This is a genomic window from Aquiflexum sp., from assembly GCF_041749095.1.
Lineage (GTDB): Bacteria > Bacteroidota > Bacteroidia > Cytophagales > Cyclobacteriaceae > Aquiflexum.
Window position 1 is genome coordinate 1 of the sequence record NZ_JBGTCA010000219.1, and the last position, 46,360, is coordinate 46,360.

At 38.7% G+C, this 46,360-nt stretch carries 36 protein-coding genes and 1 pseudogene; 14 read left to right on the forward strand and 23 right to left on the reverse strand.

Annotation, left to right across the window (positions count from 1 at the left end):
- The 3 genes from ACEW8O_RS10670 to ACEW8O_RS10680 form a co-directional block, all read right to left on the reverse strand.
- On the reverse strand, positions 1 to 2,511 hold a 2,511-nt coding region (locus ACEW8O_RS10670; protein WP_373494618.1), incomplete at its 3' end, for a PKD domain-containing protein.
- Positions 2,512 to 3,185: 674 nt separating this feature from the next.
- A complete protein-coding gene (locus ACEW8O_RS10675; RefSeq protein ID WP_373494619.1) occupies positions 3,186 to 4,169 on the reverse strand; it encodes a type IX secretion system membrane protein PorP/SprF in 984 nt (327 codons plus the stop codon).
- A gap of 727 nt (positions 4,170 to 4,896) precedes the next feature.
- The gene (locus ACEW8O_RS10680; protein WP_373494620.1) at positions 4,897 to 6,384 is read right to left on the reverse strand and encodes a M20/M25/M40 family metallo-hydrolase; all 1,488 of its coding nucleotides are present in this window, start codon (positions 6,382 to 6,384) and stop codon (positions 4,897 to 4,899) included.
- A gap of 128 nt (positions 6,385 to 6,512) precedes the next feature.
- Between ACEW8O_RS10680 and ACEW8O_RS10685 the strand changes: the two genes are divergently transcribed.
- A complete protein-coding gene (locus ACEW8O_RS10685) occupies positions 6,513 to 7,232 on the forward strand; it encodes a hypothetical protein (protein WP_373494621.1) in 720 nt (239 codons plus the stop codon).
- A 24-nt stretch (positions 7,233 to 7,256) separates the two neighbouring features.
- Here the strand turns inward: ACEW8O_RS10685 and ACEW8O_RS10690 are convergent, their stop codons facing one another.
- The 6 genes from ACEW8O_RS10690 to ACEW8O_RS10715 form a co-directional block, all read right to left on the reverse strand.
- On the reverse strand, positions 7,257 to 7,568 hold the full coding sequence (locus tag ACEW8O_RS10690; RefSeq protein WP_373494622.1) for a rhodanese-like domain-containing protein: 312 nt from the start codon (positions 7,566 to 7,568) through the stop codon (positions 7,257 to 7,259).
- A 6-nt stretch (positions 7,569 to 7,574) separates the two neighbouring features.
- Positions 7,575 to 9,410, reverse strand: a complete 1,836-nt coding sequence (locus ACEW8O_RS10695; RefSeq protein ID WP_373494623.1) for a T9SS type A sorting domain-containing protein — start codon at positions 9,408 to 9,410, stop codon at positions 7,575 to 7,577.
- Entirely contained in the window at positions 9,410 to 10,186 is a 777-nt protein-coding gene (locus ACEW8O_RS10700; protein ID WP_373494624.1) for a PASTA domain-containing protein, read from the reverse strand. The genes ACEW8O_RS10695 and ACEW8O_RS10700 overlap by 1 nt, the downstream gene beginning before the upstream one ends.
- A gap of 218 nt (positions 10,187 to 10,404) precedes the next feature.
- On the reverse strand, positions 10,405 to 13,452 hold the full coding sequence (locus ACEW8O_RS10705; protein WP_373494625.1) for a M43 family zinc metalloprotease: 3,048 nt from the start codon (positions 13,450 to 13,452) through the stop codon (positions 10,405 to 10,407).
- A 21-nt stretch (positions 13,453 to 13,473) separates the two neighbouring features.
- Positions 13,474 to 13,722 carry a NifU family protein gene (locus ACEW8O_RS10710; RefSeq protein ID WP_373494626.1) on the reverse strand — a complete coding sequence of 83 codons (249 nt, stop codon included), beginning with the start codon at positions 13,720 to 13,722 and terminating at the stop codon, positions 13,474 to 13,476.
- Between the two features lie 4 nt (positions 13,723 to 13,726).
- The gene (locus ACEW8O_RS10715) at positions 13,727 to 14,818 is read right to left on the reverse strand and encodes an Mrp/NBP35 family ATP-binding protein (RefSeq protein WP_373494627.1); all 1,092 of its coding nucleotides are present in this window, start codon (positions 14,816 to 14,818) and stop codon (positions 13,727 to 13,729) included.
- 183 nt (positions 14,819 to 15,001) lie between these two features.
- Between ACEW8O_RS10715 and dnaG the strand changes: the two genes are divergently transcribed.
- The 4 genes from dnaG to surE all read left to right on the forward strand — a co-directional run bounded on the left by dnaG (position 15,002) and on the right by surE (position 19,780).
- A complete protein-coding gene (gene dnaG, locus ACEW8O_RS10720) occupies positions 15,002 to 16,939 on the forward strand; it encodes a DNA primase (protein ID WP_373494628.1) in 1,938 nt (645 codons plus the stop codon).
- An 85-nt stretch (positions 16,940 to 17,024) separates the two neighbouring features.
- Positions 17,025 to 18,248, forward strand: a complete 1,224-nt coding sequence (locus ACEW8O_RS10725) for a bifunctional 3,4-dihydroxy-2-butanone-4-phosphate synthase/GTP cyclohydrolase II (protein WP_373494629.1) — start codon at positions 17,025 to 17,027, stop codon at positions 18,246 to 18,248.
- 108 nt (positions 18,249 to 18,356) lie between these two features.
- Positions 18,357 to 18,992: a hypothetical protein gene (locus tag ACEW8O_RS10730; protein ID WP_373494630.1), complete on the forward strand. Its 636-nt coding sequence runs from the start codon at positions 18,357 to 18,359 to the stop codon at positions 18,990 to 18,992.
- A gap of 5 nt (positions 18,993 to 18,997) precedes the next feature.
- Positions 18,998 to 19,780, forward strand: coding sequence for a 5'/3'-nucleotidase SurE (surE, locus tag ACEW8O_RS10735; protein ID WP_373494631.1), 783 nt, complete (start codon positions 18,998 to 19,000; stop codon positions 19,778 to 19,780).
- Positions 19,781 to 19,929: 149 nt separating this feature from the next.
- Here surE and ACEW8O_RS10740 read toward each other — a convergent pair whose 3' ends face one another.
- Positions 19,930 to 20,763 carry an SDR family NAD(P)-dependent oxidoreductase gene (locus ACEW8O_RS10740; protein ID WP_373494632.1) on the reverse strand — a complete coding sequence of 278 codons (834 nt, stop codon included), beginning with the start codon at positions 20,761 to 20,763 and terminating at the stop codon, positions 19,930 to 19,932.
- A 246-nt stretch (positions 20,764 to 21,009) separates the two neighbouring features.
- Between ACEW8O_RS10740 and ACEW8O_RS10745 the strand changes: the two genes are divergently transcribed.
- Genes ACEW8O_RS10745 through ACEW8O_RS10755 form a run of 3 tightly spaced genes read left to right on the forward strand, consistent with a single transcriptional unit; the run spans position 21,010 to position 23,153 of the window.
- Positions 21,010 to 21,825: a 1-acyl-sn-glycerol-3-phosphate acyltransferase gene (locus ACEW8O_RS10745; RefSeq protein WP_373494633.1), complete on the forward strand. Its 816-nt coding sequence runs from the start codon at positions 21,010 to 21,012 to the stop codon at positions 21,823 to 21,825.
- A gap of 12 nt (positions 21,826 to 21,837) precedes the next feature.
- Positions 21,838 to 22,791, forward strand: coding sequence for a GNAT family N-acetyltransferase (locus tag ACEW8O_RS10750; protein WP_373494634.1), 954 nt, complete (start codon positions 21,838 to 21,840; stop codon positions 22,789 to 22,791).
- Entirely contained in the window at positions 22,788 to 23,153 is a 366-nt protein-coding gene (locus ACEW8O_RS10755; protein WP_373494635.1) for a CoA-binding protein, read from the forward strand. The genes ACEW8O_RS10750 and ACEW8O_RS10755 overlap by 4 nt, the downstream gene beginning before the upstream one ends.
- Here ACEW8O_RS10755 and ACEW8O_RS10760 read toward each other — a convergent pair.
- The 3 genes from ACEW8O_RS10760 to ACEW8O_RS10770 all read right to left on the reverse strand — a co-directional run bounded on the left by ACEW8O_RS10760 (position 23,150) and on the right by ACEW8O_RS10770 (position 25,977).
- Complete coding sequence (locus ACEW8O_RS10760; protein ID WP_373494636.1) at positions 23,150 to 24,022, reverse strand: Brp/Blh family beta-carotene 15,15'-dioxygenase; 873 nt, start codon at positions 24,020 to 24,022, stop codon at positions 23,150 to 23,152. The two genes, ACEW8O_RS10755 and ACEW8O_RS10760, sit on opposite strands and share 4 nt — an antisense overlap.
- Complete coding sequence (locus ACEW8O_RS10765; RefSeq protein WP_373494637.1) at positions 24,009 to 25,160, reverse strand: lycopene cyclase family protein; 1,152 nt, start codon at positions 25,158 to 25,160, stop codon at positions 24,009 to 24,011. Before ACEW8O_RS10765 ends, ACEW8O_RS10760 begins: the two co-directional genes overlap by 14 nt.
- Positions 25,161 to 25,224: 64 nt before the next feature.
- The gene (locus tag ACEW8O_RS10770; protein WP_373494638.1) at positions 25,225 to 25,977 is read right to left on the reverse strand and encodes a bacteriorhodopsin-like; all 753 of its coding nucleotides are present in this window, start codon (positions 25,975 to 25,977) and stop codon (positions 25,225 to 25,227) included.
- A gap of 375 nt (positions 25,978 to 26,352) precedes the next feature.
- Between ACEW8O_RS10770 and gyrB the strand changes: the two genes are divergently transcribed.
- Both gyrB and ppk1 read left to right on the forward strand, forming a co-directional pair.
- Positions 26,353 to 28,311 (forward strand): DNA topoisomerase (ATP-hydrolyzing) subunit B, encoded by a 1,959-nt coding sequence (gene gyrB, locus ACEW8O_RS10775; protein WP_373494639.1) that lies wholly within the window; start codon positions 26,353 to 26,355, stop codon positions 28,309 to 28,311.
- Positions 28,312 to 28,431: 120 nt separating this feature from the next.
- A complete protein-coding gene (gene ppk1, locus ACEW8O_RS10780) occupies positions 28,432 to 30,558 on the forward strand; it encodes a polyphosphate kinase 1 (protein WP_373494640.1) in 2,127 nt (708 codons plus the stop codon).
- A 62-nt stretch (positions 30,559 to 30,620) separates the two neighbouring features.
- On the opposite strand, the gene ACEW8O_RS10785 is transcribed toward ppk1, so the two are convergent.
- Positions 30,621 to 31,604 carry a TerC family protein gene (locus ACEW8O_RS10785; RefSeq protein WP_373494641.1) on the reverse strand — a complete coding sequence of 328 codons (984 nt, stop codon included), beginning with the start codon at positions 31,602 to 31,604 and terminating at the stop codon, positions 30,621 to 30,623.
- 74 nt (positions 31,605 to 31,678) lie between these two features.
- Positions 31,679 to 31,960, reverse strand: coding sequence for a DUF202 domain-containing protein (locus ACEW8O_RS10790; protein WP_373494642.1), 282 nt, complete (start codon positions 31,958 to 31,960; stop codon positions 31,679 to 31,681).
- A 173-nt stretch (positions 31,961 to 32,133) separates the two neighbouring features.
- Between ACEW8O_RS10790 and ACEW8O_RS10795 the strand changes: the two genes are divergently transcribed.
- Positions 32,134 to 32,619, forward strand: coding sequence for a cytidine/deoxycytidylate deaminase family protein (locus ACEW8O_RS10795; RefSeq protein WP_373494643.1), 486 nt, complete (start codon positions 32,134 to 32,136; stop codon positions 32,617 to 32,619).
- On the opposite strand, the gene murB is transcribed toward ACEW8O_RS10795, so the two are convergent.
- On the reverse strand, positions 32,616 to 33,629 hold the full coding sequence (gene murB, locus ACEW8O_RS10800) for a UDP-N-acetylmuramate dehydrogenase (protein ID WP_373494644.1): 1,014 nt from the start codon (positions 33,627 to 33,629) through the stop codon (positions 32,616 to 32,618). The genes ACEW8O_RS10795 and murB overlap by 4 nt on opposite strands.
- A gap of 88 nt (positions 33,630 to 33,717) precedes the next feature.
- Here murB and ACEW8O_RS10805 point away from each other — a divergent pair, with 88 nt between their 5' ends.
- Positions 33,718 to 34,656, forward strand: a complete 939-nt coding sequence (locus tag ACEW8O_RS10805; RefSeq protein ID WP_373494645.1) for a succinylglutamate desuccinylase/aspartoacylase family protein — start codon at positions 33,718 to 33,720, stop codon at positions 34,654 to 34,656.
- 44 nt (positions 34,657 to 34,700) lie between these two features.
- Here the strand turns inward: ACEW8O_RS10805 and ACEW8O_RS10810 are convergent, their stop codons facing one another.
- The 5 genes from ACEW8O_RS10810 to ACEW8O_RS10830 form a co-directional block, all read right to left on the reverse strand.
- On the reverse strand, positions 34,701 to 35,270 hold the full coding sequence (locus ACEW8O_RS10810) for a hypothetical protein (protein WP_373494646.1): 570 nt from the start codon (positions 35,268 to 35,270) through the stop codon (positions 34,701 to 34,703).
- Between the two features lie 157 nt (positions 35,271 to 35,427).
- A complete protein-coding gene (locus ACEW8O_RS10815) occupies positions 35,428 to 37,161 on the reverse strand; it encodes a phospho-sugar mutase (RefSeq protein ID WP_373494647.1) in 1,734 nt (577 codons plus the stop codon).
- Positions 37,162 to 37,235: 74 nt separating this feature from the next.
- Complete coding sequence (hppD, locus tag ACEW8O_RS10820) at positions 37,236 to 38,330, reverse strand: 4-hydroxyphenylpyruvate dioxygenase (RefSeq protein WP_373494648.1); 1,095 nt, start codon at positions 38,328 to 38,330, stop codon at positions 37,236 to 37,238.
- 145 nt (positions 38,331 to 38,475) lie between these two features.
- A complete protein-coding gene (locus tag ACEW8O_RS10825; protein WP_373494649.1) occupies positions 38,476 to 39,483 on the reverse strand; it encodes a lysophospholipid acyltransferase family protein in 1,008 nt (335 codons plus the stop codon).
- A 7-nt stretch (positions 39,484 to 39,490) separates the two neighbouring features.
- Positions 39,491 to 40,417 carry a bile acid:sodium symporter family protein gene (locus ACEW8O_RS10830; protein ID WP_373494650.1) on the reverse strand — a complete coding sequence of 309 codons (927 nt, stop codon included), beginning with the start codon at positions 40,415 to 40,417 and terminating at the stop codon, positions 39,491 to 39,493.
- 394 nt (positions 40,418 to 40,811) lie between these two features.
- Between ACEW8O_RS10830 and ACEW8O_RS10835 the strand changes: the two genes are divergently transcribed.
- Both ACEW8O_RS10835 and ACEW8O_RS10840 read left to right on the forward strand, forming a co-directional pair.
- Positions 40,812 to 42,539, forward strand: coding sequence for a DUF1800 family protein (locus tag ACEW8O_RS10835; protein WP_373494651.1), 1,728 nt, complete (start codon positions 40,812 to 40,814; stop codon positions 42,537 to 42,539).
- Between the two features lie 4 nt (positions 42,540 to 42,543).
- Entirely contained in the window at positions 42,544 to 44,094 is a 1,551-nt protein-coding gene (locus ACEW8O_RS10840; protein WP_373494652.1) for a DUF1501 domain-containing protein, read from the forward strand.
- A gap of 112 nt (positions 44,095 to 44,206) precedes the next feature.
- Here ACEW8O_RS10840 and ACEW8O_RS10845 read toward each other — a convergent pair whose 3' ends face one another.
- Both ACEW8O_RS10845 and ACEW8O_RS10850 read right to left on the reverse strand, forming a co-directional pair.
- A complete protein-coding gene (locus ACEW8O_RS10845; protein ID WP_373494653.1) occupies positions 44,207 to 44,785 on the reverse strand; it encodes a hypothetical protein in 579 nt (192 codons plus the stop codon).
- 93 nt (positions 44,786 to 44,878) lie between these two features.
- Positions 44,879 to 46,360, reverse strand: a pseudogene (locus ACEW8O_RS10850) (chromosome segregation protein SMC); the annotation flags it as partial.

The following is a 46,360-nucleotide window of genomic DNA, read 5'->3' on the forward strand; positions in this document are numbered from 1 at the left end:
CTGAGAGGCACCCGGAGCAAGAACAGTGATTGTAGTGTTCAGTCCCGTTAAAGGATCGACCACTGAAATGTTCTCAAGCGTCGTGTTTCCAGTATTTGTTACTGTTATGGTATAATTCAGTTCATCACCCGGAGCGGCAAATGTTGTTTCAGTCACTGCCTTTGAAATGGCAAAGGCAGGGGACTGGGTAGCTGTTACGGTCACATCATCGCTGACGGAGATGTCAGCTACTGAAGCGGTAGCTGTATTGGACACTGAACCCGCATCTATATCATCCTGATCGACTGAGTATGTGGTATTGATGTCTTGAGATGCACCTGGGGCAAGAGTTGCAATATTGGTATTTAGGCCAGTCAAAGGATCGTCAACAGAGATGTTCTCCAAAGTCACATTACCGGTATTGGTCACTGTAATGGTATAGGTCAGTTCATCACCTGGAGCGGCAAAGGTTGTTTCAGTTACTGCCTTGCTGATAGCACGCGCAGGGGACTGTGTTGCTGTAACGGTCACATCATCACTTACTGATATGTCATTGACAGATGCCGTGGCCGTATTGGATACAGAACCTGCATCTATATCATCCTGATCGACTGAGTATGTGGTATTGATGTCCTGAGATGCACCCGGAGCAAGAGTTGCAAAGTTGGTATTTAGGCCAGTCAAAGGATCGACAACAGAGATGTTCTCCAAAGTTGTATTACCGGTATTTGATACCGTGATGTTATAATTCAGTTCATCGCCCGGAGCGGCAAAGGTTGTCTCAGTCACTGCCTTGCTGATGTCAAGTGCAGGAGAAAGTACCGTAGGGGTTGCAGCGGAGGCTACAGTAGGGCCAGGGACTTGTGTTGAACTTACATTGACAACATTGACCAAATTATCCCCTGTATCAAAAACAATTTGTTCAACTGTATAAACAATGGAATAAATCCAAGTTTCTCCAACATCCAAAACGCCCGGATTCTGTTCATCCCCACTAACTGTGCTTAACACTGTTCCTGTAGTACTTCCTGGTAAAAAGTCAGTAGCTACAACGTTGGAATTATTGATATTCCCAGTATTTTCTACTGTAATTTCATAAGTCAATTGCTGACCTGCGGCTGTTACAGGATTTGGACCATCGATTTGATTCTTTTCAACTTTTAGACTAGGCAGTTGAGTAAAGTTTTCAGTATGACTATCGATTGCTTGAACCTGAATGCTCCCCGCATCCGCAGTTACAGTTGCAGTATTTGTAAAAAATCCATTCTCAATATCTTGTTGTGTCAGCGTGTAGGTACCGGAAAAAGCATTGTTATTTGATTCTCCTTCAGGAAGGGAAAAAGAGGAGCCTGTTAAATTGATCAAAGGGTCAATGACCGTTACATTACTCAATGGATAATTTCCTGTATTCGTCACCAAAAATGTATAATTTATTCTGTCTCCCGCACTTTGCATACCATCACCATTAGTATTCTCATAAACCCCCGATTTAATGATACTTATATTTGGTTCAGGGCTTGTCAGAACGATGGTAATTGATTTTTGACAATTGAATTCATCAGTTACTGTAGCAACGTATGTCCCTGCCGCCAAACCGGTTCTTTCTAATACTGTGCTGCCGTCATTCCAAGAAACCGTAACATTCCCGGTTCCACCTGTAGTGCTTAATAGGATAGATCCATCATTATTCCCTGGGGTGGGTTGTGAGGTGGTTGATGTGACTAATAATTCATTTGGAATTGTAACTGTGTTTGTAAACGTATTTGAAACACCTTTTGAGTCTGTAACAGTTAAAGTGGCTGAGCCGGCCGAAGAGTATGTAACCGTTGGATTTGGTAAATTGGAGGTGGTAGGATTGGCGTTGTTGCCAAAATTCCAACTGTATTGGTAAGGTTGGCTACCTCCGTTGGTAGTGGAGATAAAATTAACAGTGTTGGTACCATCAACTGTACATGCTGTAAAATCAAATTGAACAGCCAAGGGTGCGTTTACTACTATATCAGCACCAAACTGACATTGGGCAGTTGGATAGCTATTACACTCATAACTGGAAGATAAATCAGCTGATCCGGAGGTGGTCCAGGCTAAAGTAGGTGAATCCAGAGTTATTTCGGCCCCACAGGTCCAAGTAAAGGAATGATTGAGGGTGACAACCCTGTCCGCATTCTTGGCAGCGGGAAGCGTTCCAATCCAGATATTGATATATTCTGAGGAACCACCAATTGAAAGATCTGCAAAAAGCCTTGTATTATTTGTCGAGGATGCGGAATTTGAACGGTAAACAAACGAGATAAATGATGTTTGCTGAACCCCTGGGGTACAGGTTGCAAAAGAGCTTGATAAAGGTACTCCATTGGCATCACTTAGATACACTTCCTTAATCGTGAAGTTGTTGGAGGAACAGGAGTTTCCACAAGTCCTTAAATCCAGTAAATGTGGCTGATTTTGCGCGTAAACCTCATTTGGTACTGCCAAAAAATTCCATACCAAAAGTAAAGCCAGGTTGGCGAAGAAGGTAATTGTTTTTTTCATTGCCTTTTTATTAATAATTGAAGAGTATGTTGGTTACAGGCTAAGTATTGATTTTCAAAAATTCAGATTCCTAACTCGGGAATAAAGAAAAGCTCCAAAACATTACAGTTCCGTCTTATTTCAAGATGAACATGAAAATATTTTACAAACATTTATTCAACAAAATCCATTTATTTGGGTGATCAGGAATTTGAGAAAATCAATAGATAGAAAATAACCTACCTAAATTGGGTGATTAACACTTACTAGGGTTTTTCAAAATTTTTATTTTTATTCCGATTAAAAAAACTTTTGCTGTACAAAGCAGAAATCTGATAATTAGTTGCTTTTTTTTATCGATTTTGTAAATACTAAACATGTAGGTTTACGGTAAGGTTTGACAGTCAATCGGTTTTATTCCAATTTAATGTGGTTATTGTTTATTCTTTTTTCAGGAAGTAAAAATTTCTGTTTTTCGAATAAACATAAAAAAAGCTGCCTTGTAAGGTGAATCACCCCAGGCAGCCTTTTGAATTTATAGACTCTAAACTTAAAAAGTATCTTTTATGAAATTCGCTTGATTCTGCGTTTCTCATGTGGCCCGGGATTTCCCGAACTTTGATAGGGGATTGGATATTATATTAAGATCCAATCAGTAATTGAAGAGTTGTATCTTTATCTCGTTTTTATATCTATTAGAAATGCCTTGGATTTTTCATATTTATTTTCCTTGCAGAAAGGTAGTATCCAATGGATATTTCGTGTGAATTTGTTCTCATATCCTGGAGAACATTAAGGTTTTGGTCATAAGCGTATCCAATCCTAAGATTTGGAGTTGCAAAGAATTCAGTGATGAATGCAACAGCATTTCTATTGCTTAAAGTAGGGCTGGATGCTTCCAGGTTATCATTCCAGATTTTGACATTTGATCTGTAAGAAGCACCTAACCAAATTCTGTCCATGAAAAGCACCATGCCATTCAAATCGTAGGTTGTAGGAGCTCCCTTAACTTCTTTCACTAAAAATGATGGTTTGAACTGAATATTATCAGTAACAGGAATCATCACTCCAGCAGTCAGATAAAAATGAACATCGTGGTAAGCAAGGGCAACATCTTCTCTTTCCAAAGCGCCTTTCCCGATTAAGTTATATGCACTTAAACCTGCATAGAATGTATTGTTATGAAAGAAAAGCCCTAGGTTCATGTTTGGCGTCATCATATTTTGTACACCTGCGGGAAGGTTAGGGTCATTCTGGTGCAAAGGATTCAATAGGTCACCATCTATCATATATTGTGAAACCCCTGCACTTGCTCCCATTGAAAAGAATGATTCTCTACCCGTTTGGATTCTATATGCATATGTAAGTAAACCGGTGGTCGTGCTGGTAGGACCAATTTTATCTGACATGACAGAGGCACCAAATCCCATTAAACCTTCATTTGCACTAAGATCAGCAGTTACGGTGAATGTTGTAGGGGCGCCGTCAAATCCAACCCATTGACTCCTATAAGTACTTTGTACATATCCTTCATTTTTATATCCTGCATACGCTGGATTGATATGTAGGCCATTGAAAATGTACTGGCTGAATTGTGGCAACTGTTGGCCAAAAGTAATTGATGCTGTAATTAAGGATAATACAATTGTAAGTCCGAAAATCTTTAAAGTCGTTTTCATAACATTATTTTTTTAGGGTGATGAATCTGGTTTGCAGATCCGATATTGTTTAGAGTTTTTAAAAATGCATTGCTGTTATGAGGAGACAAATACATTATTATGCTGTAAATATAAAATAAAATGCATTTCATATCCAAATAAAAATTAAAAATAATTTTTTGAAATGCGTTTTATTTTATTCAAAAAGTGTTTTAGTGTTTATAATTGTGTTATGTGTTTCTTATTTATTTTTAAAATTAAAATATAAAAATAGCCTTTTTAGCTCAAATTGAGTGTTTTTGGAAGAATGATCAAAAAAATAAGTGCTGAATTAAAAATTTTAGAACTCAGAAAAAATTTTTGAAAATATTTTTATTTGTTGAAAGAGATTACATCAATCCAGAAAGAGATGGAGGATAAGAGACTGATCCTGATGTTACAAATTGAATTATTCTCTATGGGAGCAGCCGTCATGCTGATCCTCCCTATAGCGATCGGGATCAGGGTCTCATGAGGATCAGGAAATGGTTAAAATAAACATAAATAGGATCTCTGGAGATCCTTCGTACTACCATTGACAGATTTAAAATTGATGGTATAGAACTACAAATAGCATTCGAATCTATAACAGGACTTTGCCTTGTCACCTCGACGTCGGGAGAGGTCTGCAGCCCGTCTTGATGTCAATACCTATTTTGAACATTTCCAAAATGTTAAATACTCAGGATGACGGCTGCCTAGCGGACAACTATTTGATTTCATAAAGTTCTTTTCCAACGGATTCATATTTATCACCTTTTATCCAAAAAGGTCTTTCATTCCAGTTGGCTATGTTTTCAGCAGCAAGTATGTAGGATTTCCAATAAAGCAATGCGTAATCCAGATCAAAATTATCCACTTGGTCAGATGGTTGGTGATAATGCTTGGTGGTCTCATCATCAAACGCTGTAAAACCCATACCATAAGTAGGAGCAGGAATACCTTTTTTAGCAAAGCTAACATTATCAGACCTGTCAAATAGATTTTGTTCGGGGGCAGGGTCTGGAATTGCTTTCAGTCCGAATTCTGCCGCGGCTTTTTCCAAAAGAGGATCAGCAGTGGTCCTTCCCAATCCAATAATGGTAACCTTTGAGGTATCATTATATCCGCCATTATCTATATTGAGGTTATAAATTATTTGTTTAAGTGGTATCAAAGGATTTTCTGCAAAATAGGCTGAACCCAACAAACCTTTTTCCTCTGCAGTCCAGGCACAGAGTAGGATGGATCGCTTAGGCGGGTTTTTGGCAAAATGTCTTGCTGCATTGATCACTGCTACAGTTCCTACCGCATTATCCCTGGCCCCGTTGTAGATTGAGTCTCCTTCGGCATTAGTCGTTCCAACGCCTACATGGTCATAATGGGCAGATAGCATCACATATTCATTTTTCAGCTTTGGGTCTGTTCCTTCTATAAAGGCCACTACATTTTTCCCTGTGATGCTTCGGTTTAATTTTCCCTCAACAAGTATTTTGGCATTTTTTATTTCACCATTCCCAATGGCATTTATATGTTCATTATTAAGATCCCTCAACCATAGGTAAGGAAGACTTTCCATGTCTTTGGTATTGTCCACTGTCAGTTGTGTCCTGTTTAGAAAATTGGCGACAAGATTCCAAGGAACGGTAGGTACATTATACATTTCAATCAAGGCGATAGCCCCTTTTGATAGGGCCAATTTTATTTTTTCTCTTCCTGAACTGAAAAGGTCTGCGGGGCTCAACCTATTTGGTGCCCCTACATTGGTGACGACTACTTTTCCTTTGACGTCCTTACCTGAATAATCATCTTCCAGTCCATATCCAACCACGATCAATTCAAAATCACCTTCAAAAGAAGGTCCATCCAATACCAGAAGGGTTTCACCCTGATTAAAGGAATTTTTGCCCAATGAAACTTTACCCAAAGTTGGCGGTCCGGAGATTCTAAATGGAATAGCCTGATAATAACCGTTTGAACCAGGAATTTCTTTTGCACCGTATTTCCAAAACTGTTCTGCAATATATCTCGAAGCTAATTCTATTTCGGGACGGATAGGATCTCTCCCCATCATTTCATCCGATGCCAAATACCTGAAATGGGAAATGGATTCTCTGTCATTGAAATTTGATTCTATTGTTATTTTTCCGTTTTGAGCGTAAACTGATAGCGTAAGAATTGTTGCCAATAGGCAAAGAAAGGTTTTTTTATTCTTCATAGTTTTGGTAGTATTATCATATCAATAATAGAACAATTAATTTCTCATTCAAAAAAAACAGCAATCTTTAAGGATGAGGTTGGTTCAAGACTAAAAAACGGAAAGAAAACAAGAAGGATTTACCGATCATGCTCAAAGTTTCATTTTCTCCTATCATTTTGATTTTTGTTATTATATCCGGATGCAGTTCTTTTAAGAATACTGTTCAATATGAAATTGCTGATGGGGTTTATAAATCCAGAATATTTTCGGATGAGATTGAAAAAGTGTATATAGATAATGAAAAAGAGTTTTTATATGTTTTTCTTTTGTCAGAAGGTGACCTACCATACGGTTTGGACACGGTTAATAGGGATGCAATTGTATTTCCCCAAAGGAGAACAGAAACAAAAATTGATAAAGCAAATTTTTATACTTCTGAGTTTGATATTGATTTAGTTACTATACCATTCAAATACCGTTTCCCAACAGATGGATTTCCCCAACAATTGAATACTAATCTAAATGCATCGGTATTTTTGGGCTATCGTACTGATTTTTATACATTGAAATATAAGGAAAATGAAATTGGACTGATTGAGCGCATGACCAACCATTATGGAATGACCTTTGGCTTTTTTTCGGGATTTGGATCTACGGCTGTAAATCCTTTTGTCACCAATGATCAGATAAATATTGAATACGATGGTATAGTTTGGTCAAATGGCTTGTCCGTAAGCTTTGCCGTAGATTATTTTAATTTGGGATTGGCGTTGGGTTGGGACAATCTCTTGGACAACAATTCAAGTTATTGGATTTACCAAAAGAGACCTTGGATTGGATTGGTCTTGGGGATTAATTTAAATTGAAAATGCGTTGCCCCCATTTTCAACTCAATCTTCCTCTTCTTCCATTGCCCTGTAGGCTATGATTCCTCCAAGAAGATTCCTTACTTTGTTGAAGCCTTGGGTTTCCATAAATTTCTTTGCATTCCCACTTCGTGCTCCTGATCGGCATTGGACTACAATTTCCTTATTTTTATGCTGCATGATATCTTTGATTTGATGGGGCAATTGACCCAGAGGAATATTAAGTGCACCGAGGTTATCCTCTTCATATTCCCATTCCTCCCGGACATCTATAAATACAAAATCTTCATTGTTTTCCAGTTTTTCCCTGAGTTCTGATACTGTGATGTCTTCCATATTACATTATTTGACTAAGATCCTAATTGATTTTTGTTCCTTTTGATCGCTCAATGTCTTCAAAAGGTATATGCCTTTTTGTTGTCCGGCAAAATTAATGATTTTTCCCTTTTCATAATCCTCAATGGGCAGGCTTAAATTTCTGCCCATTGGGTCAAATATTTCAAAGCTTTCAAAATCACCCTCAACATAAAGTCTTTCAGAAACGGGATTTGGGTAGACTTTAAAAGGAATAGAACCTTCTGAATCAGTTTCTGCCGGAGCTGTCAGGGTAAAGTGTGGGCGCATCATCAATGAACCCTCTACAGTTTCATTTTGGACCCAAGCACCCACTACGTTAAAAAATATCTCCTGTCCATTGTCATAGGTCTTGTCCAGTCCAACATAAACAAAATCATTTGTAAACTGGGAAAAACCTATATAGAATGTGCCATCAAGTGATATGTTTTTATCAATTTCAAAATAAGCAAATTCGTTCAGTTCATTTTTCGCAGGTATAAATACTTCTTTCACATAAACAGGATCTTCTCCAAGATCTGTCCATACCGTCAAGTCGATTACACGTCCTATTTGTGAGAAATTTGTAAAATTGATGCTGATACCTTTAAGAAAAAACGGGCCGTCCACTTCATATCTGGTTGCAAGCATTCCGGATCTTTGATTGATTCCGGCTGAATAATCCACACTTCCGTCATCATAAGCCAAATAATCTCTGATTGGAATAGTTGTCCTCACTGTATCATTGATCCGAAAATCAATATCAGGATAGCTTACACTTTGTCCATTTTCCTGGACAGTGAGTACATCGTCACCTGTGATCAAATAGGTGATCAGCTCATAATCAGTTTCCACTTCAGGAATAGGTATATCTGAAATGGGATTACCGGTAAATGATCGTCTCTCCTGAGCGGTTGGAACTGGATTGAAAGGGGTATTGCTGTTGATGGATTTTATCAGGCTTCGATCAGCCCCTCTGATTTCAATACTATATTCCATTGCCCTAAATGTATTGCTCAGGTTTTTGAATTCATTTCCGGTGTTTTTCCAAAATCCCTCGGGATTTTTCTGCAAAACTATTAACGGAATGGCAGTGTATTTGTCAAAAGGCCTTGCATTCAATTCAGTCAGGGACCGGTCCTGGAAATTTATATCAGAAGGCGTTCGGTTTTTGTTCAAATAAACATAATCCAACAACCAACTGTCAAAAGGACCCGAACTTCTTCCTCTGATCTGAAAACGGAACTGAAAGGCTTCATGATGAAAGGCAGGATGAACTTGTATGATTTCCTGTGTGAAAAAGAACTGCTCTGCGATCAATCCTCCTGACTTTTCCCAAACAGGTAGCCAAAAACCATCAGAATCAATAAATTGAAGACTGATTTCATCATTGGGGTCGGGCAATTCTCCTTTTCCGCCTGCCTGCCAAAAAAAACTCAAATAAACAGTATTTGATTCTTCGGAGGGTATAGCAGAAAGATCTATGGGCAAGGAGGTGATTCGATCGGTAAATCCCTGTTCGAACTGAACATTGGAATAAGGCCTGCCACTTTGATCAACTCCATCCAAAAGTGCTACTCCTAAAGTAGGGGCCGAATTTCCTACCGTAAATGATTGGGTGGCACCTTCACTGATCCACTTCGTAGTGTCAATTCCTGCACGCGAAAAATCATCCCATAAAGGGAGACTCAGTGGTCCTTCCATGATTCTGTTTGAAGTTTCGCTACTAATTTTGGTGTTTTCCCAAACAGGTGTAGGTAATTGTTGAAATTGCCCATAGGCCAACATTGGCGCCATTGATAGCACTAAAAATGATTTTTTCAATATGGATTTGAACCTATTCATTAAAAATCATTCCTACGGTTATCGGATTCAGAAATCCATAGGTCTATGGGTTCACCAGTTTTCACGGATGCACCTGGAGGGGGGATTTGTCTGATTATAATCCCTGAGGGCACTGTATCTGTTTGGGTGTAATTGATTCTTCCCATTCTAAGCCCGGAACCGATTATCAGAAATTCCGCATCAATATCATCCATGCCAATGAGGTTGGGTGCATCCAGTGTCTGATTACCAAATCCATCACCCACAACAAGGTCTATCTGAGAACCTTTTGGGATTTCGAATCCTTCAGGAATGTTTCTTCCTCTGTATTTCTGCTCCAAAACCACATTGGTCCCAATATCAGGAACGTAGATGATTTCACCCCGTATCAATCCAATATTCCCAAGGATCTCTTGCGCATTTTTCAGAGGACTGTTCACCAAATTGGGCATTTTGAGCAGCGGTGCATTTTTGGAATTGAGGGTCACATATATTTTTCTTCCGCTTTTTACCTTACTTGCCGGCTTTGGGTTTTGGTTTAGGACACTCAGTGGTTTTAGTTCTGCATTGAACCCACTGTCCAAGGTTACCTCGAATGAAAGATTCCGTGCTTTTAAGTATGATTGAAGTTCCTGATATTCAAAACCTTCCAGATTAGGAACGGTGACTGTTTGACCATAATTGGTGTAGTAAGGAAGATAAACTTTTAGAAATAGAACTATAATCAATAAAAAAATACCAAGCACCAATGCGAGGTGGACAGTGATTTGTTTCAATGATTCCTTAAAATTCCCCATGAAATAATTGTCTTATTTGAACTAACGTGTAAAGGTAAATTTATATTTGTTTTTTGAACAACAAATATCTGTAATAGGAATCTATCCGGCTCCAAATACATTGATAAAGGTTGTTTTTTTAATCATACAAATCACTTGCCATAAGAAATCGGCTTTCTGAATGTTTTTGATAAATCATTCAAAAAGCCGACTGATATTTTATCAAATTTGGATTAACACTATCTTATAAACAGTTTTCTTGTCTCAGTAATACTCCTGCTTGTTATTTTTATGATAAACAAACCTTTTGAAAACTGTCTGGAGGTAAAGGTATAAGTCTGGTTCAAGGTATTGGGGTAATCCACATCTTGTACCAAAGCTCCTGTCGGAGAGAATATTTGGATATTGACAGTTTCAAATTCCTGGAAATTGAAAACTAAGTTGAAAAGGTCATCAGTGGGATTAGGATATATAATAGTGTTTCCCAAGCCTGGATCAACAGGCTGTTCATTTGCTGAAAGGAAAAGTTCCAAGTTATCAATGAAAACGGGGCCATTGCTCAATTCGCCATATTCAACAACAAATGCCAAACGGATCTGTCGTTTGTCCGGACCTGCATATTCGGATAGGTTGATATAATCCCTTACAAATTCAGATCTGTTATTAGGATTAGCAACAGGGCCTTCAATAGTTGATATTTCCGGACCCGTTTTCCTGTAAACTTCCTGGTAGGTAGCTCCGCCATCACTGCTGGCCATTACTTTAAATACGGTACTATGATTCATAGTTCCTGCAGCCCTGTCAAAGAAAATACTTGCCTGACTACTACCTGTCAAGTCAAAAATAGGCGAACCTAGCCAAAAACTGTTGTTGATGGCAGTGGTTTCGAGTTTAGCTACGTTGGATCCTGTTTCACCTGTTTGGGTAGAAGTGAGCATCCACGATGGAAGGTTATTTTCCGGATTCAATGAAATCCAGGGACTTAAAGAAGTTTTGTTATTGAAGTTTTGCCTCCAAGGTGCATTAATAATCTCGGAATCAATCATAACAAATCTTCTCAGACTGATCGCACCTCTTTCATTTTGGTCAAAACTTGGAAACAAAAGATTATATTCAAGTCTGTTTAAACCTGATCTGGTAGATTTTGGTAAGGTGATATTTGTAGTCTCGCCAGGTTGAAGCGCTGTGCCCCTTGCCAGAAAGTTCTGTAACACTCCATTACTGACCCTGTTGAAGACAAAACCTGTAATCGGTAAATTACCGATATTTGTCAATGAAATAATTTCATTTTCATGGCTATTGTTTCCGATTGGTGCCGGGGTGATAAGTTCAGTCATCACTGCATCATATCTGTATTCTTCCTGTGTCAGTATTTCAATATCCTTGAGGTAGATATTATTGCCATAGCCATTGACGGCAATAAATGCGATCCTCACATTTGATAGCCCTGAATATTTGCTCAAATTGACCACTTCCCTTCTGAATTGGTTTGAAGCGGTGGGGATAAATTCATCCAAAGTACGATCTGTTGTTTGGAGAAAATCCACATCCTTGTCATAAGGAGCTCCTGATATGTCGAAGGTGTTACCACAATCGGTTGAAACTGCAACCATCATAATATCTCCGAATCCCTGGGCATCGTAAGGACCATGAGCCATATTAAAAGTAAGCTGTGCATTGCTGACCTGACTCAGGTCAAATTGGGGAGATATGAAGAAATCCTGTTCACCTAGTGCCTCATATTCATAATTTCGGATGAATATGGCTTTCTCGGTAGTTCCATCAATTATTACCTCGGATTCCTCCCAAGTCAAACTATTGTCCGGATTAATTACTTCCCAAGTCTCTATGTTTGAGTCGATATCCAACATGTATGGCAAATTTATGGAAGGTTGAATTACAGGAGTCGAAGTAAAAGTATTGTTACTTGGGTTTGGATCAGTGGTACCATTTACCAGTATTATATTAGCTTCAAAATTATTGCCACCCGGATTCAGAGTGATCGGATCAAAGGATACAACAGTGGTCTCTCCAGGACTAAGATCTAAATTAAAAGTTCTGTTTTGTATAACAGACCCATTATTTTTAATTTCTATTGATGCTGAAGCAATCAGATTGGTTCCTGCATTGAGCAATTCAAACTGTGGAGAAAAGGTAAGACTACAGATAAAATTCTGTGGTTCGATAGTCCTTTCAAAAGCAAGATCATTTGGTTCGAGGATAGGAGCTATGGTAGCCCTATTATTGACCAAAGATGCCCTCCGAGGACTTTCTCCCAAAACCACATCCATCCTAACCACCTGGCCCTCAGTAAAAATGTTCATACATGCATCAGCAGTGTAATCCATATAATTTTCGTTCATATCCCTGGATTCGCATGTAAACCTTGGGTTATTTATTCTACAGGCACTGTTTGAACCGCTTTGGAGTGGTGTATCAGCCACAAAATCGTCCACATCACAGCCTCCATCTCCCCAAATATGCCTTAGACCAAAAAAATGCCCGATTTCATGGGTAGCCGTTCTTCCGCGAGAACCTGAAACTGCACTGCCTCCCTCGCCAAAATACCTGTAATCAACCCAGATCCCATCAATCTCCCGCGGCCATGGATTCCCTCCCCAACCGGGAAGGCTTGTACTAGGAGGAGAGGCTATTCCAATAATAGGTGATGTAAATGGCAAAACCCAAATATTCAAATACTCCTCAGGTGGCCAAAGTGCTATCTGTCCAATGGATAAAAGGTCTCCTGACCCATAAGTGGTTTTTGGGCCTAAAACCCTGTTGATACCATCTGTTGGAAAACCTCTAACATCTTGCTTGGCCAAAACAAATTCAATTTTTGTATCAGCCGCAACAGGTAAAAATTCTTCAGGTGTTTGAATTGCATCTGGATTCTGACGCCTGAAATCTTCATTTAAAATTCTTATTTGTGCTTCTATCTGGGATAATGGGATATTTGCACCCTGTCCTATATTGGTTCCATTATGGATCACGTGAACTACGACCGGAATAACCCTGACTTCATTTTGTTGCCGTTGAAAAATTTGAGGCCTGTTTTTTCTTTCCTCAATACCCGCTTTCATCCAGGATTCAAAATACTCTTTGGAGCCATGGATCCCCAATTTCTCTTCCATCATCTCTTCCATAAAAACTGCACCACATTTTTCATCATGTTGATGCTGAAATGGTTTACCAAAAAAATTCTGGGAAAAAGTAATCGTACTTTTTAAAATAAAAAACAGGAACAGTGCTGACCTGATTCCTGTACCAAATGCTTTAACCTTCATCCAATTTTTATTAAGCAATTTTTAAGCGACAACTACATTAACAGCCTCGACTTTTACGATTTCAGGAACAGCTCGTTTTACTGCTTCTTCTACGCCGGCCTTGAGGGTCATTGTGGACATAGGACATGAACTGCATGCACCTGTCAACTCCAATCTCAAAACCAGATCATCTGTGATTTCAATTACCTTTACATTGCCGCCATCAGCTTTCAAATATGGTCTGATGCCATCCAAAGCTAATTCTACTTGATCTATCAGGGAAGAATTCATTGTATTAATTTATATGTACGATTTCTGTTTTATTTTTTTCGGCATTTCTGATGGCAACCTGTCTTGCGACTTCTTCCGCCAATGATGAATACGCAATTTCTGTGATTCCGGATTTAAAAAAGGCAGGATATCCTGAATCTCCGCTTTCACGGATACTTTGGACAATGGGTATTTCTCCCAGCAAAGGCACTTCAAATTTCTCTGCCAGTCTTCTACCGCCTTCTTTTCCAAATAAGTAGTATCTGCTATTGGGTAATTCTTCCGGTGTAAAATAAGCCATATTTTCTACAACACCCAAAACAGGTACATTTATTTGAGGTTGCCTAAACATGGTCAGTCCTTTGGTTGCATCTCCCAAAGCCACTTTTTGGGGGGTGGTGACAATCACCACGCCTGTCACAGGAACGGTCTGAACCATGGTAAGATGGATGTCTGAAGTTCCCGGTGGCAGGTCAATCAGCAAATAATCCAATTCTCCCCAATCTACATCTCCAATGAATTGCTTGAGTGCTGAACTCGCCATCGGACCTCTCCAAACCACTGCAGCATCGGCAGGAGTTAGAAATCCAATTGACATCAGTTTGACTCCATATTGTACTATTGGGATAATGATATTTTTGCCGTCAACCTGTTTGATTCCGGGCTGTTCGCCTTCTACATTGAACATGATGGGAATGGATGGCCCGGAAATATCAGCATCTATCAATCCCACTTTCGCTCCTGAATTGGCCAATGCCACTGCCAAATTGGAAGCTGTGGTAGATTTACCTACACCGCCTTTACCTGATGCTATGGCAATTATATTTTTGACATTTGGGAGAAGGGGCGTATTGGACCTGCTTGTGGTGACATTGGAGGTCATTGTTATGTCCAAATCAATATTAGAACCAAAATCCTCTTTCAGAACTTCTATGCAATTATTCTTTATTACTTCTTTGAGTGGGCACGCAGGTGTAGTCAATACTACATTGAAACTGACTTTTTCATCTTTGATTTCAAGGTTTTGGATCATTCCCAAGGTTACAAGATCCTTTTTTAAATCAGGATCCTCAACTTTTGAAAGGGACTTCAAAATATTCCCGTTGTTTAATGTCATTTTTTGATTGGTCAATTTCCCTGCAAATTAGTTTATAATTATTCTAAATGGAAAATCTTTGCTTTTTTTCATAAATTTTATAGCCATAACTTAACCTTCAATTTATCCGAATAGTTTCGCGTATTGGTTTGGATATGTTTTGCGGTAATACTTTTTATCTTTGGATTTCCAATTCCCAAAACCGTGATCAGCAGAACTACCACCGAGAAAGTCAAAGAAAGAGCAGATATAGAAGATGTGGTCAATGATTATGTGCCTTTGAAAAAAAAAGGACAGAATCTTTGGGCATGCTGTCCTTTTCACAATGAAAGTACCCCTTCATTTTCAGTTTCTCCCGCCAAACAGATTTATAAATGTTTTGGCTGTGGAAAGGCCGGGGACCCCATCCAATTTGTCATGGACATTGAGGGAATCGGCTTTAACGAGGCCATCAGACATCTTGCACGGAAATATGGAATTGAAATAGAAGAAGAAAAGCAGGAAACACCCGAAGCGATACAGGCATATAATGAGCGTGAAAGTCTTTACATAGTACTGAACTTTGCAAAGGATTTTTTCCGGAATAATCTTAATTCGGAGGAGGGCCGTTCAATCGGACTAAGTTATTATAAGGAAAGAGGTTTCAATCAGTCTATTATAGACAAATTTGATTTGGGCTATGCGCTTGATGGTTGGGACCATTTTTTAAAAGCCGGAAAAGATGCAGGTCATTCAGAAGAATTAATGCTAAAGGCCGGGCTGATTCTACAGAAGGAAGGAGATCCTGAGCGCCTTTATGACAGGTTTAGGGGCAGGGTTACTTTTACCATCCACAATCTGGGCGGAAAACCAATAGGGTTTGGGGCCAGGATTTTGACCCAGGACAAAAAACAGCCCAAATACATCAATTCCCCGGAAACGGAAGTGTATCACAAAAGTGATACCCTGTATGGGGTTTTTCAGGCCAAAAAATCCATCAGAGAAAAGGACAATTGCTATCTGGTAGAAGGATATACGGATGTGATTTCCATGCATTTGGCCGGAATAGAAAATGTGGTGGCTTCTTCCGGGACCTCTTTGACTGAAAATCAGATCAAATTGATAAAGCGGTTTACTGACAATGTTACCGTATTATATGATGGAGATGCTGCAGGTATCAAAGCCTCTCTTCGGGGAATAGATATGATTTTGAAAGGTGGGCTGAATGTGAAAGCCGTCGTTTTTCCGCTGGGAGAAGATCCCGATAGTTATTCCAGAAAAGTTGGTTCACAGGCTTTTGCAGATTACCTGACACAAAAGGCACAGGATTTTATAGCTTTTAAGATCGGCCTATATGCTGAGGAATCAGCTAAAGACCCTATCAAGCAGGCTGACCTGATCAAACAGGTGGTCAGTAGTCTGGCAAAGATCCCTGACCCGATCATCCGTACAGTTTACGTGCGGCAATCAGCCTCTTTATTGGATATAGAAGAAGAAATTATCCTAACTGAGCTAAACAAGATCTTCCTTAAAGGAGAAAAAGATAAATTCTTTAAAGATCAGAGGGAGACGACTCAAGAAACCAAATTTGAAGATACCCTTTCGACAAAAGAAACTGCAATGTCGCATGCTTCCCTGATTTATATTCAGGAACGCGAAATGATGCGGCTTTTGGTGAATTATGGATTCGAGATGGTCTCAGAGCAAACCTCTGTTTGTGAGTACCTGCTTCAGGAAACTTCCGAGTTGAACTTTGAAACTCCTGTATTCAGGAAAATCCTTAATTTATATCAGACGGCCCTTGGTAACAAAGTAATTCCCCAGCCTGATTTTTTCCTGTCTTCAGAAGATCAGGAAGTGAAAAAAGAGATAATTGGCATGATTACCTTTAAATATGAACTTTCGACATTGTGGGAAAGCCGGCATCAGATTTTTACCCACCATGAAGCTGATGACCTGGCAAAAACAGTTTATGACAATGTACTTCATTTGAAGAAAAAAGTCATCAAAAAATTATTGGAAGAATCACGACAAAAAATCAAAGAAGCTGAAAATCAGAAATTGGAAGAATCAATCATTTCAGAAAGATTGGAAATCTATATGGAACTGAAAAAATTCCAAGTTGAAATAGATAAGCAACTTGGGATAGTGATTAGTTTTTAAACCAAACTTTAATTGGTCAAATCCTGTTTTGTAAATCAAAGGATTGTAATTTTGATCCTAGAAACTTAAGTATCCTCAAATAATTATGTCAAAAAATATAGTGCTTCATACCATAGAAGAAGCGATCGAAGCCATTAAAAATGGAGAAGTGATCATAGTAGTGGATGATGAGGATAGAGAAAATGAAGGTGATTTTATCTGTGCAGCTGAAAAAGTGACCCCAGAGATCGTCAATTTTATGGCAACCCATGGCAGAGGTTTGATCTGTGCGCCTTTGATTGAAGACAGGTGCGAACAATTGGGGCTTCATTTGATGGTGGGTAACAACACTGCTACTTTTGAAACTCCCTTTACTGTTTCTGTAGATCTAATAGGCCATGGCTGTACCACAGGGATTTCGGCAAGTGACAGGGCAAAAACCATCAAAGCATTGGTGGATGATTCCATTCACCCTGATGAACTGGGAAAGCCTGGACATATATTTCCCCTCAAAGCAAAAAGAGGTGGGGTTTTGCGTCGGACAGGCCATACTGAGGCTGCCATAGATTTTGCCAGATTGGCGGGACTATCACCGGCAGGGGTATTGGTAGAAATCATGAATGAAGACGGCACCATGGCAAGACTGCCGGATTTGGTAAAGGTTTCTAAGAGGTTCAACCTTAAATTGGTTTCGATCAAAGATCTTATTGCCTATAGATTAAAAAACGAAAGTCTGATCAAAAGAGAAATCGGTGTAGATCTTCCGACCACATGGGGTGATTTTGACCTGATCGCATTTCGACAGACTAATACAGAAGATATTCACCTTGCTTTGATCAAAGGATCTTGGGAAAAAGATGAACCTATCATGGTCAGGGTTCATTCATCCTGTATCACAGGGGATATATTTGGAAGTTGTAGGTGTGATTGCGGACCACAGCTGCATTCTGCCATGGAAATGGTTGAAAAGGAAGGAAAAGGTGTTGTGCTCTACATGAATCAGGAGGGGAGAGGAATCGGACTTCTTAATAAATTAAAGGCATATAAGCTGCAGGAGCAAGGCATGGACACAGTACAGGCAAATTTGGCTTTGGGTTTTCCAATGGATAAAAGGGATTATGGTGTTGGTGCACAGATTCTAAGAGACCTTGATATCAGTAAAATCAGATTGATATCCAACAATCCCACAAAAAGAGTAGGGCTTTTGGGCTATGGTCTGGAAATAGTGGAACAGATTCCAATCGAAATCGCATCAAATCCCCACAATGAGAAATATCTTTCAACAAAAAGGGACAAAATGGGCCATACGATTCTCAAAAATCTGAAGTGATGGAATAATTTTATCCTTTGACTTACAAATTTGTGCTTAACAAAGGGTAGATTGTATCAACCAATTGCATTTAAGATTCGTTACTCAATTGAACCTAATATAACTAATATGAAAAATACATGCTTAGTTGCCATTTTCATATTTTTCCTCAGTATAGTATCGACAGCCCAAAACGGCAATTTTCCTTCACAGGTATGGCATAAAGGCCAGATAGTGACAGTTAGTGGCCAAGTTTATCAGGGAATGGTAAAATATGATTTGGACAATAATATTGTTCAATTGCAGCAAAATGGAGTTGAGACCTTTGGAGCCTCTAATGTTTTACAATTCGAAATTTACGATGAACAATATGGGGGCATAAGAAACTTTTTCTCTCTTCCTTATCCAATTGCAGGAGATTATGAAACCCCCGTTTTCTTTGAGATTCTGACTGAAGGAACAGATATAGTATTGATGTGCAGGGAATTTATTACCACAGATAACCGTGGCATGGGAATGTATGGTCCAATGGCCATGAATCCCTTGTGGGGCCCGCCTATAGCAGGTGTTTATAAGTTGGCATTCAATTACTATTTCCTAAAAGACGGAAAAATCCAACGCTACGCCCAAAAGAAAAAAGAATTGCTGGATATCCTTGGAGACAGGTCAGATGAAGTGGAACTTTATATGAGAAAAAACAGACTTTCACATGACAAAAGAGGAGATTTACTCCGGATTACAGCATATTACAATCAGATAAGATAATTTTTATGTCAAAAAAACCATTGATTTTGGTTTCCAACGATGATGGAATCACCTCCAAAGGCATCAGGGTATTGGTCAATATTATGAAACAATTGGGAGATGTGGTGGTCGTAGCACCGGATAGCCCACAATCAGGAATGGGACATGCCATCACTATCGGTGAAACACTTAGACTTTATGAAGAGGATATTTTCCCGGATGTTCTCGCCTATAAATCAAGCGGGACACCTGCAGACTGTGTCAAACTTGCCAAGCATTATGTGCTCAAAGACAGGTCACCTGATCTAGTGGTGAGCGGCATTAATCATGGCAGTAATACTTCCATATCAGTCCTTTATTCCGGAACCATGTCTGCTGCGATTGAAGGTGCATTGGAAGGTTTGCCCTCCATTGGCTTCAGTTTGTGTGATTATAGTTCCAAGGCTGATTTCGGACACACAGAAGAATATGTTTATAAAATTGCCAAGCAGGTTTTGGACAATGGGATTACTAAAGGGGTGGCCTTGAATGTTAATTTTCCTCCAAAAAGGAATGAATCTATAAAAGGTGTCAAAGTTTGCCGTCAAGCACATGCCAAATGGCAGGAGGAATTCTCTGAAAGATTTGATCCCAATGGAAGAAAATACTTTTGGATGGCGGGAAACTTTGTCAATTTTGACAAAGGAGAGGATAATGACGAATGGGCAATTGCCAATAATTATATATCAATTGTTCCTTGTCAATATGACCTTACTGCACATCATGCCATTAGTCAGATCAATAAAGATTGGGATTGGAACCAATTTTAATCAAAAAAAAATCCATACCCGAATTCTATTACAGGCCATCAATCCCTATCGAAAGTTTTATTTCAATACGCAATTTCCTACTTCGGACTTCGAACTTCCTACCAAATAAAAAGAATATTTCCTGTCTAATAGGAGGTCTTAAAATATTTTCACATCCACTTGGCCAGGGATTTTTCACTTACTTCCCATAATCTGTCTCTTAACTTTTTTGATGAGGCTTGTGATGAAGGCTTTTTGGGTTTACTCTTTTTAAAATAATAGCCATTGAGCGATTTGTTTATTTTGGTTTTTGCCAGAAAGATACTTGTTTTTGCACCTTGCTTTGGGGTAATCATAAATGGCGTTGCCAGTTTCCACAATAATTTGAATACCCCTGATGTATCCATGCCAAAATTTGATTTTACCACTCCGGGGTGTAGTGCATAAGTCCCTAATCCCTGATCTCCATAGCGGTCAACGAGCGATTTTGTAAACAGTATGTTAAAAAGTTTGACGTTTGCATAGGCATTGAACGAGCTATAGTCCTTCTTTTTATATTGAAGATCGTTGAAGTCGGGTCTTGCTGCCCGATGGGCTTCAGAACTCACATTGATTACTTTGGGTGATTTTGATTTCTGTAAGAGTGGCATCAATAGGTTTGTAAGCAAAAAATGACCTAAATGATTGACTGCATAAGTCAGTTCAAAATCATCAACAGTTACTTCTTTATTCTGAAATATCCCGCCGGCATTGTTGATCAGCACATCAATATTAGCAACTTCCTTTTGTATTAATCCCACTGCTTTGGTAACTGAATCCATATCAGCAAGGTCTATGGGGATAAATATAGCTTTTGGTTGCAAATCACTGGAAAGTGTTTCTATCAATGTTTTGGCTTTTTTGGGATTTCGGGCAAGGATCAAAGCCTTTTCACAATCCGGTATTAAGGCTTTTAAAGTTTCACTCCCGATTCCTGAAGTAGGTCCTGTAATGGCGAGAATCATATCTTAATTGTTTCTTATTGAAACCCAATCAAATAGATAAAGTTTCCTAAACCGTATGAAAATAATATTCTGCAATTAGACAAATCGCATTATGGATAAGTAAAAATTTGTATTTTTAAGACCTGTAAATAATAAAAATTTAAGAATCAGGAAACTGTATAATTAAAAAAATATATCGACCCCTGTAACAGTCAGGAAGTTAAAAGAAACCTAAAGTCCTTATGTTATCCATAACTCAGGCGAAAAGTGAAAGAAAAATCCAAATTTATTGATATTGAAAAAATTCTAAAAGATAAAAATGCCAAGTTGCACAGTTGGCTTCCAGGTTTTGCATTGAAGTACATCAAGAGGGTTGTTCATGAAAATGATATCAATGAGGTTATGACCAATATTGGACACCTCCACGGCTTGGATTTTGTCAATGCCCTCATCAAAGAATTTGGAGTCGAGGTGACTTTGGAAGGTGAAGAAAACATCCCTTTGGACAGATCAGTGATTTTCGCATCCAATCACCCACTTGGAGGTTTGGACGGAGTAGCATTTATGTATGCATTGGGAAAATACAGATCTGATATCCGTGTTTTGGTCAATGATATACTTACCAATATAAAGAATTTTGAACCGATGTTCATTCCTGTCAATAAACATGGATCCAATAGTCGTCAGGTAACCCAACTAATTGAGGAGACTTATGCAAGTGATAATGCCCTTTTGGTTTTTCCGGCTGGCTTGGTATCCAGAAAACAATCAATGGGGATTATGGATTTGGAATGGAAAAAGAGTTTCATCAGTAAATCAAAAAAATATAAGCGGGATGTGGTTCCTGTTTTTATTGAGGGAAGAAACTCCAATTTTTTTTATAATTTGGCTAAATTCCGGAAAATGGCGGGTATCAAAGCTAATATTGAAATGTTTTATCTCCCCGACGAAATGTTTGCCCAAAGGGGCAAAAAAGTAATAATTCATGTAGGAAAACCGATTTCTTACAAGTATTTTGATCATACCAAAAATGAAAAATTCTGGGCCGATGAGGTAAAGTCTATCGTTTACCAAATGGCCTAAAAAGATAATTTTATGCAAGCAATTATACCTTCTGTTGACAAGGAACTCTTAATGAAAGAACTCAATCCTGACCGGTTTCTAAGGTATGCCAATAATGGTGACAACCACATTTATCTGGTGGATTACCACAATGCACCAAATACAATCAAGGAAATCGGGAGGCTACGGGAGTTGACATTTAGGGCAGCAGGAGGGGGAACCGGACTTCCTTTGGACATTGATGATAATGATACTTCAGATAACTGTTACAAGCAATTGATCACCTGGAATCCTGAAGAGGAAGAAATCGTGGCAGGATATAGGTTGATTCATTGCAACGAAGCTGGCCTTGATTCTCAGGGGAATATCAATCTCTCCACAGCACATTTGTTTGATTTTTCAAAAAAATTTATAGACAATTACATCCCTTATACAATAGAACTTGGAAGGTCTTTTGTACAGCCCAAATACCAACCAAGTATCAATAACAGAAAGGGACTTTTTTCTCTCGACAACCTTTGGGATGGATTGGGAGCAATAGTCATGTTGAATCCGGATGTGAAATACCTTTTTGGTAAAGTAACCATGTATCCCCATTACAATAGAGAGGCAAGGGATTTATTGCTGTTTTTCATGAATTATTATTTTCCTGATGAAGATGTTCTGGTCAAACCAATGGAACATCTTACCCTCACTTATGAAACGGACGTTTCCTCTTTGGATAAGATTTTTGATGGGTTGGACTACAAAGAAGGGTATAAGGTCCTCAACAGCCGTATCAGGTCCTGCGGGGAAAACATTCCACCCTTAATCAATACCTACATGAATCTTTCCCCTACCATGAAAACTTTTGGAACGGCCTTGAACGATGAATTTGGAGCTGTGGAAGAAACAGGTATCATGATTACCATCAAAGATATCTATGACAGCAAAAAACACAGGCACATGGAAACCTTTGAGAGAGATAGGATGTTTGGAAGCCGATGAAGAAGACAGTAATAATCGGGGCTTCCAATAACCCCAGCAGATATGCCTATGTTGCCGCTAATATGCTTTCACAAAGATCAATTCCCTTTGTGCCGGTAGGCATCAAAAAAGGTCAGCTCTTTGGAGAAGAAATTTTAGATCTGAGGCTTAAGCCTTCTATTGAGGATGTTCATACGGTCACCCTATACCTTGGACCGCAAAACCAGGTAGAATGGTATGATTACATAATTTCTTTAAATCCCAAAAGGATAATCTTTAATCCAGGAACTGAAAACCAAGAATTCATGAAAATGGCAAAAGAAAATGACATTGAGGTTTGTCCTGCCTGTAATTTGGTATTGCTGAGTACAGGTCAGTTTTAAAGTTTTTTTGCCACCAGAAATATGTTCATAAACCAAATATGAGGGGCAGATATCAAAGCGATCAAAATAAAAAAAATCAAAGTCAGTTCATTTTCTTCCATTCGACGTGAAAAAACACCTAAAATGATCGCAATCCCTACCAAACTGATCAAACTGAAGGGTAGCAAACTGGAAATAAAAGATATTATTTTGTTCCCGGCTAAATGATGTTTCAATGTTTGGTATTCAATCAGCATACTGGGCAATGCATGCCAAAAGCCGAAGTAAATAATAAATCCCAACAGTAACGGGACCAAATAAAGTACAGAACCAAGTACAATCATTTCCGTCCAAATCATCACTTTCTTTTTTTCTTGAATATATAAAAGCAAAAAAGTGTTCAATGAAAATAAAACTGGAATTATAAACCAACCGATATTTTCCCAGTCTTTGAGGTTAATTGTATTTTCTAAAATAAAAGCAGTCGTCTCAAAATCTCCCCATAAAATCACACATAAATAAAATGCTCCCAGAGAAAAGTAGGTGAGACTTTTTAAATTGTTGATTCTGTCATTGATAAAATGACTTTGACCAAAATGAAAAGACGACATCAAAATAAATAATAGTAATGCAGTTTTTGGAAAGAAATACCAAACCAATAAATATGCTGCAATGATCAATACATACTTTGAGAGGAATTTATATAAGTTCTTTTTTTCCATTCGAGGATTTGCCAGCAAATGGTCGATGGCACCATGGGGGATTCCGATTGTGACCATAATTATCCCAAACCATATCCACTGATAGGTTTCACTTCCCTCAAAGAAAACAAGGAAGACAATCCCAATTAACAGCCCCAGGATTTTTCCTATTGTTTCAATGTTTTCCATAGTGAAAAAGTGATTTGATAAATATTCCGTACTTTAATCGACCCAATATTTTCAGTTCCTCCCATAAAGAACTTTCCTCATTCAAAAATCTTAGAACTTGATGCCCATGGTTTATTTCAAACATTTCCTTAAAAATCCCTGGTAATTCAGATGGCCAGTTTACTGCAATATTTAATAGTATATTGTCATAAAAAGACAATCTTTTCTTCCTATTCCAATTGAAGTTTTTTTCAGCACTATCATCCATTAACTGATTAACAATCAGTTTGCAATGTTTTTGAATATTGTAAAAAGTGTAACCTGTTGAGGGTTTGGTACATCCTGCCAAAGTGCCAATTGGAATGATATTAGATTCATTTTGCTGGTTGAAATTTTTCGTGGTCATTGGTATGGTTCCAAATTCCTTGAACAGAATTTCGAATTCAACTAAACCCAGATTATTTTTAAGATAATCTGCCAACTTTTTTTCCAACAACTCGATGGGTGCCTTATCCTTGGTATAAAGTGTAAATTCCACAAGTGCTTCGGATTCATTGTATGGCAGAATATAAAAAAATTCAGGTTCCTTGTTCGTTATTTCCGGGAAATGCATAAGCGTCACTGCACTTTCATCAAAACAATAATCTTTGCATCTTATTTTCCATCCAACAAAAGTTTGGTTAAGAATTGAACCCTCTATATTTTCTTGACCTAATGGAATGCTATTAAATACTTTTAAACCATAGAAATTACCATTACGCTCTGTCTGAACAATGACTTTACCGTCATTAATTTGTTTCAAGTCCGAGATGTGATCATTTACAAAAGTGACATTAGAAAACCTTTTAATTTCATCAATTATTTCCCTGTAAAAATCCGAAGACTTTATATGAAAGTATTTGTATTTGCCCAGTTTACTTTGAACTTTTTCCTTACCACTAATTACATTGATTTTTTCCCAAAATACCAAAGGACTGCTTTTAGGATGTATACTTAATGGATTTTCTGCCCAATAACACCAAGTCCTATCGTTTTTGGATTTTGTAGAATAATCAATTATTAGGATTTTTTTATCCTTTAAGGGACTATCCAGCAGGTAATACATCAAGCTCATTCCGGCACATCCAAGTCCCGTCACTACAAAATCAAAAGTTATCATGGGATGGTAAGGATTAAATAGAAAAGGCTGTCCGAACCAATGGACAGCCTTTTAAATAATTTGATCAAACTAATGCAGCTTTTTTGTTTTTGTTGCTTTCTGAAATAGCTACTGAATAAATTACCAGTCCAAAACCAATTTTGTTTATTGCATCTGCCAAGTTATAGAAGAGGTCAATGCTACTTACTTCAAATGCCCCTGATAGGAGATTTCCTGGTAGTACCATGTATCCAATCGGATAAATAGACCATCCCAAAGTGATGAATATCTTTAAGAGGAACATGGCATTTGCTAAGGCAGGGCTATTTGAATTACGGGAAAGTTTGGCTACATCACCGAAGAATACTTCATACACAATGTAAAGATATCCAACTGTTGAAAGCACTCCCCAAAAGATGTTTTCTTCGATTCCGGATGTTTCTCCAATATAACCTGCTACCAACATCAATAATGATGCGATTATCAACTTGGTCAAGGTACTTCTTTTCGCACCAAAAGGCTTGGTCAAAAGATAAAACTCAACACACATCAGAGGAACTGTCAAAGTCCAATCCACATATCTAAATGCAGTGGGACTTTGGCCTGTTAAGAGATAGAAATCTCTCATGTAATAATAGTGGACCGCTGCAATACCGGTAATCAAACCTGAAACCAATAAAGAAGTTTTCCATTTGTCGCTTACGGAGCTTCTTTCAACGAAGAAAAAAACTGCTGAAGCAAACATGGCCATGTATCCTATAAAAAAGGTGATGGCTACCGGGTCGCTGTTGATGATCTTATCAAGACCTAACAAATCAGCTGTTAAGATGCTGTTCATAGTTAATTGATTTTAAATGTTTTGTTTTAGAGAAATTTTATTTGGATTGATTAGTATCGATAAAAGAGATATAGAATTATATTTGTTTAACCTTTTTATAAAAAAAGTAAACAAATGTAAATGAATGGATGATTTCCTGAATTGAATAGTCCAAAACAGGTATGCATCAAAATCGAATCGTTTTTAAGAGTTTGACCTTTGAGTATGAACATTTCGAAATTTGGTAAATATCAAGTCAGCTATATTTACTCTCAAAGGTTGTGTTTATCGTCTCATTTGGGTATGCGCTCTCATTTTTTTTGCGTATTATTACGGTTTGAAAAACAGTAAAAAAAATCTCTTTTTTGAGAAAGAAAAAGGCATTTTAAACATCATATGAGCGAAAATAAAGAAGTAAACAAGCATGATTATTCGGCAGGCAATATTCAGGTTTTAGAAGGATTAGAAGCAGTAAGAAAAAGACCTGCCATGTACATAGGCGATATAGGGGTACGGGGCTTACATCACTTAATTTGGGAAGTTGTAGATAACTCTATTGATGAGGCACTTGCAGGGCATTGCGATACCATTCGTGTCACCATCAATGAAGACAATTCGGTGACTGTGGAGGATAACGGTAGGGGAATTCCTACTGACATGCACCAAAAAGAAAAAAAGTCGGCATTGGAAGTTGTTATGACAGTCCTGCATGCGGGAGGCAAATTTGATAAAGACACCTATAAAGTTTCCGGAGGCCTACACGGTGTTGGTGTTTCCTGTGTGAATGCCCTATCCACTATGCTCAAAGCGACCGTACATAGGAATGGAAAGGTTTATGAACAAGAATATAATATTGGTGTTCCTCAATATCCGGTAAGGGAAATCGGGTCCACTGATAAGCGTGGCACTACTATTCACTTCAAACCTGACGAAAGTATCTTTGTCATATCTGAATATAAATACGAAACCATCGCTACAAGAATGAGGGAAATGTCTTTCTTGAATGCAGGGATAAGGATTTACCTTACTGACATGAGGGAGTTGGAAGAGGATGGGACCCCAAGGTCTGATGAGTTTTATTCAGAAGGAGGTCTTGTTGAATTTGTTCAATACCTGGATGAGAATAAAGAAAAAATAATTGAGTACCCTATTTATATCGAATCTGAAAAAAATGGTGTGCCTGTTCAGGTTGCCATGAATTATAATTCTTCCTATTCAGAAAATGTGGTTTCCTATGTGAATACCATCAATACTTACGAAGGAGGTACGCACGTTTCCGGGTTTAGAAGGGCTCTAACCAGAACTCTGAAAAGTTATGCTGATAAATCTGGGATGTTGGACAAATTGAAGTTGGAAGTTTCTGGCGATGATTTTCGTGAAGGGTTGACAGCGGTAATTTCCGTAAAAGTACAAGAACCGCAATTTGAAGGGCAGACTAAAACCAAATTGGGAAATTCTGATGTTTTGGGTGCTGTAGATAGTTCGGTTTCCGAAGTTCTTCAAATCTGGTTGGAAGAACATCCCAAAGAAGCAAAAACCATCGTTGGAAAAGTAATTCTGGCCGCACAAGCAAGACATGCTGCCAGAAAAGCCAGGGAAATGGTACAACGTAAAAGTGTCCTGGGAGGAGGTGGCTTGCCAGGAAAACTTGCGGATTGTGCCAATTCAGATCCTGCTCTTTGTGAATTGTATCTGGTTGAAGGTGACTCAGCTGGCGGTTCAGCCAAGCAGGGAAGGGACAGGGAGTTCCAGGCAATACTTCCATTGAAGGGTAAAATCCTAAATGTTGAGAAAGCCCATGAACACAAAATCTATGACAATGACGAGATCAAAAATATCCTTACTGCCCTTGGTGTAAAGTTTGGAACTGTAAGTGATGACAAAGAATTGGATCTTTCCCATTTGAGATACCATAAGATCATCATCATGACTGATGCTGATATTGATGGTTCCCACATTAGGACCTTGATACTGACATTGTTTTTCAGGTATATGAGATCCTTGATTGAACATGGATATGTATATATCGCCCAGCCGCCGTTGTATTTGCTAAAAAAAGGTAAAGATGAAAGGTATGCTTACAATGAGGAAGAAAGAAAAACCATCACCAGAGAAATGGTGGGTGAAGGTAAAGAAGACAGCATTAATTTACAGAGATACAAAGGTCTTGGAGAAATGAATCCGGAACAATTGTGGACTACAACAATGGATCCTAATACCCGGACTTTGAAGCAGGTCACAATAGATTCAGCAGCAGAAGCCGATCATCTGTTTTCTATGCTGATGGGAGACGAAGTAGCTCCAAGAAGGGATTTTATAGAAAAGAATGCCAAATACGCCAAGATCGACTCCTGATAAAACAAAACTTAAAAGGGGCTTTTGCCCCCTTTTTTTTATTTAATTAATAAATTGTTAAAATTATAAATGATTTCAGTCATTTGAATTTGCTTAGTTTTACCGTTGTTTTAGCTCATTATGAAAATAGCCTCTAAAGATAAATTTGACAGTATCGTTGACAGCAGTGACTTGGTCAGCAGGGATCTGAGTTGGATCAAGTTCAATGAAAGGGTATTGGACCAGTCAAAAAAAGAAGGAAGATCAATATTTGAAAAATTGAAATTTTTGGCTATTACAGCTTCAAATCTCGATGAGTTTTTTATGATCAGAATTGGTTCCTTGTACAATTACCTTGACTATGATAAGGAAAGGGTGGATTATTCAGGATTACGAGAGGAACCGTTCAAGATTAAGCTTATGCTGGAATGTCAGCAGTTTCATAAGCGGCAACAGGAGCATTTCCTCAATAATCTGCTTCCAAATATGTCCAAATCAGGTTTTATACTAAGCAATGTAAGAAACCTTGAACCTGATGAAAGGGAATATATTAAAGCATATTTTATGAAAGCAGTTTATCCTATGCTGACGCCGATGGTATTCGACGGATATAGGACCTTTCCGATTATAATGAATAAGCTTTTGGTTTTCGGTGTGGTCACATTGGCACCGGGAGATAAAAAAGAAAACAAGAAATTGTCATTTGTTCAGATTCCAGCTAACATACCAAGGTTTTTTGAAATAGAGCGTGAGGACATGGTGCTGTTCATCCCCATTGAGGAAGTGATCAGGGAAAACATAGTGACATTGTTCAGAAATGTGAATATCGAATCTATCAACCTATTCCGAATTACCCGAAACGGTGATTTTACCCTTGAAGAAAGTGAGGACATGGATGCCAACTTTCTTGAAGAAGTAAAAAGAAAACTCAATGAAAGGAAAACGGGGCGGGTTGTCAGAATTGAAATAGAGGAAGGGTATAGCAGATGGATGATCAACTTGCTCAAAGAAAGATGGAATATTCAGGATGACAGTATTTTCAAAGTAGATAGATCCAGTATGCTGGACTTTAATGGTCTTTGGCAATTCATTGGAAACAAACGTTTTAAAGATAAATTGCCTCAGGTACCGGCACCTGTTCCACCAATTTCCTATCCCGAAGACAGTTCTGATGATATTTTTCAGGTTTTGAAGGGGAGGGATATACTTTTGCACCACCCTTATAATAATATTGACCGAATTCTTGAACTTATAGAAAAGGCTGTTGAAGACCCCAATGTGATGGCAATCAAAATGACCATTTACAGGTTAGCTAAAGATTCGAGAATCACAAGAGCATTATTAAGGGCCGCTGAAAATGGCAAACACGTTTCGGTATTGTTTGAGGTAAAGGCAAGATTCGACGAGGAAAACAATATCAGAGAAGCCAAAAAACTTCAAAAAGCAGGGTGTTTTGTGATTTATGGTATCAGCAACGTTAAAACCCATACGAAGCTATTGCTGATTGTCAAAAAAGATGAGAATTACGTGACCAGATATGTTCATTTGGGAACAGGAAATTACAATGAAGAAACATCCAGATTATATACCGATATCGGTCTTTTGACCACAAATGAGGTGTTGGCCAATGATGTATCGGAATTCTTCAACGTTATCACCGGACATTCCATGCCCATGACGTATAAGAATCTGATTACAGCACCCCGTGACATGAGAAATCAGCTGATAGAGTTCATTGAACATGAAGCAGAGAATGCCCGAAATGGATTGCCTTCCGGGATCTTTATCAAAGTCAATTCCTTAGAGGATTCGGAGATTATTTATGCTTTATACCGGGCCTCACAATCAGGAGTGACCATCAAACTTATCGTCAGGGGCATTTGCTGTTTGAGACCAGGTAGAGCAGGATTAAGTGAAAATATTGAAGTATTGTCTTTGGTAGGGGACTTTCTGGAACATTCAAGGATTTATCATTTCCATAATAATGGTGAAACCAGAACTTACGCCGGTAGTGCTGATATGATGGTCAGAAGTTTTGACAAAAGACTCGAATCTCTTTTTAGGGTTGAGGACTCTTTGTTGGAAAAGCAATTGATGAATATCATTGCCTACAACTTAAAGGACAATGTAAATGCCTATACCATGCTTGAAGATGGAACTTATGTTCTAAAAATCCCTCAGGTCGATGAGGAAGAATTCAATGTCCATAAGGAATTTTTTGATGTAAGGGTAGAGGATGTAATGTCTGTCAAACTGGTTCAAAATTGATGAAATAAGCCCTGACCATCAGGGCTTTTGAGGAAATTACAATAACGCTATCGATATAAAACCTAATCTAATTTTTCTTCATTATATCTCATAAGTGAAAATATAATACTCAATGCAAGAATCCCGAAAACCAAACCCAGAGAGACGGGTGAAGGGACATGGAAAGTGGCAGACAATATCATTTTGAGTCCAATGAATCCCAGTATAAATGATAGTCCGTGTTGGAGGTAATGGAAAAGCTCGAAGCTGTTTGCCAACAGAAAGTATAAAGCCCTCAAACCCAATATTGCAAAGATGTTTGAGGTGTATAGAATAATGGGATCTTTGGAAATCGCAAAAATAGCAGGGATGGAATCAACAGCGAATAGTAAATCCGTGAATTCAATGACGGCCACTACCACAAAAAGCTGAGTAACAAATCTCTTACCATTGATCCTGACAAAGAAATTGCCACCATGATATCTAGGATCCACCCTGAACAACTGATGTATCAGTTTGGTCCCGATAGAATTTGAAAAATCCCTATCACTTTCATCCTCTTCTTTACTTGTCCAGGATTTTAATCCGGCATAAAGTAGAAATATTCCAAAAAGAGTCATAACGATATTGACCTTGAAATGTCTTCCCATCCAGTGGAATTCAGGCAGGTAGGTGAGCTCGATAAGTTTTACTCCAAAAAAAATAAATAAGCCCCGCATCACGATTGCACCCAAAATACCGTAAAAAAGAACCCTATGTTGGTATTTGTCAGGAACTTTGAAGAATCTGAATACAAGGATAAATACAAAGAGGTTATCTACACTCAGTGCTTTTTCTATCAAAAAAGCGGAATAGTATTGGGAAGCTTTTTCCAATCCAAAATCCCAATAAATATACAATCCAAAAAGCAAACCTATACCTATCCATACAATAGACCAATATAGAGCTTCTTTAGTGGTTACTTTGTGCGCCTCACGGTTAAAAACCAATAAATCAAGGGCCAGTAGCCCTAATATAACTACACCAAAACCTAAAAGGACATATCCTTCTTCTCGTAAATAATCCAAAATGGTCTATTCTTTATTTCCCGATGATCAAGTTTCAAAAATGCTTTAAAAAACCGAAAGAAATGAAAATGACTTTACATTTTTTGGTAATTGTGTTTTCTGAGTTTTTTCTTTACTCTAAAGAAACTATAAAATCCCAGTAACAACATCCCCAAACTCAATGCGAATCCCAGATAACCCAAATGTCTGATATGTGATAATGCATTGACTTCCATAAGTGCCGTCCCGCTTACCAAAAAGTACAAAGCTGTTCGGATATAAGATAACAAGGTGCGGTCATTTGCAAGTTTGGTTCTCTGTCTTGCAAGATAATCTCTTACAATCAGTTCGTTATTGGTATCGTTTTCTTCAGTCATTGGTATAGAGGTTTGATTCAAATATCGGCAAAAAACCTCTTTTGGCCTGTGATGATTTCAAAAATTGATGAATTTTAATTGATCCGGTGTAATTAATTTTTGACTTTGATTACTTTTGAGACCGATATAAATTCATGTGTCCAAAGAAATGGAATATCAATTTTGAAAGAATTATGAGTAATAGACCGAATTTTGATGATATTTTTATGGAATTGGCTGTGAATCTGGCGAAAAGGTCCCATTGCATTAAAAAGCATGTTGGAGCTGTGTTGACCAAGGAAACCAGGATAATCTCCATTGGTTACAATGGTCCGCCATCAGGAACCCATAATTGCGATGAGGAGTTTCCGGAACATGGCTGTGCACGCGACAGCAAAGGCAGCTGTACTTTGGCGATTCATGCGGAACAGAATGCCATCCTCTATGCAGTCAAAAACAACACCTCAGTTGAAGGTTCTACTTTGTATGTGACACTTGCACCTTGTTTGGCCTGCGCCAGGATCATTTTTTCGATGGGAATTGTCAAACTGGTCTATCTGTATTCTTACGCCGAATACAAAGGCTTACCATCTGATGAGGGGATTGACTTCCTGACCAAATTCGGGGTAGAAGTGATGAAGTATTCCAAAGAAATTGCAATTGAAGATCCTTTGATTTAGAGGAAATTCACTTCGGGATGAAGAAGGATTCCGAATTGTTGAAGCACCGATTGCTGGATTTTCTCGCTGAGCAGTTTGATGTCATGGCCATCTCCACCACCATAATTTACAAGGACTAATGGTTGGTTTTTATGAACTCCGATTTTATCAAAAGTTTTTCCTTTCCAACCTGCTTTTTCAATCAGCCATGCAGCAGGGATTTTCACACCCTGTTCGTTTGGAAACGAAGGGATTTCAGGATAGGCTTTTTTTAAGGTTTCAAAAAAATCAAAAGGTACAGTTGGGTTTTTGAAAAAGCTTCCCGCATTTCCAATAACTTTGGGATCAGGGAGTTTGCTCTGTCTGATTTGTATGACAGCTTTGCTGATAAAGGCAATGCTTGGTGTTTTTACTCCCATTTCTTCTAAAGTCTGTTTGATGGAGCCATATTCCATGTGGAATACAGGTTTCTTTTTTAATGAAAAAATCACTTTGGTGATTACAAATTGGTTTTTGAGGTCATTTTTGAAAACACTGTCCCTGTATCCAAAACCGCAATCACCGGCATTAAAAACCTTCATTTCCAATGTGTCTCTGTTAATTGCTTGGAGAGATTGGAATATCTCTTTGATTTCCACACCATAAGCTCCAATGTTCTGCATGGGTGAAGCTCCAACGGTTCCCGGAATGAGAGATAGATTTTCAGCGCCGGCCCAGTCATTTTCTATGCAATGGAGCACAAAAGTATGCCAATTTTCACCCGCTCCAACTTCCACAAAAACTTCATCTTCATTTTCTCCAATGATCTTGATTCCTGTAATTTCCATTTTAATGACCAAGGCATCGAGATCTTTGGTCAGCAGGATATTACTTCCTCCTCCTAAAATAAAAATGGGAAGGTTGGATTTTTTCGCAAAATCAAGGGCTTGTTTGACATCTTCTTCAGATTTAGCTTTGACAAAAAATTTGGCTTTTTTATCAATTCCAAAAGTATTGAATGGCTGAAGAGAGATGTTTTCTTGTATATTCATGCTGTGAAATTGAACTCGCGAATTAAGTAAGAATTTGATCAAATTGAAAGCTTAGCACCTTTTTACCCAATTTACAATTGAGATATTTATGAAAGAAATGATCATCAACGGGATCCGGATCAGACCTGGGCAAACCTTGAATATAGATATTGCGATTGCAAGGCTTCCTACCCACACATTGATTGATTTACCCGTTTTTATCAAAAGAGCCAAAGAGGATGGTCCGGTTGTGTTGATTTCAGGAGGAATCCATGGTGATGAGGTCAATGGAATTGTGGCCGTAAGAAAAATGCTGGAGGAAGAAATCATAGTTCCGGTCAAAGGGACCATAATTTTTATGCCTTTGGTGAATGTCTATGGTTTTTTGAGCAGTTCCAGAACATTTCCTGACGGCAGGGATCTCAACAGGAGTTTTCCGGGAAGCAAGAAGGGTTCGCTGGCTTCTCAGATAGCTTTTATTTTGTCCAATGAAATCATTCCGATTATAGATTACGGGATTGATTTTCACACAGGTGGCAGGATGCTTTCCAATTTTCCGCAGATCCGAGTGGATTATAAGGACAAAAGAGGACTGGAATTGGCAAATGCTTTTGGGACACATTTTATTCTCAATTCCCCCCATATTGACAAGTCATTCAGAAAAGAGGCATATAAAAGGCGAAAGCATATCATTGTCTATGAAGGAGGGGAATCTATGAGACTGGATGATTATGCTGTTGAGGAGGCAATTTCAGGTACCAAAAGGATGTTGATTTATTTGGGCATGCTGGAAAGTGAAACGGCCTCAAAATCTACCATTATGATTAAGGAAAGCTCATGGGTAAGGGCCAAAGTTTCAGGAATTTTTACTTCTAATGTGAAATTAGGTGACGAAGTTAAAAAAGGTCAGATCATTGCAAAAATAACAGATCCCTATGGTCAGGTAAAAGTGCCTGTAAAGGCCACCAATAACGGACATGTCGTAGGACTGAACAACAACCCTGTTGTCAATTCGGGAGATGCCCTTGTGCACATAGGAAGGGTTTAAAAAATAAAAAAGCCGGAATGTCCGGCTTTCATAAGATTTTTTGGTTATCTCAATGAGACAAAGTTTGGTATGAAAAACTCTCCATCTGTCAGGTTAAGAGGGGTTCGTTGGCTAAGTTCTCCTGTATGGTTCAAGTCAAAAACAACAGCCTCGAATCTTCCAATAGAGCCTTCTGTGGTCAGGCCGGTAAGCGTCAAAGACCCATTGTCCATGGCACCTGGATTTTGGCTTTGTAGCAGCGTTGCGCCGTATTCTTTGCCATTTTCATCTAAATAAATAAAAGTCAGTACAGGAGTAGGCTGGCTATTGACAAATACGGTTCTTTGCATTTCATACTTTAATCCATATTCGGGGGCAACAGTAGTTCTGAGTGATATGATTACCGCATTTTTATTAGGGTCGCTTCCTGTGACAAAAGTAAATAGGGTAAATCGATTATCCGAGTTTGGGTCTTCTATAAATACTATATTGGCATCATTGCTGGCTTTAAATTCTTTTTCTACCCCATTCACTTTGAACTTATAAAAATAATTGGGTCTTGGCTCGTCTTTATTACAGGAAGAAAAAGCAAATACAACAAACAGGCACAGCAGGAGAATTTTTGTGATTTTCATTTTTAATTTAGTTGGTTTTGTTTTACTAAACGGCTTTACGGAATATTAGGGTGCAATGTAGCTCACAAAAATATATTAAAAATCAGATAAATTATCAAATCAAACAAAAAGCCCTTTCAGATTACTGAGAGGGCTTTTTGTCGGGTTCGAATTTTTGCTAGGCAAAATATTTTTTTAATCCTTCTATTTTCTTATCAAGAGATTCCTTTACTGCTTGATAAGCTTCCCTGTTGGGAAGTGCTTCGTTGACCGAGAAATAATATTTGATCTTTGGTTCGGTTCCTGATGGCCTTGCAGAAATTTTACTGCCATCTTCAAGGTAGAATTGGATGACATTGGATTTGTCCATCTTCAGTTCAGATTCTGTACCGCTCACTAGGTCGTATATTTTGCTCTCCTTCACATCTACAATTTTCACTACTTTGATACCGTTCATTTCGGTCGGGCGGTTGGTCCGGAATCCGGTCATGAGTTTTTGGATCTGCTCTGCACCGTCTTTGCCCTTTTTGGTAACAGAAATGAGGGATTCTTTGTAAAACCCGAATTGCATATATATTTCAGCAAGGACATCCTGAATGGATTTCCCCTTTGTTTTGTAGTATGCGACAATTTCTGCCACCATCGCACAAGCGGAATTCCCGTCTTTATCTCTCACAAAATCCCCGATCAAATAGCCGTAACTTTCTTCTCCACCGCCAATAAATTCTTTCTTTCCTTCAAGGTTTCTGATTATTTCGGCTATGTTTTTAAATCCTGTAAGTACTGAATAGCAGGTTACTCCAAAATCCCTGCAGATTTCATCTATCAATTCTGTGGTCACGATGGTATTCACCATAAACTGGTGACCGGTCAGTTTGCCATGTTCTCTCCATTTGCTCAGTAGATAATAGGTCAATAAGGCCCCTGTCTGATTTCCGTTCAATAACTCAAAATCTCCCTGCCCATCCGGGATGCATGCCGCATATCGGTCACCATCAGGGTCACAGGCCAATACAAGTTCAGCCCCGATCTTTTTGCCAAGTTCAATAGACATATTCAATGCCTCGGCCTCCTCTGGGTTTGGATAAATAACTGTAGGGAATGTCCCGTCAGGTTCGGCCTGTTCTTTGACGACATGGATATTTTCAAAGCCGAAGACTTTTAAGGAAGCGGGTACCATCTTCCCTGATGCGCCATGGATAGGGGAAAATACAATTGGCATTGCCCTATGAAGCATGATCGCATTGGGTGATAAACTGAGTTTTTTGATTAAATTCAGATAAATCAAGTCAAAATCCTCTTCTATATATTCAATGAAATTGTCGTTTTTGTTCCAATTGACATCATCAATTGAATGGATTTTTTGAACTTCATCAATGATGTTTTTGTCATGTGGTGCCACTACCTGACCACCATCATCCCAATATGCTTTATATCCATTGTATTCTTTTGGATTGTGGGAGGCAGTTACCATGACTCCGCTTTTGCAGCCAAAATACCTGATGGCAAATGAAAGCATTGGCGTTGGACGAAGTTCTCTGAAGTATTTGACTTTAATGCCATTGGCTGTAAAGACATTCGCAGTAGTATCAGCAAACAAAGTATTGTTGATCCTGCAATCATGTGTGATGGCAACTTTGATTTCTTCATCAGGAAAACACTTGATGAGATAATTGGCAAGCCCTTGGGTGGCCATGGCTATGGTATAAACGTTGACCCTGTTAGAGCCGACACCCATTAGCCCCCTTAATCCTCCTGTACCGAATTCCAAATCCCTGTAAAAGGAATCGATCAATTCAGTTTTGTCCGGGGATTTAAGCAGCGCACGGATTTCTGATTTGCTTTTTTCATCAATATTACTGTTCAGCCAGCTTTCAGCTTTGGCGGTAATCATTGGATCTATTTGTGTCATTTTGGAAAAAGTTTTAGTGATGTTCTAAGATAGAGAATTCAATAAAAATACCCATAGAAAGTAGCTAATAAGATTTACAAATTTCCTCTTAACTCCTGTTCTCTTTCAATTGCTTCAAAAAGGGCCTTGAAATTCCCCTTTCCAAAAGAACGGGCACCTTTCCTCTGAATGATTTCATAAAAAAGCGTAGGGCGGTCCTGGACGGGTTTTGTAAATATCTGCAATAGATAGCCTTCGTCATCTCTGTCCACAAGGATGTTGAGATCTTTGAGGGGTTGAAGGTCTTCATCAATTTTGCCCACACGGTCCAAAAGGTCATCATAGTAGGAGGAAGGAACCTCCAGAAATTCTACACCTCTTTTCCTCAATTCGGAAACAGTATGAACAATATCATCTGTAGCAATGGCCATGTGCTGAACTCCCGGACCATTGTAAAAATCAAGGTATTCTTCTATCTGTGATTTCTTTTTCCCCTCAGCGGGTTCATTGATTGGAAACTTGATGTATCCATTGCCATTGGAAACTACTTTGGACATCAATGCAGAATACTCAGTAGAAATGTCTTTGTCATCAAAAGTGATCAAAAGCTTGAAGCCCATCACATTCTCATAAAAATCCACCCATTTGTTCATTTCGCCCCATCCCACATTTCCCACGCAATGGTCAATATACTTCAATCCTATAGGTTTTGGATTATACTCACTCTTTCGGGGTTTATACCCGGGAAGGAAAACACCTTTATAATTTTTTCTTTCTACAAATGTATGGACCGTTTCGCCGTAGGTTCTGATAGACGCCATGACCACTTCACCGAATTCGTCTGAGAATACCTTTGGTTCCTGATAGGGTTCCGCCCCCCTTGTAACCGTTTCTATAAAAGACTGGGCGGCATCATCTACCCATAAGGCCAAGACTTTTACCCCATCTCCGTGTTTTTTAATATGATCTGCAATAGGATGGTTTTCCAATAATGGGGTAGTCAGCACCAATCTGATTTTATCCTGTTTCAATACATAGGATGACTTATCCCGGATGCCTGTTTCCGGACCTGCATATGCTATAAGTTCATAGCCAAAAGCATATTGATAGTATAAAGCCGATTGTTTGGCATTGCCAACGTACAATTCAACATAATCCGTCCCGTTGATGGGAAGAAAATCCTGTTCCATAATAAAATTATTTTTGGGTTTAATTCTTTCAGTTCCAAATATACTAATAATTGCCCTCCCCAAAGATTTTTTGACCGGCCTATAAGTGCAGAATGAGTTATTCAGCCAAATTTTTAGATAAAGATATTTATTTTCGGAATCATTATTAGGCTTGGCCGCTTCGGTTAGCCAATAAAAAAACAAAACCTAAGAAAGCAAATGAAATAGACCATGAGGCCAGACCGGGAATCTGACTACCTATTAACAAAAAGATATACCAAAGCGGTACAGTTACCAATCCGATGACAAACTTGAAAGTGGCAGTGAAGGCAGGATCTTTTATTTTGGGGACAAAAATCAACCAAATCCAATATACAGGGAAAAGGAAAACCTTCATCACTTTATTGGTGAAATAGGGAGGGGAAATCGTTTTCTGGGTCTTTTGATTTTCAGTATTATTCAAAAATGTGGCTACGGATTTAGGTGCTGTTAAGTCAATTCTGTTTTGGATCAAGCGTTCAAGTTTTTCCTGATAATTTTCTTCGGGGATGTGGCTTACCAAAGGCTTCAAGCTTTGTTGGGTAGTTTTGATAAGGCTTTCAAAATTTGGATAGTGGTTTTTTGGGTCTATGGTTGGACCAAAAAAGATATGCACTTTACTTCCGGATTTTTGGTGGTTGCTGTAATTGATGCCTACAGGTAAAATAACCAAATCAAGATCAGAATCTTTTTCCAAAGCCTGATATGCGATTCTGGCAAAGCCTTTTCTCAGTGGTCTGAGGTTTCTATGAATACTATGGCTACCTTCTCCAAAAATCACCATGCTGCCTTTGTTCAGCAATACCTGTGTGCTTTTGTCAAAAGTATCTTTGTTTTTTTCCATGTTGTTGATCCCGTCCCTGACCCTGTAAATCGGAATCATACGGATAAAATCAAGCATCTTGGCTACAAAAGATTTTTTGAACACAGAAGCCCTTGTCAGAAAATAAGGGTTCAGCTTGGTATGAGTGGCAATGAGAATTGGATCTATCAATGCATTTTGATGATTTGAAACAACTAGCACAGCTTTTCCTTTAGGAATATGCTCTTTACCGGTTACAAGGATTTTTGAAAAATAAAAATGAAGGGCAATCTTGACTTTAATCCTGAGTATGTAGTTGAAAAGATCCTGCATTTATTAATTATTTTTCTGTGAGAGTTGGTATATGGGAACCTGAAAAACGCATCCAGATTGACGCAATTGTCATCCCTGAAATGATATGCCAAATGCCCCACCAAGCAGCAATGATAGCCATTCCTCCCAGTCCCTCAAAATAAGTAAAAATTAAGACCAAAGCTAGACCTGAATTTTGGATGCCTGTTTCTATGGTCAGGGTTTTGGTATCTGCAAGATTCAGGTTTCCGATTTTTGCCAAAGAAAAACCTGCAAACAATGCAATAAAGTTATGGGCCAGGACCCATAGGAAGATCAGTCCAATAAATTTTAGGAACAGATCATAATTCCCCATAAATGCAATGATTACAAATCCTGCAAAAATCAGAATACTGAGCGGTTTTAAAATCCGTGTCGCCTTTGATGCCCATTGTGGGTAACGGCTGTTGATGTACATACCGACCATCAAGGGAATTCCCAAAATCAAAGCTATGGTTTGGAAAACCTCAAAATATGAAAGTGAAACTTCCTGAAGCAAATTTGCCGTTGGACTATACAATCCCGCCCATAATCCGAAGTTAAAAGGGGTCAGAAATATGGAAAAGGCTGTCGAAAAGGCTGTAAGTGACACGGATAAAGCAGTATTTCCCTTAGCCAAATGGGTTATAAAGTTTGAAACATTTCCACCGGGGCAGGCAGCTACCAAGAACATCCCCAATGCTACAGAGGGTGGTGGATTTAAAATATTGACCAATATCAATGTCAGCGAAGGGAGAAAAAAGAATTGGGATATAATTCCCAAGCCAAATGATTTGGGGTTTTGTGCAATGTAACGAAAGTCTGAAACCCTAAGATCCAAAGCAACACCGAACATAATGATCGCCAAGGAGAGATTAAGTAGCAGCAGTGAATCCTGATTGAAATTGAGTTTACCGGTATCGAGTGCCTCGTGCATTTAAAAAGAGGTATTTTTTTGAAAGATAAGAAGTGGGGTTTTGAATGACAAAAATCATTTGGAAAACCTATTTATCAAAAATATATTTAAAGATGGATTACTCTTGGAAAATTTTTTTGATGTGAATAACAATAGTTTTGACATCAAAAACAGATATCATTTAACGAAAATTTGCTTTAAAAATTCTTTTTGTACTGTTGGTATAAATTTTTATCTTTTCAGAACATTTGTTGATCACCCAAAATCCGACAAAGCTAAATACACCCAATCATTATTGATCTTTCTCCGGAAAGTAATAAATTAATATTCAGTCTGTTTAAGAAATTCAAATAATTGGAGTCCATTGTTTTTGAATTTAAACTGTTTAGATAATCTCTTTTTAAAAAATTACCATATGTTTCCAATCAGACCAAGGCAATACAGGCACCTAGAGCCCCTTTACAGGGAAGTTTTTCCTCCTGACCTTTCCAAAGGACAAAAAATCCGTAAAACTGAAAGTTTTGCCACATCATCCCGATTTGATGAAATAGGAGAGGGAATAGAACCTTTTACAGGTACTTTGACGGACTTGCATCTAGCACATATTTTAAAAAGGACAAGGTTTGGGATTACGATGAAGGAAATCAAAAACTTCAGAAACAAGTCCTTATCGGCTATCCTTGATGAAATCCTTGTGGTATCATTGGACTACCCTGAACCCATCAATAATTATAACAAACCCAATGAAGGTAAAATAGATTTAGATGTTCCCCTTGGATCTTCCTTTGTAGATGCCGCATTCAATGATGATTTTGAAGGGGACAGGATTGTTGCGCTGAAGACTTGGCTGATCGGTCGGATTTTGAGTCCTAACTCAGGTATTCAGGAAAAGATGCTCTTGTTTTGGTGGAATTTTCTACCTATCAAAATGTGGGATGTTTTTATTGCAAAATCCTGCTACGGATACATTAAAATGCTCAACCGAAATGTCCTTGGCAACTTCAAGGAATTGATCAAAGAGCTGACCATGAACCCGGCGATGTTGGTATTTCTGAGCGGAGCATTTAATAACAAAGAAAATCCTGATGAAAACTATGGCAGGGAATTGCAGGAGTTGTTTTGCATTGGTAAAGGAAAAGATGCGGGATATCAGGAACAGGATGTTCAGGCTGCCGCAAGGGTTCTGACAGGATGGACGATTGATTGGGAAAGTATTCACACGGAAGGTCCACCAATTTCTTATTTTAACCCGGAAATGCATCATACCGGAAACAAGACCTTTTCAGCTTTCTATGGCAATAAGGTCATTGAGGGGAAAGCAGGAATGGCAGGAGCCGGAGAATTGGATGAGATGCTTGAAATGATTTTTGCGACAAATGAATCATCCAAATTTATAGCAAGAAAGCTATATACCTTTTTTGTAGCTTCTGAGATTTCTGAATTGGCCGAAGCCAATGTGATTACGCCAATGGCTGCTATCATTAAGGGAAACAATTACAATATCAAGCCTGCCTTAAAAGCACTTTTAAGTTCTGAGCATTTCTTCCATCCTGAAATTATGGGTTCGATGATCAAAAGTCCCATGGATTTTATTTTGGGACTTTGGAGAAATTTTGACATGCCGGCTGCACAAAACCCTTTGGGGGAAAAGGATTATTACTCAGCAATCCTTTGGAATATGGGTGGATTAGGAATGGAAATCGCAGATCCCCCAAACGTGGCGGGATGGCCTCCATACTATCAATCTCCAAACTATGACAAAATCTGGATCAATACCGACTCCATCACCAAAAGAGCCCTTGCGTCTGATTCCATGATATTTTGGGGCTATTGGATTTCATCATCAGTGAATATTTCCGCCGACTTGCTCAAATATGTAAAAGGGTTTGAAAATCCTGAAGATCCCAATTCCCTTATTGCAGAATTTGTTCTTTTAAACCTTGGACCTCCTTTGAGTCCCCAGCAAATAGCAATGGCTAAAAACATCTTGTTGAACGGGCAGGAACAGGACTATTATTGGACGGGTGCATGGCTGACTTATATGGCCAATCCCAACGATCAGTCCAATGCGACTGTCGTTTTAAACAGACTTAAACCGGCTTTTCAGCTATTGTTACAAATGGGTGAATCACAATTGATGTAATTTTATGAAAAGAAGATCTTTCATCAAACATGCAGCGCACAGCCTGGCAATTCCAAGTTTTTTAGGCGCTCTGAACAACCAAAGTTTCGGACAAACCATTGATAGGTTTCTGAACTTGGCCAATGAAACAGACAGGGTTTTGGTTTTGATTTATCTTGAAGGAGGTAATGATGGATTGAATACGGTGATTCCATTATCCCATTTAAGTGAACTCAATAAAGTAAGGCCGCATGTCATTTTGCCTGAAAACAAATTACTCACCATTGATTCCACGGATTTTGCGCTTCATCCATCCATGTCAGGATTTAAGTCTCTCTATGAAGAAGGAAGGCTTCAGGTGGTCCATTCAGTTGGATATCCCCAGCAAAGCCATTCTCATTTTAAATCCCATGATATTTGGATGAGCGGATCCAGATCCGATGAATTGGTCCCTTCAGGTTGGACTGGTAGATATTTGGAATCCAATCACCCACAATATCCTGAGGCCTATCCCAACCCGGATTATCCTGATCCAATGGCCGTGGAAATAGGGAACGGTTCCTCGATGTTGTTTCAAGGGGAAAGGGCCAATTTCAGTATGGTAATCAATAACCCCAATTCATTTTATCAGATTTTAAACAATGCCATTGAAGATACCCCTGATACCATAGCTGGGGACAAATTGAGATATATCCGGCTGATAGCCCAGCAATCCCAAAAATATGGGATGATTGTCAAGCGTGCGGCAGAGAAGGTTACCCAGCAAAGAATTTACCCTGACACCAGACTGGGGAACCAATTGAGAATAGTATCCCGGTTGATTGCAGGAGGATTGAAAACCCCATTTTATTTGGTGAGAATGGGGGGCTTTGATACACATGACAATCAGGTGGATGGGGGAGACCATACCAAAGGAAATCATGGCAGGCTTCTTCAAAACCTCAGTGATGCAGTATTGGCATTTATGAATGACCTGGAATTCCAAGGCTGCGCGGATAGAATCATGGGGATGACATTTTCGGAGTTTGGACGAAAAATAGTTTCCAATGCCAGCATGGGTACAGACCATGGTTCTGCAGCTCCATTGTTTATTTTTGGAAACATGTCCCATGGTGGCACAAGAGGTACAGCTCCAATCATCACCGGTAATGAGGTTTATAGGGACAATATTCCTTTTCAGACAGATTTCAGGCAGGTTTATACTTCTTTGCTCAGTCAATGGTTTGATGCAGGGAATGCCAGTATTCAAACCGCAACCAGAGGCAGTTTTGACCAGATTCCTGTGGTGAAAAATGCCATAGTAACATCGATCGAAAGAGAAGAACCAAGTACTCTAAAACTGTACCCAAATCCTGTCAGGGATTTTTCCACGGTTAAGCTTGATGTATTATCCGGTAAAGTCAGGATTGATCTGATTGATGTCAAAGGATCGAGTATTGGGATGTTATTTGAGGGCAATACATCTGACCGTCAGTTTACCTGTGTTATTGACCTTTCGAGGTATCCTGCAGGCAAGTATATATTGAGGGTAATGGATGGAAATAGGAGACATACTTTGCATGTGATCAAGCTTTAATTGGGCTTTTTATTCATGCCATGACTTTGAGTCATGGCATGAATTCACCAAAGTGGTTCAAAGTCATGGCATGAATACTGCTCCCCTAGGCATGGCATGAAAAGCCCAAAGATCAATCTTTATTCTTATGGACATTTTCCATAATCCTTTTAATATATTCCACCAGATCTTCATCAGGTTTTTTAGGGATCATTTCCAGATTGCTTTCCATACTTCTTAGAATGCCTGTGAGAAAGTCGAATTTTTTACCAAGTAATTTTTCATCCCTTGTTTCCCAATATTCACCTTCATCTATTACCTTAAAATCAGTCAGGTATTTGGTTGCTATATGTTCCAAAAGATGAACCAAAATGATATGAATTTGTGGACCTGCATATTGGGTTTTTACCGAATTCCATTCAATGAAAATATCGTTCTGTTCATCTTCAAAGTAAATTTTCCCAACCACACTGCACAACTTGCCACTGGATAAAAAGGTAAAGTCAACCATTTCACATTCAGGGGGAGTAAAAGTGATCCCATATAATTCATCCTCAAAGGAATCTTTATCAAATCCTTCTTCTGGAAGTTCAGATTCGAAAATATGGTATTTCCATTTGTTCTCTTCTGCAATATCCCTGACCTCTTCTATCAATTGAGGCAGGAGTTGGGGAGATTTGATTTTACCTTGGTAGTGGATAGTGATGCCCATGGGTAGAATGATAAATGGTTGATAATTTTAAGTATTCATGCCATGACTCGAAGTCATGGCATGAATTCCGTAATTCCCAAGTAATGGCATGAATTAAGCCAACTCCCTTAAATCCACCGGAACCACCCTTGAAACACCTGCCTCAATCATGGTGATGCCATAGATAATGTCTGTGCTTGCCATCGTACGCTTGTTATGCGTGACAATAATAAATTGGGACTCTTTAGAAAAGATCTGAATGATGTTGTTGAACTTATCAATATTGGCATCATCCAATGGTGCATCCACTTCATCAAAAATACAGAATGGAGCTGGTTTAAGGAGGTAGATGGCAAAAAGCAAGGAGGTTGCCGTCAACGTTTTTTCACCACCGGAAAGTTGATTGATGGTCAGAGGTCGCTTTCCTTTTGGTTTGGCGATGATTTCTATAGGGCTTTCCAAGGGATTATCCGGATCGACCAAGGTCAGGTCACATTGATCCTCATCCGTAAACAATGACCGGAAAACCTTAATGAAGTTTTCCTTGATCTTTCCAAAAGCATCGAGAAATGTTTCTTTGGCTACCTGATCGATTTCCTTGATTGTTTCCACCAATGAATTTTTGGCCTTAACCAAATCCTCTTTTTGTTCGGTGATGAAAGTATGGCGTAGCTTGATCTCATCATACGCATCCATGGCCATGGGATTGATAGGGCCTATTTTTTCCAGACGGTCTTTTGCCTTTTGGACAATTTCCCGCATATCAGAATCAGACATTTCAAGATATGCTTCATCCAAATCAGGATTTTCTTCCATCAGGTTATCCAGGTCAATTTCAAATTCCACACTCAGCCTTTCTTTAAGACTGGCCAATTTGAGTTTGACTTCATTCAAAGACTGTTGGAATTCCATGATCAGGGAATCCATGGATTCTTTGGATTTTTGAAGCTCCCTGATCTGTTTATCCGTGTTATCTATTTCCCCCCGGCAATTATAATAATCCTTTTCCGCTTCGGATACGCCTTTTTCAATGCCTTCTTTTTCCGAATACAGCTCAATCAGTTCATCATCTTTGACTTCATTGTTGTCCAATAGTCCTTTGATCTCAAGATCGATCGCACTCTGTTCCATTTGGGATTTTTCAATCCTCTCCTTACTGCTGTCAAATGCAGACTGCTTAAATTCTATTTCCTGGTTGAGGCTATTGACCCTATTGTTATGCTGATGATAAAGAATGTTTTCCTGATTGAAAGCAGTGGATTTTTGGCTGAGGCTTTCACTTTCTGTTTGAAGTTGTTCGTTGATTACTTCCAGTTCTTCTTCCACAGATGCGAAAAGTGATTTTTCCTTTTCCAGTTCAGGACCGATATGTTCGAGGCTTTCTTGAAGGGTTTCTATTCTTTCAAGGATATCTTCCCGTTTATTGGCATTGGAGTAAAGCAGTTCACTCAACTGTTCTTTTTTGGTACGGATAGAGATAAATTCCTGATTGACCTCATTGAATTCCTGTTGGATTTTTTCAATGGCTGATTTATAACTGACCTCCTTAAGCTTCAAAAGATCACTGATTTTGCTGTCCAAGTTAGACCTTGTGGC

Coding starts and splice junctions, on each gene's coding strand:
- ACEW8O_RS10675 (WP_373494619.1), bottom strand. CDS start 4,169: ATGAAAACGACTTTAAAGATTTTCGGACTTACAATTGTATTATCCTTA.
- ACEW8O_RS10680 (WP_373494620.1), bottom strand. CDS start 6,384: ATGAAGAATAAAAAAACCTTTCTTTGCCTATTGGCAACAATTCTTACG.
- ACEW8O_RS10685 (WP_373494621.1), top strand. CDS start 6,513: ATGCTCAAAGTTTCATTTTCTCCTATCATTTTGATTTTTGTTATTATA.
- ACEW8O_RS10690 (WP_373494622.1), bottom strand. CDS start 7,568: ATGGAAGACATCACAGTATCAGAACTCAGGGAAAAACTGGAAAACAAT.
- ACEW8O_RS10695 (WP_373494623.1), bottom strand. CDS start 9,410: ATGAATAGGTTCAAATCCATATTGAAAAAATCATTTTTAGTGCTATCA.
- ACEW8O_RS10700 (WP_373494624.1), bottom strand. CDS start 10,186: ATGGGGAATTTTAAGGAATCATTGAAACAAATCACTGTCCACCTCGCA.
- ACEW8O_RS10705 (WP_373494625.1), bottom strand. CDS start 13,452: ATGAAGGTTAAAGCATTTGGTACAGGAATCAGGTCAGCACTGTTCCTG.
- ACEW8O_RS10710 (WP_373494626.1), bottom strand. CDS start 13,722: ATGAATTCTTCCCTGATAGATCAAGTAGAATTAGCTTTGGATGGCATC.
- ACEW8O_RS10715 (WP_373494627.1), bottom strand. CDS start 14,818: ATGACATTAAACAACGGGAATATTTTGAAGTCCCTTTCAAAAGTTGAG.
- ACEW8O_RS10725 (WP_373494629.1), top strand. CDS start 17,025: ATGTCAAAAAATATAGTGCTTCATACCATAGAAGAAGCGATCGAAGCC.
- ACEW8O_RS10730 (WP_373494630.1), top strand. CDS start 18,357: ATGAAAAATACATGCTTAGTTGCCATTTTCATATTTTTCCTCAGTATA.
- surE (WP_373494631.1), top strand. CDS start 18,998: ATGTCAAAAAAACCATTGATTTTGGTTTCCAACGATGATGGAATCACC.
- ACEW8O_RS10740 (WP_373494632.1), bottom strand. CDS start 20,763: ATGATTCTCGCCATTACAGGACCTACTTCAGGAATCGGGAGTGAAACT.
- ACEW8O_RS10750 (WP_373494634.1), top strand. CDS start 21,838: ATGCAAGCAATTATACCTTCTGTTGACAAGGAACTCTTAATGAAAGAA.
- ACEW8O_RS10755 (WP_373494635.1), top strand. CDS start 22,788: ATGAAGAAGACAGTAATAATCGGGGCTTCCAATAACCCCAGCAGATAT.
- ACEW8O_RS10760 (WP_373494636.1), bottom strand. CDS start 24,022: ATGGAAAACATTGAAACAATAGGAAAAATCCTGGGGCTGTTAATTGGG.
- ACEW8O_RS10765 (WP_373494637.1), bottom strand. CDS start 25,160: ATGATAACTTTTGATTTTGTAGTGACGGGACTTGGATGTGCCGGAATG.
- ACEW8O_RS10770 (WP_373494638.1), bottom strand. CDS start 25,977: ATGAACAGCATCTTAACAGCTGATTTGTTAGGTCTTGATAAGATCATC.
- gyrB (WP_373494639.1), top strand. CDS start 26,353: ATGAGCGAAAATAAAGAAGTAAACAAGCATGATTATTCGGCAGGCAAT.
- ppk1 (WP_373494640.1), top strand. CDS start 28,432: ATGAAAATAGCCTCTAAAGATAAATTTGACAGTATCGTTGACAGCAGT.
- ACEW8O_RS10790 (WP_373494642.1), bottom strand. CDS start 31,960: ATGACTGAAGAAAACGATACCAATAACGAACTGATTGTAAGAGATTAT.
- ACEW8O_RS10795 (WP_373494643.1), top strand. CDS start 32,134: ATGAGTAATAGACCGAATTTTGATGATATTTTTATGGAATTGGCTGTG.
- murB (WP_373494644.1), bottom strand. CDS start 33,629: ATGAATATACAAGAAAACATCTCTCTTCAGCCATTCAATACTTTTGGA.
- ACEW8O_RS10805 (WP_373494645.1), top strand. CDS start 33,718: ATGAAAGAAATGATCATCAACGGGATCCGGATCAGACCTGGGCAAACC.
- ACEW8O_RS10810 (WP_373494646.1), bottom strand. CDS start 35,270: ATGAAAATCACAAAAATTCTCCTGCTGTGCCTGTTTGTTGTATTTGCT.
- ACEW8O_RS10815 (WP_373494647.1), bottom strand. CDS start 37,161: ATGACACAAATAGATCCAATGATTACCGCCAAAGCTGAAAGCTGGCTG.
- hppD (WP_373494648.1), bottom strand. CDS start 38,330: ATGGAACAGGATTTTCTTCCCATCAACGGGACGGATTATGTTGAATTG.
- ACEW8O_RS10825 (WP_373494649.1), bottom strand. CDS start 39,483: ATGCAGGATCTTTTCAACTACATACTCAGGATTAAAGTCAAGATTGCC.
- ACEW8O_RS10830 (WP_373494650.1), bottom strand. CDS start 40,417: ATGCACGAGGCACTCGATACCGGTAAACTCAATTTCAATCAGGATTCA.
- ACEW8O_RS10835 (WP_373494651.1), top strand. CDS start 40,812: ATGTTTCCAATCAGACCAAGGCAATACAGGCACCTAGAGCCCCTTTAC.
- ACEW8O_RS10840 (WP_373494652.1), top strand. CDS start 42,544: ATGAAAAGAAGATCTTTCATCAAACATGCAGCGCACAGCCTGGCAATT.
- ACEW8O_RS10845 (WP_373494653.1), bottom strand. CDS start 44,785: ATGGGCATCACTATCCACTACCAAGGTAAAATCAAATCTCCCCAACTC.